We start from the raw sequence: 57,671 nt of genomic DNA, 5'->3' as shown, positions 1-57,671 counted from the left end.
ACAGAATAAACTTAAATCCATTAAGCAGCTTGAAGAGAAGTTAGGGAGTCTGACGATTACTCCTGAGCAGCTTAGGTCTTATGGTATTAAAATATCTTATGATGGGATAAGAAAAACGGCACTAGATTTACTCAGCTATCCAAACATCGACTGGAATAAATTACAAGAAATATGGCCGGAGTTAAGCAGCATCACGCGCTGCATAACGGATACTGGATCCTCTTCCGTCATCTCAGGACACTCTCATATCATCCCAGTGCGTGACACTAGGATCCAGGAAAAAAGCAGCGTTACGCGCTGGAATGACGCCGCAATGGGTAGCATAACTAAGAATGAAATATGCGAAGCAGTTGAAATTGAAGCAAAATACAAACCTTATCTAATAAGACAAGAAGCAGATATGAAGTTTTTACGAGAGGAAATTAACACTCAAATTCCAATTGATTTTAACTATTCACAAGTTAAAGGCCTATCAAGTGAAGTAATAGAAAAGTTGCAGACGATAAAACCAGCGACGATTGGCATTGCAAAGCAAATACAAGGCATCACTCCCGCAGCGATAGTGAGCATATTAGTGTACCTTAGGAATAAGAAAACGAAAGTAGCTGCTAGTTTTGCGTGAGGTATATGTCAAAAATCGAAGAATTTCGTTCTTTTATGTGTGAAACAAATGTTGACGCATTTATGTTGCATACTAAAGATGAATATTTAAATGAGTATTCAGAGGAGCTAACAAAGCTGTGTGGCTTTACAGGAACAAATGGGCTACTTATCGTTACAAAAGACAACAAGTGCCCATTTTTTACGGATGGACGCTATATCACACAAGCTCGCAATCAGCTCGATCGGGGCAATTTTCAAGTATATAATATACAAGAAGAGGATCCACGCGAATGGGTAAAAGCAAACTTAACATTGACCACCTCACTAGGTTACTATTTGCAATATTTTACCATAGAAGATATAAGAAAGTATGAGAATATCTGTAAATTAATACCCTGTTTAGCTGGAAAAAAAAGTGACTATCGAAAACAAGCAGTGGTTTTACATTCTATTAAATATGCTGGTGAAAGTAGCAAGAATAAATGTGAAAAAGTCGCTAAAAGCATAGATAAAGAAGCTGAAGCAGTGCTTTTAACTGATCCAAATTCAATTTCATGGCTATTAAATTTAAGAAATGAAAATGCCAAATATACTCCATGTATATTGGGCCGTGCTATATTGTATAAAAGCGGTAATGTTGATTTGTTTATTCAAGATAAAGAACATTCAACTATAGAAGTAAATTTAGTCAATCATATAAATATTTTTGATATTAGTGAGCTAGAAAATTCGCTGCACAAGCTAAATTCAATAGTTATAGATCCAAACACAACTCCAATGAGTATCATGGCTGTAATAAAAGATAAACAGGTAGCTGAAAGAGAAGATCCTTGTCTAATTTATAAAGCAGTAAAAAACCAAACTGAAATAGCTGGGGCTATAAATGCGCATATCAGAGATGGAGTGGCAGTTACAAACTTTCTACATTGGCTTGAAAGTAATGTTGGTACAGAACTTGAAGCTGAAGAAAAGATTTTAGAATACAGAAAAGAACAGAATTTGTTTAAGCAACCAAGTTTTCCAACAATTTCCGCATTTAATGAAAATGGTGCAATAATTCACTATCGTGCAAGCAGTAAGACGAATAAGGTAATTCAGAAAAGTGGACTATATTTGATTGACTCTGGTGGCCAATACCTTAATGGCACAACTGATGTGACAAGAACTGTAGTGGTTGGTAATCCGACTAGTGAGCAAATAACCCACTATACAATAGTATTGAAAGCTCACATTGCTGTAGCAAGTGTCATCTTTCCTTCTGGCACTACTGGTGGAGAATTGGATATATTGGCACGTACGCATTTATGGAAATTTGGAATGGACTATATGCATGGTACAGGGCATGGAGTAGGAAGTTACCTATCAGTACACGAAGGACCACAAGCAATATCAAAGGGCAATAAAGTGAAACTCACGCCAGGAATGATACTTTCCAACGAACCTGGTTATTACATTCCGGGAGAGTATGGAATAAGAATTGAAAATCTGATGTATGTCGACAGACAAGAAAATAGCTTTTTACATTTAAAACAACTGACCTTCATTCCATATGACAGAAGGCTAATAGATGTGCAAATGCTTACTAAAGATGAAATTGAATGGATAAATAGCTATCATCAATTTGTCTATGAAAACTTAGAAAATAGCGTAAAAGATAAGGAATGGTTAAAGAAGGTATGTGACCATTTGTAAGCAAAGGAGCATTTTTTATTGTTTAAAAAGTATTAATGCAATTGTGATAGGTATTTTGTATTGTTTTTAATTTAAAAACGATATATAATAAAGAATACGTATTTTTAGGTAGACATATTATGATAGACAAAGGACAAGAAGATGAATTTATGAAGCAGTATATGGATACTTGCAAAGAGCAAATAGAAAAATTAGCCAAGGATCCTGAATTGCTTAATCAGACTTTAAAACCATTTATGCAAATGTCCCAGCAGCTTATGGCTGGCGGTATGTTAGAAGGGGCTATGCCTGGCATGGTACCTGATTTGGGTAGTATGGATGTTAACAAGATGATTGCTCAGATGAAGGAAATGATTGACTACATAAGAGGTAACTATAAGGAAATAATGAAAGAGCATAGCTCGCAAATTCAAGAGCTTGATGAATCCAGTAAAAAGCTAAGAGGCTTAGCTAAAAAATTGATAGAAAAGATCGAAAGTAAATAAATAATATCTAACGCAAGTCTCTTCTGTCATTCTATGCACAGATACATAAGTGTCTAGTGACCTTACCCAGAAAAAGTAGAGAGAAAGTTAAGACGTTTTTGGAGTAAAATAAAACGTTTTTTCAAAATATGGCAAATAGAAGGGAATATACAGCAGGATTCAAATTAGAAGCTGTTAAGCTGGTTAAAGAAACAGAAGTACAAAAATAGCAAAAGATCTAGGCATAGATGGCAGTATGTTAAGTAAATGGGTAAGAAAATATGATGGAAAAATGTCAGAAGCATACGCATTTCCAGACAAAGGCTCCTTATGACAAAGAAAGATTTGATCTAAAAAAAGAACTAGCAAGAGTAACAAGAGAAAGAGACATTTAAAAAAAAGCCCTGACCAAACAAAAAGAGTAAAGTATTCTTTTATATAGAAATTGCTATAAAATACAGGAACTATGTAGGGTTTTAGACATATCTGCTGGTGGTTATTATAAATGGGTTGCTAAGGGAAAAAGCAGTAAGGAATTAGCAAGAGATGGGCTTCTAGCAGATATTCAAAAAAAGCATCCAAATGCAGATCCCTAAAATTCACGCTGAATTAAAAGCTTTAGGCAAAAATTATAACATCAAAACAGTACAAAGTGTTATGCAAGAAAATGGCATTAAAGCCAAACTTAGACGAAGGTTCAAAAATAAAAAACAGCAAATAAGCAACCGAGTTGTAGCTCCGAACACAAGGAAGGTTGTTGGCAGCAATAATTGACCTATATTCACGTATGGTAGTTGGCTGGTCAATGAGTAGCTCAATAAATAAACAATTGGTTATTGACTCTTTATTGATGGCCGTTAATAAGCGCAAACCCGATAAAAATCTGCTGTTACATAGCGATCAAGGGTCACAGTATACCTCTCAAAATTACCAATTTCTATTGAATACAAAAAACATCATTTCCAGCATGAGCCATAAGGGATGTTGTTACGATAACTCTGTTGCAGAAAAGTTCACTCAAAAGGGAGCTGCTTATTGATACTTCTCGCTCAACAAACCAGAACTGCCATATTTGAATACATAGAAATCTTTTATAACAAACAACGTAGGCATTCTACTATTAATTATTGCATTCCTGCACAATTTGATGCATCATTCTCATGACAAAAACGTCTTAACTTTCTCTCTACTTTTTCTGGGTAAGGTCAGTCTGAAAGAACGAGAAAATTAATAGAAAGTGTTGGATGTAAAGTTTTATTTTTGCCGCCATACTCGCCTGATTTAAATCCAATTGAGAAGTTCTGGTTTGCCATCAAGCATGCCATAAAAAAAAGCGCTGCCAAGCTTTTGGCCCGATATCAATTCTGCTATTGATTTTGTTTTTCAGCACTCGGGGAAACCTTACTTAGGTTAGCTATATACAGCATATTTATAAGTATAATAAGATTATATTAAAATTTACTTACTTATTGATATGCTTAATTAGGTATAGACAAAATGTCATATGAGATGGCTTTGTTAGCTGTTTTAGGTGGTGATAAATGGATAGTCAAGCAAAATTACGTTTGTAACTTTACTTGACTTGTCCGTTTTTTTTATGTCTTTATTACAATCATAACCTCTAGCTCTGAATTACACCCCTTGCTGTATTAGATGGAGGTAGAGCAGAATTAAAATTACTGCTTGGTTGTGAATCTTTCTTATTGCATAACAATGCTAAAAGTTCTTCTGAAAGATCTGGGTACAATCCTGGCTGCTTAGGTTCATCGTATGGTGGTGCCGAAGGTTCTACCTTATAATTCATCTCACAATTACCAGAAAGATCTAGAGACCTGCTGCAAAAGGTGATTGAAAAAATAATGTGAGAGAAGTAGAAGAAGAATAAGCAGATTGAGTAAGGTAAAAAAATGAGCTTTAGTTACTATAACATGAAGAAACACCCAAGAAACTTTCGTAATATAACAGGTTTAACTATAGAGGAGTTCGAAAAGGTAGTGGAAAAAGTGAGGTCTGGGTGGGAAAGACTTGAAAAACAGAAAAAGTGCCATGGTAGAAGATCACAACTACCAACTCTAGAAGATAAGTTATTTTGCGTAATTTTGTACTATCGCACTTACATAACACATAGATTTTTAGGGTGCCTGTTCAATGTTCACAACGCAAATGTATTTAGGTTACTGAAGAAAATAGAGCCATTACTTGCCAAAAAGTTACTATAACAAAAGATAGAAGTATGACACCAGAAAAAATACTGAAGATTCTGGCTGATGTTACAGAACAGCAAATACAGAGACCAGAAGATAGTAAAAAACGGAAGAAATCATATTCAGGAAAAAAAGAACCAACACTATGAAAACTGAGATTGTTATCGAAGAAGGTGGAAGAATTTTATCAGTGTCAAATTCATATCGTGGTAGAATTAATGATTTTCGCATAAGGAAACAAGAAAAATATTTACCAATCGATAGCATAAAATATGCCGATTCTGGATATCAAGGTTGGCAAAAATTGCAAAGCAATGTTATAATTCCATATAAAAAGTATCGTAAAAAGCCATTAACTCCAGAGCAGAAAGAGCATAATAGAAGATTAGCATCATTTAGAATGAGAGTAGAAAATAAGATCCGTGAGATAAAGATATTTAAGATTATGTCTCATGTTTACCGCAATTTTCAGAAAAAATACAACCTGAGGTTCAATATTATTGCTGGTATTGTGAATCTTAAGCACGCCTTTTAGTTAACCTTGATTTTAGTCACCCTCCTTTCCTTCTTTTTATTGCTTGATTCTCAGCAGGTCTTATGCTCTAGAACACAACTTGCTAAGTAAGCTACACCTGCTATTATAAGCGTTAATGCCATAACAATGAAAGGTAAAACTGCTATATACCTAATAAACCCGTTACTTCATGCATACTCATATGAGTGGGTGGGTTAATGGCTATTATTATTGGGAGAAAGAAGAATACAGAAGTAAGCATTAATATTATAGCAGTGATACCTAAACATCCTAATGCTACTTCTTTTAATAATCCTCCGTTTTTCTTTTTATTATTAAGGCTTTGATATATTTCATGAATGTTAGTTTTGTTAGTATAGTCTTCTAGTTCTTTTGAAATCTCAGCCTTTAATTCTTTAACCTCATTTTCTAGTATAGAATAGTATTTTTGCTTCAATTGATCACTCAATACTGATTTACCGCCACTAAGAACATTTAAAATGTCTTGTTTGCATACCTCAATTTTTTTAGAAATTTTAGAATTGTTTTGTAGCTCCGCTTCTTGTATATCTTGATCCATTTTGGCCTGTAATTTTTTACTGATCTCATCAAAATCTTTAGATAAATTCCTGTGAACAAGGTATTTTAATATAATAGGTAAAGCTAGTGCATTTCCTCTATAAAGTGAAGATAAAAGCTGCAAAGCGAAAGAATCAGGTATTGCTTCTCTTGGTAGAGTTAAAGTTTCATCGTATCCATGTTCGATAACTAACTTTACTGAAGGTTCTTTGAACCTTTTTCTATCATCTATATGAAATACCCTTTTAGCAAAGAAGTTTTCTAATTTCTCAAAAGGACAACAGTTTTTCTCTAATTTTACTTTTATAATACTGCTTAACATTGCACCCTCACTAATTATTTTATGCACGCAGTTTAACACTATTTTAATTATTTGTCAAAAGAGTGTAATTATTAACTATAATATTTAATTAATAAGGCTTTGTTTTTTTAATAAGAAGCAATCTAAGATAGACGGCTGCTATAGCTAAAGTGGCTTAGGTTTACCTACAATTTGAAAAACAACAAATTCGTTATTCCGCTACTTGTTAGCGGAATCTATGCTGAGATACCGCGGCGGTATGACGTAGGGAAACCTTTCTTGGGTTAGCTATAGAAACTCTCATCGCTGCCTTTTTGTTAACAGTGGTATTGCTAATACTAGACTTCAAGTTACTGCAAAAAATGTTTTAAAACATAGTTGATATCTTGACTTTATCTAGTTAATACTCCAAATTATAAAAAAAAGATAGTTCTATGATGGCAAGTCTATTACAAGGCAAAAAGGGGTTAATAACTGGAATAATAAATAAGAGATCGATAGCATGCGGTATAGCAAAAGCTCTCTCAGAGCACGGGGCAGAACTTGCAATCACCTACCAGAATGAAATAATAAAAGAAAAACTATCACCAATAGCAGATGAATTAAATGTGGAGCTAATATTACACTGTGACGTTTCAAATGAAAAAATCATAGATAACGCTTTTGAAATAATAGAGAAAAAATGGGGTACTCTTGACTTTTTGGTGCATGCAATAGCATTCTCCGATAAAAATGAGTTAGATGGTAAATATGTCAATACTTCACTGAATAACTTCCTCAATGCAATGCATATATCGTGCTATTCTTTCACTGCTTTAGCGCAAAGAGCTGAAAAAATGATGTCAGGTGGTGGTAGTTTACTTACTTTATCTTATTATGGCGCTGAAAAAGTTATGCCAAATTATAACGTTATGGGTTTATGTAAAGCAGCACTTGAAGCAAGTGTAAAATATATAGCATGTGATCTCGGGCCACAAAATATCAGAGTAAATGCAATTTCCGCTGGTCCAATCAGAACTTTAGCATCTTCTGGAATAAGCGATTTTCACTTCATATCAGAATGGAATAGAAATAATTCTCCGCTTAGACGCAATGTTACAATAGAGGATGTTGGCAAGGCAGCGTTATACTTATTAAGCGACTTAAGTAGTGGCACTACTGGAGAAATTTTGCACGTCGATTCAGGATATAACGTTGTGGGAATGAAGGTGTTTGACTAACAAAGCACTAGTTCCTTCGGGTTCATACACAACTCTATCAGGAGTTTTGTGACTGTGATTGCAGAAAACATCGAACATAAAATTCCTATTGATAAAGTGACAGAAAAGCCTCTAATTGCTCCGCTGCCAATAATGAACATTATTCCTGCAGCAATGAGTGTTGTGATATTTGAATCCAGTATTGTCTTTATAGCGTTTTTAAACCCTTCTTCAATAGCACGTTCCACTCTCTTGCCAGATTTGATTTCCTCGCGAATTCGCTCAAATATTAAAACATTTGCATCCACCACCATACCGACAGTGAGTGCAATACCTGCAATTCCAGGTAAAGTTAGAGTTGCTTCAAGCAGAGTGAGAATTGATAATATAAGAATTACATTAGAAAAAAGCGCAACAGAAGCTAATATACCTAATTTGCCGTAAGTGATAATTATAAATAAAGCCACGGCTATAATAGAGATTGTTGCTGCCATTTCCCCTGCCTTTATTGATTCTTCTCCAAGGCTTGGGCCAATGTTTTTTTCTTCAATTATTTTAAGTGGTGCTGGCAGTGCTCCAGATTTTAAAAGTATTGCAAGTTCGCTTGCTTGTTTTTCAGTGAAATTACCGCTAATTTCTCCCTCTCCATTTAAAATTGGCTCACGTATTGTAGGTACTGTTAATACTGTGTTATCCAGAACAATTGCAAAAGGTTTTCCCACATTTTCTTTAGTGATTTTCGCGAATCTTTTACTCGCTATGCTGTCAAATTTAAAATGCACTGTTGGTTTACCTAAGTGATCAAATCTAACTGATGCGTTAACCAGCGAATCGCCACCTATTTCAGTTTTGCGGAATATTGGATAAGAATTACCTAAAGAATCCTTGAGCATTACAGTAGTTTCGTGATCTATATCCTGCACCTTGGCTATGTTAGTGTTTGCCAAATGAAAAGCTAGTTTAGCAGTTTTGCCAAGCAGAGATTTTATCTGCTTGGTGTCTTCTACTCCAGGCACCTGCACTAATATTTTATTCTGCCCTTGTTTTTGAACGCTGACTTCCTTTGTGCCAAGTTTGTCCAAACGGCGCTGGACATTTTTTATTGATTCTGCAGCTACTTCTCTGATCAAAGAATTTTTATAATGGGGTTTATACGAAATAAGAATTGAAGAATCTTTTCTATTTAGCTCTAAATTTGGATTTATCGCATTAATCAACACAGATGCTTTTTTATAATCATCAATATTATTTAAAGTTACAATTACTTGTTCGCTATTTTGTACGTTAGATTCAATATTTTTTGTTAGCAATGTCTCTTTTATCTCATCAGCTAGCATGCTTAGCTTTTCCTTAAAATAGAAGTCTAAGTCTATGTTTAGAAGCAAAGATGCCCCTCCTTTCAGGTCAAGGCCTAAGTTTATTCTTTTTTTCGAAATAAAAAGCTTATTATCAAAGAAATTTGGCAGTGTTATGTATAAAGCAAGTAAACAAATGCATAACACTGAAAAAGATTTGACTATAAGCCTGTTGTACATAAGTTGTAGGTTTAAAATTGTAATAATTGATTGTAGACTAAATAATTACTTACTACAAGGCAGAGGTAATAATAGGATATATTAATTTATCCTCGCTAAACTGCACGCTCCACACTTGAATCAACAGCAACCTCATCAATATTATTGTTTACTTTTTCTGTTGGAGAAAAGCATTGAGCTATATAATCGACTATATTATTAGCAGTCCATAGTGCTCCAAACACTGCTATAACTGTAATTGCTCCTATTGCTGCACCTTGTAACATAAGACCTGCTGAGAATCAAGCAATAAAAAGAAGGAAAGGAGGGTGACTAAAATCAAGGTTAACTAAAAGGCGTGCTTAAGATTCACAATACCAGCAATAATATTGAACCTCAGGTTGTATTTTTTCTGAAAATTGCGGTAAACATGAGACATAATCTTAAATATCTTTATCTCACGGATCTTATTTTCTACTCTCATTCTAAATGATGCTAATCTTCTATTATGCTCTTTCTGCTCTGGAGTTAATGGCTTTTTACGATACTTTTTATATGGAATTATAACATTGCTTTGCAATTTTTGCCAACCTTGATATCCAGAATCGGCATATTTTATGCTATCGATTGGTAAATATTTTTCTTGTTTCCTTATGCGAAAATCATTAATTCTACCACGATATGAATTTGACACTGATAAAATTCTTCCACCTTCTTCGATAACAATCTCAGTTTTCATAGTGTTGGTTCTTTTTTTTCCTGAATATGATTTCTTCCGTTTTTTACTATCTTCTGGTCTCTGTATTTGCTGTTCTGTAACATCAGCCAGAATCTTCAGTATTTTTTCTGGTGTCATACTTCTATCTTTTGTTATAGTAACTTTTTTGGCAAGTAATGGCTCTATTTTCTTCAGTAACCTACATACATTTGCGTTGTGCACATTGAACAGGCACCCTAAAAATCTATGTGTTATGTAAGTGCGATAGTACAAAATTACGCAAAATAACTTATCTTCTAGAGTTGGTAGTTGTGATCTTCTACCATGGCACTTTTTCTGTTTTTCAACTCTTTCCCACCCAGACCTCACTTTTTCCACTACCTTTTCGAACTCCTCTATAGTTAAACCTGTTATATTACGAAAGTTTCTTGGGTGTTTCTTCATGTTATAGTAACTAAAGCTCATTTTTTTACCTTACTCAATCTGCTTATTCTTCTTCTACTTCTCTCACATTATTTTTTCAATCACCTTTTGCAGCAGGTCTATTGATGAACCTAAGAAGGCATCTGGACGACCCCCGAATTAACATTGTAGAAGGAAAAACAGCATTTGCAGCTGTTGCAATACCAGCTCCTAATATAAAATTTACTCCTGCTCCTATACCAACTCCAAACACAATTGGAACAACAAGATTTATAATTAATTTGGTAAAATTTTTGTATTCCCATAATAATTCTAAATTTTTGCATCCTGATAATGGTTCGTTTGGCTTTCTTATTACAACGGAATCAACAAAGAGTATTACTGAGCATAAAGCAAACACACAACCCAAAATTCCACCAGTCAATAATGGTCTATTGTCCGATTTTAACATAAGACCTGCTGCAAAAGGTGATTGAAAAAATAATGTGAGAGAAGTAGAAGAAGAATAAGCAGATTGAGTAAGGTAAAAAAATGAGCTTTAGTTACTATAACATGAAGAAACACCCAAGAAACTTTCGTAATATAACAGGTTTAACTATAGAGGAGTTCGAAAAGGTAGTGGAAAAAGTGAGGTCTGGGTGGGAAAGAGTTGAAAAACAGAAAAAGTGCCATGGTAGAAGATCACAACTACCAACTCTAGAAGATAAGTTATTTTGCGTAATTTTGTACTATCGCACTTACATAACACATAGATTTTTAGGGTGCCTGTTCAATGTGCACAACGCAAATGTATGTAGGTTACTGAAGAAAATAGAGCCATTACTTGCCAAAAAAGTTACTATAACAAAAGATAGAAGTATGACACCAGAAAAAATACTGAAGATTCTGGCTGATGTTACAGAACAGCAAATACAGAGACCAGAAGATAGTAAAAAACGGAAGAAATCATATTCAGGAAAAAAAAGAACCAACACTATGAAAACTGAGATTGTTATCGAAGAAGGTGGAAGAATTTTATCAGTGTCAAATTCATATCGTGGTAGAATTAATGATTTTCGCATAAGGAAACAAGAAAAATATTTACCAATCGATAGCATAAAATATGCCGATTCTGGATATCAAGGTTGGCAAAAATTGCAAAGCAATGTTATAATTCCATATAAAAAGTATCGTAAAAAGCCATTAACTCCAGAGCAGAAAGAGCATAATAGAAGATTAGCATCATTTAGAATGAGAGTAGAAAATAAGATCCGTGAGATAAAGATATTTAAGATTATGTCTCATGTTTACCGCAATTTTCAGAAAAAATACAACCTGAGGTTCAATATTATTGCTGGTATTGTGAATCTTAAGCACGCCTTTTAGTTAACCTTGATTTTAGTCACCCTCCTTTCCTTCTTTTTATTGCTTGATTCTCAGCAGGTCTATAAATACTCCCTGGCTATTAACTAAACATGTACATTATATTATGCTGATTATCGAATAGCCAATAACTAAATTGGAAATAACACAAAAATAGACATAGAATACAAACATATAACATGAAGTAAAATACATGCTAGTCAAAATAGGTACCAGAGGAAGCAAGCTTGCAGTTGCCCAGGCTTTGGAAGCAAAACAAAAGTTGCTGGACTCTTTTCCTAACTTATCTATTGAAATTGTTAAGATAAAAACTTCTGGAGATAAGTATGCAAACGCAAATCTTGCTAAAATAGTAGGTAAAGGATTATTCATTAAAGAAATTGAGGCTGAATTGCTCGAAAATAATATAGATATGGCAGTTCATTCGCTAAAGGATGTGCCTGCGTTTTTCTCAGGGGGTTTAACAATTCCTTGTGTTTTAGAAAGGCTAAGTCCATGCGATGCGTTCATTTCTCATAAACACAATAGCCTTGAGTCTTTGCCACAGCAGGCTACTATTGCCACTTCTTCAATAAGAAGAAAAGTTCAGTTGTTAAATGTTAGACCAGATCTAAATATAATATCGCTACGTGGAAATGTAACAACTAGATTGCAAAATCAAAGTTTTGATGGAATAATTCTAGCTGAAGCAGGACTCATAAGATTAGAAAAGAATCACTTAATTACAGAGGTATTGCCACCAAAAGTTATGTTAAGTGCAGTGGGACAGGGAGCGATTTGTATTCAATGTAGAAGGAATGATGTAAAAATTATCGATCTTGTAGAGAAAATTAATAATAATATGTCTTTTATAAGAGTGAAATCAGAGCGCAGTTTTATGAAGACAGTGAATGGTTCATGTTTTACACCACTTGCAGCTTTGGCTGAATATGTAAACGAAAATATTCTACACCTTTGTTGTATGTTAGCAAGTGGAAAAAATATATACTTCACTGAGCGCACTTCATTTATAGAAGATGCGGAGAAAATGGGTATGGATGCAGGACTAGAGTTGAAATCAAAATGCTTATAAGCTTACCTAAAGTACGTGGAATCTATCGTTATGACATCTTAATGTCTAAAGCGACGTGGTTAAACGTCGGTGGACGAGCTGATGTGTTATTTAAACCATGTGATATTGAAGATTTAACATACTTGATTAAAAATACTGAACTGCCAGTTAGCGTTATTGGTGCAACATCCAACATAATAGTACGAGATAGTGGCATTCGAGGAATAACAGTAAAATTAGGTAAGGAGTTTGCATATATTAAAAGTAAGGGTAACAACTCTATTGTAGCTGGGGGAGCTGTGCTGCTCAGGAACCTTGCTTACTTTGCAGGAGAGCAACAAATTAGTGGACTCGAGTTTCTAGTTGGAATTCCAGGAACAGTTGGTGGCGGAATAGAAATGAATGCAGGTGCGTATGGTAGTGACATCGCAAGCGTTGTACAATCCATAAAAGCAGTGAACCTAGAGGATGGAAACCTATATGAGTTCTCCAGCAAAGAAATGGGATATTTTTATCGTGGACATAGCTTAAAAGGAAATTGGATTTTTGTTGAAGCTGAGTTTAAAGGAGTAAACTCAGAGCATGAGCTTATATTGCAAAGGTTAAAAGAAATTGTTGAGAAAAAAAATAAAAGCCAGCCAATAAGAGGAAAAACTGCTGGGTGCATATTCAAAAATCCCAAAAACTACCGAGCATGGGAGTTAATTGATAAATCTGGCTGCCTAGGGTTAAATATTGGTGGAGCTAGAATCTCTAAGAAACATTGTAACTTCTTGCTCAATTACGATAATGCAACTGCATCTGACTTGGAAAACCTTGGCAACAGAGTAAAAGATGCAGTGAAGGATAAATTTAATGTTGAACTTGAGTGGGAAATAAGGGTTTTGGGTAGCTATTAAACAGTTTTTATAGCTGCTGTATATTCGTTCAGGAGAACGGCAAATAAGGTAGACAAGTAATCTATAGCTAACTGAAAAAAGGTTTCCCCAGAAGGGATAAAAAGGTATAAAATGGCTTTAGATAAGGTAGAATGATGCCAAGGCCATTAAAAGACGATCCTTCATGCACTGCTTATTTGGCTTTCCACCTTTTGCCTTTTTCTTAGTCTCTTCCTCTATTAAAATTTGAATTACTTTTTTAAATGTTTTTTTTTACTCCTGTTAACCTACGAAATTCCTCTTCATCAAGCTTGTTTATTTGTTCAAATTTCATACCTTCACTAATATATTACCTTCCTTATAGTACTCCTTTTCTTTAGTTATGCAAGAAGTCTAATGAAGGAACGCTTAAAAGGGATAGAAGAAGAGAAAAAAAAGGTAGTTGACCAAAAGGCAGTAGAAAAGGGAATGAATCTTATTATAAATAGCATAAAGAGTCTTTATTCTAGTGTAAAATCGAACTTGGAACAGCTAGATTGGCGAACTAAACGTGGTATTATTAAAGCATTAATAGAACAAATTAACATTGGTCGTGATCAGGTAGAAGTAGCATTTCGGATCGAAGAACCAGCGTAGGATGGAGAAATTTTTAATTTGCAACATTGTACTGAACGTCATAAAATTGAAGCTATTTTATTTAACTTCGCAATCTCTGCAGCAGATTAAAATGACAAGAAAACTCGTATTTGGCGTACTATTGTTTAATTTTTTGCACTATGTGCATCGTATGTCTTTATAAAATTTCTAGGTTTTTACCTACATAAGCTGAGTCGCGGTTATTAAGTGTTTAAAACATAAAAAAAACGCCAATGTTTTAAAATAGATATTAACCGGGGCTTCTTTTGCCTTTTTTTCCATTTGGTAAGTTTCTTAATGTTTGTAGCTAAACGACAACCGTCATCCCGCTGCTTGTTAGCGGCTAAGAGATACCGCGGCGGTATGACGGTTCGCGGCAGCATGACGATAAGCTCGTCATCCCGCTACTTGGATGACAGCAGATCACCTCTTCACAAAAATTTTATCAGTAATACGCATATCAATAATACTCCAATCGCTGAAAGTAAAATCAGTTGTATTATGTAAGTGGTTTAAATAGTCCCATGCACTAGAAGGGTTATCTTCAGGCAGTTTCACTGTGGAATCGTTATCAAGTATGATATTCCATCTTCTATTCCCTATATAAGCAAAAGAAGAAATGTGGTCACTTAATTGAGTTTTACTCTCTAGCACATCTCTAACAAATTCTAGGTTTGATAACGAGTTTTGTCCTGTAATTACAACAAGATCATTTACTGGATAGTCATCTACGATCACTTTGCCTTCGAAATCAATTACCGAGGTTTTGTTATTATCTTTCCAGAGAGCAAACGGTTTATGCTCATCTATATTAATATGTAGGGTATTGGGCAAAATTCTGTGAACTCTTACGTATTTTATCCATCTGCTTACGGATTGTATGTTACCGGCAAGTTTTGAAAGTGATATATACAGGATAGGTTGTGTTCTATCTGTCAAACTTAGAATATCCTTTTTGTTTGTAAATTTATTGCCGCTCACGACTACTTCGTCGATTGAAAATCCACTACTGAGTAATAAACTAGATAGGCAGTCATTATACCAAGTAAAGTAGTAATTAAATCGATTTATTATTTTATCAAGTGAGCTGTAGAGCATTAGCGTAAGAAAAAGTGCTGTGATAATAACCAAGGCACACTTACGCAAAAAACTCCTTTGGCTTCTAGTAATACTGCTCAACATGACTTAAATCCCTAATATTTTTGTGCTGCAAACTATCTTCAATAATAATTTTAACTAATTCATTAAAATTGATTCCTTTTACCAATTTTGCAATTTCTGGCACTAACGATAACTCAGTAAAGCCAGGATGTGTATTAATCTCAAGCATTTTTAAAGTGTTATTTTTGGGATTATAACGGAAATCTGAGCGGGAAATAGTTTTACAGCCTAAAAATTGATGAATTTTCAGTGCGTGTTCCAAGGTCATTTTATATATATTGTCAGGAATTTCAGCAGGAAATATATGTTCTGCAAATCCATCTGTATACTTTGCTTCATAATCATAGAATTTATTTTTTGGTCGTATTTCCATAGTGCCAATTGCTTCATCTAGCAATAAAGCAGTATGTAACTCTATTCCTGGGACATATTCTTCTATGATCATCAAGTCTCTTGTCATAGAGGTAGCTGACACTGGTTCTTTTTTCTGGATTCCAGTGTCAGCTACTTGAATGACATCAAGTATGATAGCGTCATTTTTAAATTTTAAATGGTCTTCATATGAGGAAACAATATGCACTCCGATGCTAGAACCTTCGTTAATTGGTTTTAAGACGTACGGATAATCGATTTTAATATTATTTTTTAGTAGATCTTCTTGGCTAATTACATAACCTTTTGGAGTGTCGATACTAAGGGATCGAAATATATGCTTTGACATCACTTTATTCATAGCAACAGCAGAAGCCATAACTCCTGAGTGTGTATATTTTATACCTAAAATCTCCAGTAAACCTTGAATGCAGCCATCTTCACCATAAGGTCCATGCAGAGCGATAAAAGCAAGGTTGGGATTAATTTTTTTAAGCTTTTCAGCAATGTTGCTGTCAACATCTATTTCTATTGCATTATATGAAAGGCTATCAATTGCCTTCTTTACTGCTTTTCCGCTCATAAGCGACACTTCTCTCTCACAAGAAAACCCACCACTTAAAATTGCTATAGTTGGAATCATGAGCATTCTATATAATTTTTATGCTAACGTCTGCATTTTAAGTTATAATATGGACTTACGCACATATTTTCTATATAAATTATACCTACTCTACCATGTCTTTTAGACTGCGTACAGGTTTTCATACATGTTAAATCCTTAAAAGTTAAAATTTACTCCCACTTCCGGCCCATGAAGGTAACCACGACTTAACAGACCTCTCTCTAAGTAATAGCCAACAGAAAGACTTGCTTTTGAAGAAATTGGAAAGTCAACACCAGAACTTATCCGGTATGCAAGATTATAATCAGAAAAGCCTGAAGATGATATTCCAAGATTAGCATTAATGTACGGAGCAATACCTATATCTTTAATATCATAATGGTAGCGTAAACCCGACAAAATTCCTATTCTCGTTTCTCCTGCTGCTAGACTTGAAAATGAAAATATAGGCCCAATTGAAACTTGGGTGCTGTTTGTATAGTGATAGCCAAGAGCATAAGCAAAGCTTAAAAATCTGTTGCTGCCATGTGTTGTCACAGTATAAAAGATTTTATCTTCTTCAATAGAATCAACTCCAAAACACGCCCCTGACAAAGAAATAGCAGGTAACATAGCTATTAAGGTGAGCAATTTTTTCATTTCTTCCTCTCAAATATTGGTACGTGTATGTATACACATATAAATGTTAAGAATAATACAACAACACGGAACACGGTAGTGATAAAGAAGTTGTAATTTAGCAGTAAGTATTATTAATAACTTAAATAATACAGCCACTTTCAGCAACCAAAAACAACAACCCTGAAATACAAAAAGTTTCTTTTCCTTCAGTAGCATTATTCTAAATTTTCATCAAAATAAGTTGTTTTATCCTTTTTTTCCTTATACTCTTCTGTAGTATAGAGAGGTTGCTTTTTAGCTGTGATATTTGGCCATTTTTGTGAGTATTCTACATTTATATCGTAAAATAACTTGAAAGTTTTTTGTTCGCTGCTCAGCAACTCTTCATCTAGTTCTAAAATATCTTTTATGGAATCATCAGTTACAATTGCATCTACTGGACACTCAGGTATGCACACTCCGCAATCAATACATTCATCTGGGTTAATCACGAGCATGTTTTTACCTTCATAGAAGCAGTCAACGGGACATACTTCCACACAGTCCGTATATTTACATTTTATGCATTTATCTGTAACAAAATGCGTCATAAAACACTGTATATTTGTATTATCTTGGGTACACTAAATTAATAAGAAATTCAAGCCTTTTATGAAGATAAATAAATTGAACAACAAAGAATTAGAAGTATGGTTAAGCTTGGCTAAAACTATAGGACCAATAAAGTTTTTTAGTATACTAAGAACACATGGATCGCTAGATGAGGTGCTAAAATATCTCAATAGGGTGGCTAATAATAAGGTGTATGGCATTCAAGATGCACGAGAACAAATCAATAATGCAGAAAGAATTGGAGCTAAAATTATACCCGCATGTGACCCAGATTACCCTGATCTTTTAAGAAATATCTCTAGTTGTCCTCCTATAATAACTGCGTTTGGTAATATATCATTATTAAGCCGTGAGATAATTGCAATAATCGGTGGGCGCAACTCTTCGATGAATGGAAGAAATTTTGCCAGTAAACTAGCACTTGATTTAAGCGAAGCTGGTTTTGTTATCGTTTCTGGACTTGCAAAAGGAATCGATACCGCAGCAAACAGTGTAATATACAAAAATCATCCCACTATTGCTGTTACAGCAAGCGGAATTGATGTGGTGTATCCAAAAGAGAATTTTAATCTATACAAAAAAATCACTGGGAACGGTGGTTTAGTAATGACTGAGCTTCCATTTGCTACTAAACCAAAGCCTCAGTATTTTCCTCAAAGGAATCGAATTATATCTGGTCTATCGCTGGGTGTTGTAGTGATTGAAGCATCGAAACGTTCTGGCTCTCTAATAACAGCAGATTTTGCTTTAAATCAAGGGAGATAGGTATTTGCAGTTTCTGGTTTCCCTTTAGATTCACACTGTAGTGGTAGTAATTATTTAATTAAAAACGGTGCTAAGCTTATCGAGTCCGCTGATGACATAATAGAGAGTATTAGGTTTAGTTTACCTCCGCAGCAAAAAACCTATTTAATGTTGAGCACTATGCTGTTAACCAAAAACAAGAAAAATTACAACAGGCAAAATCTGTTATAGTTGATCATATTAACTCTGTACATGTTGATATAAATGAACTTATATTAGCAAGCGGACTTTCTGCCAACAATAGAGCTGCTGCGAATCAAGCAATAAAAAGAAGGAAAGGAGGGTGACTAAAATCAAGGTTAACTAAAAGGCGTGCTTAAGATTCACAATACCAGCAATAATATTGAACCTCAGGTTGTATTTTTTCTGAAAATTGCGGTAAACATGAGACATAATCTTAAATATCTTTATCTCACGGATCTTATTTTCTACTCTCATTCTAAATGATGCTAATCTTCTATTATGCTCTTTCTGCTCTGGAGTTAATGGCTTTTTACGATACTTTTTATATGGAATTATAACATTGCTTTGCAATTTTTGCCAACCTTGATATCCAGAATCGGCATATTTTATGCTATCGATTGGTAAATATTTTTCTTGTTTCCTTATGCGAAAATCATTAATTCTACCACGATATGAATTTGACACTGATAAAATTCTTCCACCTTCTTCGATAACAATCTCAGTTTTCATAGTGTTGGTTCTTTTTTTTCCTGAATATGATTTCTTCCGTTTTTTACTATCTTCTGGTCTCTGTATTTGCTGTTCTGTAACATCAGCCAGAATCTTCAGTATTTTTTCTGGTGTCATACTTCTATCTTTTGTTATAGTAACTTTTTTGGCAAGTAATGGCTCTATTTTCTTCAGTAACCTAAATACATTTGCGTTGTGAACATTGAACAGGCACCCTAAAAATCTATGTGTTATGTAAGTGCGATAGTACAAAATTACGCAAAATAACTTATCTTCTAGAGTTGGTAGTTGTGATCTTCTACCATGCACTTTTTCTGTTTTTCAAGTCTTTCCCACCCAGACCTCACTTTTTCCACTACCTTTTCGAACTCCTCTATAGTTAAACCTGTTATATTACAAAAGTTTCTTGGGTGTTTCTTCATGTTATAGTAACTAAAGCTCATTTTTTTACCTTACTCAATCTGCTTATTCTTCTTCTACTTCTCTCACATTATTTTTTCAATCACCTTTTGCAGCAGGTCTATAGCTCTAATGGCTCTTTTAGAACTAGAGTTGGAAAACAAAATAGAGCGTTCACCGGGGAATAAAATATCGTTAATTTTCTAGATTACTTTAGCTATAAGCCCACAACCGTACGAACATTGTGATTTGAGTCCACCAAGAAAGATGTCATTCCAGCGCGTGACGATGGAATCCAGCCTTTATTATGCAGCCACTTGGTTGAAATTAAGTCTTCTGGATCCCAGTGTCTGGGCACTGGGATGACACCGTCTTGGATGGAAATCAGTGTCAGCTACTTAGATGACACCACTTTTGTATGGAAACCAGTGTCACTCTGACAACCGTCATCTCGCTACGTGTTAGCGGATACCGTGACGTTATGACGAGGGAGTACGCGTTAGCGGAATCTGCTGAGACGCCCGTGATAGCCCTATTCCTATAGTGAGTAATTCCCTTTTATCTACTTTTAGAATTGATAAGAGAAAACTTTTTTTCAACTTGTTGTATGATTTTATAAAAGTGATCGAAATCTAAGCTTGCACTGCCAATTAAAACTCCTGATAAATTTGAAATATTTAACAAATTTTCTATATTTTCTGAACTGACTGAACCACCATATGTAATGTGTTTTTTACCATTACACAATTTTATTACCTCTATCACCTCAGCAATTGCATCATTATTTGGCACATGACCTGTGCCTATTGCCCATATTGGCTCATATGCTACGGTATATTCACCGTGTGTTGGCAAACGGTTTTTGCATTGATATTCTATTACTTCTTTTGTTTTTTCATTCTTATAATCTTCTGAATTTTCACCTACACAGATAATTGGGTGTAAGCCTGATTCTATTGCTATTTCCGACTTAAGTTTTATTTCACTATCTGTTTCGTTAGCCCTTTCAGAATGCCCAAGTATTACGTAAGTACACCCTAATTCCTTTAACATTTCTGCACTAATTTCACCTGTGTAAGAACCAGATTTTTTATAATGGCAATTCTGTGCTCCTATATTAATATTATCGCTCAACTCTATACTGTCTGAAAATGCGGTAAATGGTGGACAAATCACTAGTCTAGAAGTAATCTCATTGTTCTTGTTATTAAGTTTGCCTATAAAATCAACAAATGAAGACCGTGTTCCATTCATCTTCCAATTTGCTACTATTAAAAAGGACATCAACTTTACTTATATGGGTGAGAGTGCCGGCTGTCGGACTTGAACTGACAACCTACTGATTACAAGTCAGTTGCTCTACCAATTGAGCTAAGCCGGCGTTAAACACATTAATAATATACAATTATCAATGGATTTTAGTCAACTGATTTTTAAAATACTGTATAATGAAAATAATATGAGAAAATTTTTATTGAAGCCAAAAAAGAGTCTAGGGCAAAATTTTATTTTATCGAGTGAGATAATAAAAAGAATAGTCGTTTTAGCTGGCAATCTAGAGAATTTTAACGTCATTGAGATTGGTCCTGGATATGGTGCATTAACAAGAGAAATATTGGTGCATAATCCAAAGTCTCTACTTTCTATAGAAAAAGATAGAGATTTAGTAAAACACCATGACCAACTGCTAAATGAGCATCAAGGAAAGTATAGAATTATAGAAGCGGATGCACTGCATGTTATAGAAGAAGAGCTGATAGAGCGCCCAGTCAAAGTTATTGCTAACTTGCCTTACAATATCTCGGTAGTGTTATTTTTAAAGTGGTTAAATAATATAAAATTTTTTACGAACTTGACATTAATGTTTCAAAAAGAGGTAGCAGATCGCATTACGGCAAGACCCAATTCTAAAGATTATGGTCCCTTATCAATGCTAAGCCAGTTACTATGTGATATAAAAAAGGAATTTGATATTGAACCTAAAGAGTTTTTTCCAAGACCAAAAATACATTCTTCAGTAATTACAGTAAATCCTTTGCCTACCCCAAAGTTTGTAGTAAATTTGGAAACCTTAACAAGATTAACACGTGCCGTTTTTGCTCAAAGAAGAAAGATGCTGAGAAATAGCTTGCAAAATATAACGAACCACGCTGAAACTGTCCTTGAAAACGCTAAATTGAGTGGAAACGAACGTCCAGAAAACTTAACCATTGAGCAGTTTTGTTTGCTGGCAAATAATGTAGAATGCTCATTTTGCAAAAGCCCTATTGCAATTTAATTAATTGGCGTATAAGCTTTAAATAAAGCCTATGAAAAAAATGGAAGCTTGTTATTCGTTTGACGATATACTTCTTTTGCCAGCCTATTCTAATATATTGCCTTGCGATGCAGATACAAAAACTTATTTAACAAATAATATAGAACTAAATATCCCTCTCATATCCTCTGCAATGGATACTGTTACTGAATCGGGCTTTGCAATAGCTATTGCCCAACATGGAGGGATAGGTTGCATACATAAGAATTTATCAATAGATGAACAAGTTTTAGAAGTAAGAAGGGTGAAAAAATATGAAAGTTGGATCGTGTATAACCCAATTACGATTTCACCGGATAAAACAGTTGCGGAAGCAATTTCATTAATGAGAGAGCACAATTATTCTGGCATTCCTGTAGTCGATCAACGCAAGTTAGTTGGAATTTTAACTAACCGAGATGTGAGGTTTATTGAAGACCAGAACATGAATGTAAAAGTTTCCGAAGTGATGACAAAAGATAAGTTAGTGACAGTGCGGGAGCAGGGAGTGAATAGTGCCTCAGCAATGAAATTGTTGCATGAAAATAGAATAGAAAAGCTTTTGGTCGTAGATGAAAATTCTTGTTGTATAGGTTTAATTACGGTTAAAGACATTGAAAAATACAATAGATACCCAAATTCATGTAAAGACAGTAAAGGGCGTCTCAGAGTTGCCGCTGCAATTGGCACTGGTAAAAAAGATGGTATAGAAAGATGTGAAGCTTTGATCGGAGAAGAAGTTGATGTAGTTGTTGTGGATACTGCTCACGGTCATTCCGAAAACGTTATCAATACCATTAGGGAAATAAAAAAGATGTATCCTAATACGCAATTAATTGGCGGAAACATTGCAACAAGGGAGGCTGCTGAAGCGTTGATTGATGCGGGTGTTGATGCAGTGAAGGTCGGAATAGGACCAGGATCAATCTGTACAACCAGAATAGTTACAGGTGTTGGTGTGCCACAATTCTCTGCAATCAAGAATGTTGCAGAGACGTGTAGAGCAAGAAACGTCAGACTAATTGCTGATGGTGGGGTAAAATACTCAGGAGATGTTGCAAAAGCTATTGCAGCTGGTGCTGACTCTGTGATGATTGGTTCGATTTTTGCTGGCACTGACGAAAGCCCAGGTGAGATTATCATGTATAAGGGCAGAGCATATAAAGGCTATCGAGGAATGGGATCTATTAGTTCAATGAAACGAGGTTCAGCTAGCCGTTATTTTCAAGATAAAGATTCAAAACTAAAATTAGTTCCACAAGGAGTGGAAGGAAGAGTTCCATTCAAAGGTCCAGCTTCAGGAGTAATCCATCAGTTGATTGGCGGATTGCAAGCTGCAATGGGGTATACTGGTAATAGGAATATAGAAGAGATGAAAAAAAATTGTAAATTTGTTACTATTACTGCATCAGGATTAAGAGAGAGTCATGCTCATGATATAGTCATTACACAAGAAGCTCCAAATTACGCTTATCAAGCGTCCAATTTGTCAACCGATTCAGAGTAGTGACCGTTTATTATTTTGCACCCCAGTCTTTTTCAAATATTGCTAGCCCTTGGTCAGTAAGTGGGTGATTAATTAATTGTCTAAGTACTTTTGCTGGCACAGTAATTGAATCAGCACCAAGCCTTGCAGCTTCTATTACATGTGCTGGGCTTCTCACTGATGCAACAAGAACTTTAGTATCAAAACCGTAATTAGAATATATAGTACATATATCTTCTATTAGCGATAAGCCATCATAGCTTATATCATCAAGGCGACCAACAAAGGGAGAAATAAAACAAGCACCGGCCTTAGCGGCAAGCAGTGCTTGTCCAGGAGAAAAACATAATGTGATGTTAACGGGTATTTTATGCTCTGTCCACAACTTTTTACAAGAAATTAATCCTTCATATGTAAGGGGCAATTTTACCACAACATTATCAGCGATTTTCGCTAACTTAAGGCCTTCTTTAACCATATCTGCATGGTTATTTGCAACAACTTCAACACTAACAGGCCCCTTGATAATAGAGCATATTTCACGCACTAAATCCTCGTATTTATCTTTACGCCCGGACTTTGCTATTAAAGAAGGATTAGTTGTTATACCGTCAATAAACTCTTTTAATTCTTTAATTTCATTTAAATTAACGCTATCAAGAAAAATTTCCATATTAATCTCCCATAAAAAAAATACCCTTGCAAAATCTTGTCATCCAAACGCCCTCCTACTGTTATCCAAGTAGCTTGACACTGGGATCCATCTTTTTTTTATCATGAACATTATATACTCCTAGAATCTATTACCCATTTCATAATTTACAAATATTTTTACACCTAGATCCCAGTGTCACGCACTAGGATGACAGGGAAGAGAATACTGGATAAAAGAAAAAAAAGCACTTGGATGACAAAAGTTGGGCTACTTGGATGACAAGAAAGTGATAACCGACTTTTTGCCTAAAATAACTAAGAAAGAAATTTCTCATCAAGATAACTTAAATATATACTAATTCTCTTATTTTTAAACGATTTCTCATCATGAATTGCACGATCAAAAACCTGAATTTGACTTGTTATAATGCTACAATTATTATTTGCAACTTCTAATACGCCACTATCAATTACAACCTTCTTTTCTGTTTGGTTACTCATTTTAACAGTAATCATACCAGGCAATAAATAAATTAAGTAAGGAGCATGGTGAGCTAAAATCATAAGCTCCCCTTTGAGCCCAGTTACTGAAAGAGAAACCACTCCACTGAATGAAATTTGATCATCAGGAGAGAAAAATTGCACTTTAAAAGTATTCATAATCTTTAACTTTTATTTAGCTTCAGCTTGTATTAATTCAGCCTTTTTTATTGCTTCATCTATATTCCCCACCATATAAAAAGCAGCCTCTGGTAAGTGATCATATTTACCTTCAACAATCTCTTTAAAACTGGAAACAGTATCAGAAAGTGAAACAAATTTACCAGGCATACCAGTAAATATTTCTGCAACGTGAAAAGGTTGAGAAAGAAATTTCTGAATCTTACGAGCCCTATCAACAATAATTTTATCTTCATCAGATAGCTCATCCATACCAAGTATTGCGATAATATCTTGCAGTGATTTATAAGTTTGCAATATACGTTTCACCTTAGAAGCTACCTTATAATGTTCTTCACCAATGATTTCAGCAGATAAAGACTGAGAAGTTGAATCAAGTGGATCAACAGCAGGGTATATTCCCATTTCAGCTATTTGCCTTGACAACACTGTGGTGGCATCAAGATGAGAGAATATAGTTGCTGGGGCTGGATCAGTTAAATCGTCCGCAGGAACATATATAGCTTGCACAGAAGTAATAGAGCCAGAAGTTGTTGAAGCTATTCTTTCTTGCATTGCACCCATATCAGTTGCAAGGGTTGGCTGATAACCAATAGCTGACGGTATTCTTCCAAGTAAAGCAGAAATTTCAGAACCAGCTTGTGTAAAACGGAAGATATTATCCACAAAAAATAGAACATCTTGGTTTTCACGGTCACGAAAATACTCTGCCATAGTAAGTGCTGTTAAAGCAACTCTAGCCCTTGCTCCAGGAGGCTCATTCATCTGACCATAAACCAAAACAGCTTGAGATTTTTCATGCTCATTTATATTTATTACATTTGAAGTGATCATCTCGTGATAAAGATCGTTACCTTCACGCGTTCTCTCCCCTACCCCGGCAAACACAGAAAATCCTTTATGAGCTTTTGCTATATTATTAATTAATTCCATTATTAGGACTGTTTTACCAACACCGGCTCCACCAAATAAGCCAATTTTTCCTCCTTTAAGATAAGGTGCAAGAAGATCTATAACTTTTATTCCCGTAACTAAAACTTCTTCCTGTATTCTCTGTTCAGTAAAACTTGGAGGTGCTCTATGTATAGGTTCTAAATCATACTTTCCCTTCAGCGGACCACACTCATCTATAAGCTCTCCCACAACATTAAAAATCCTTCCTAAAGTTGAACGCCCAACCGGAACTGATATTGGTTCGCCTGTATCAACAAATTCATCCCCCCTTGACATGCCATCTGTGCTATCCATAGCAATACAACGAACTATATTGTCACCTATATGCTGCGAAACTTCTAAAACCAGCTCCTTATCCTTATATTTTAGTTTGCTTTTTAAAGCATTAAATATTTTAGGCAATTCACCTTCAAATTTTATATCAACAACTGCTTGAGTTACCTTAATCGCTCTACCTATATTCATCTCTTTATTTTTATCACCTAACACTATAATTCCATAAAAGAACTTCTAAAGAAAATAAATCTTATATTATTAATAGAAATTTTGCAACATTAAAACGCTTACTAGTTACGCTTCATTACAAACAATGCAAATGCATTTAATAGCCAAGTAATAATAAACAATACTAAGCTAAGCGCATAAGCAGCAAGAGTTTGTACACTATTGAAATCCTGATCTCCGGTAAGTAATGTAGCGATCTGCACGGTAATGGTAGTAACTGAATTAAGAGGGTTAAAAGTCAAATTTGCGTTGATTCCCACAGCCATTAGCACAATCATTGTTTCACCCATCACTCTTGAAATTGACAATAAAATTGCACTTAAAATTGTAGGCATTGCATAAGGTATTGTTATATGCCATATAGTTTCCGCTGGAGTTGCGCCAAGTGCCATGAAGCCATAACGCAAGCTTTTTGGAACAGATCTTATGGCATCTTCAAGTAAAGAAATAATAAAAGGAAGAATCATTATCCCAATCGATAAACCCGCAACTAAGGCACTTTCTGAGTGTATACTTAAACCAAAAAAATTTGCTACCTGCTTTATAAAGAAAGACAAGAACACAACCGCAAAATATCCATATACAACCGTAGGAATAGCAGATAAAACTTGCAAAGTTGTATTAACAATATAACGCACTTTCTCACTCGCATATTCACTAATATATATTGCAGAAAATAAACCAAGCGGAACGACAACTAACATTGCTATAATAGTTATAAGTAATGTACCTACTAAAAGCGGCGCTATACCAAAACATCCTATCTTCTCTTCATTGATAGTGACTACATTGTGGCCCCATTTCAAGCAAAACAAGAATTCTGAAATAGCTACTTTATTAAAAAAATTAATGGATTGAATAAAAATAGATAGCATTATAAATAAAGTGATAAAAAATGATATGGCCAAAGCCACAAATAACGAAAGTTTTATTATCTTATTTCTTTTATTTTTAAAGATAAAAGCAAGCATGAAAAAAAGTAACGCTATAGAAATAAAAGTTACAAAACAATTATTATAGAGTACTAACAACCAAGTTAGCATCCATACACAACTAAGATATAGATAAGATTTAACCTTATTTACTTCTTGAAACCTACTAAAACAAAATAAAAGGATTAGTAGGACAGGTATGACTATCACCGAATTCATTTTCCCATGCATCAAATTTTATTCTACGAAAATGTCATACAAGTTCACCATCATTTGACAATAAAGTAAAACAATTTAAAATAAATAATTATATTAATATAAAAACAATGAAGAGAACATTTCAACCAAAAAATTTGATAAGAAAGCGCAGACATGGATTTCGTTCACGTATGGCAACAAGAGCTGGAAGAAAAATCCTTAATAGGCGCCGTTCATTAGGGTGTAACAAATTATGCGCATAGTAAGTATAAAAAAAAAGATTTTTCCTTTGCTTTCAAAAATAAGTTAGCACTCAGCAGTCTTTTTTATCGTGGGCTTTATATATCACTGTACGCTATAAAAGAAAGAGAACCTGAAAAGTACACTCATACTATTAGAGTAGGTCTGGCTATCAGTAAAAAAGCCGGAAAAGCAGCAAAAAGAAATAAAATAAAAAGGCAATTACGAATGCTTGCTAAAATTAGCATTTTAAATATAAGCAATATAGGGCACTACTACATAATACTAACTCATAGAAACATTATGCAAGCAAATTATAAAAACTTACAAAAAGATCTAACTATTTGCTTAAAAAAGATAAAATAAAAAAAAATCTCAATTAAGGTATTTACAACTATATTTTTTATGATAACATAAGTAAAATTTTTAAAATAAATTAACGGGTGTGGGTGTTTAATGGTAGAGAGTAGAAAAGAACAAGATAAAAATCTCAATATAAATACAAATAATGTTAAAGAAGATTTTTATGAATATAAAGAATCTAGTTATCGTACACAATGGGAATTAGCATTTGAGCAAAGTCAATACTTAGAGCAGAATAAGAATAAGCCTAGACCACAATTATTAGATTTGAATATAGAAGCGACTTCTCGTAATAAAAGAATTATTAAAAGGCGATAAAAAGAAATTTTTATAAACTTGGCGGCGACCTACTCTCCCTTTTCAAGTACCATCAGCGCTAAAAAGTTTCACTTCCGAGTTCGAGATGAGATCGGGTGGTTCATTTTTGCTATAGCCACCAAGTCAATAAAAATTTCTAACTTAACAATTTTAACTTAATATTTAACGCTGCATACACACATATAGAAAGCAAATAAATCAATCAGGCTATTAGTACTAGTTAGCTTCACATGTTACCATGCTTCCACACCTAGCCTATCAACGTGGTAGTCTTCCACGGCCTTAATTGGGAAATCTTTTTGAAGAGGGTTTCTTGCTTATATGCTTTCAGCAATTATCCCATCTATACATAGCCACCCAGCGATGCTATTGGCATAACAACTGGTACACCAGAGGTATATCCATCTCGGTCCTCTCGTACTAGAGTCAGACCTTCTCAAATTTCCTTCACCCACGGCAGATAGAAACCGAACTGTCTCACGACGTTCTAAACCCAACTCACGTATCACTTTAATCGGCGAACAGCCGAACCCTTGGGACCTTCTTCAGCCCCAGGATGTGATGAGTCGACATCGAGGTGCCAAACGGTGTCGTCGCTATGAACGCTCGAACACCATCAGCCTGTTATCCCCGGCGTACCTTTTATCCGTTGAGCGATGACCCTTCCATACAGAATCACCGGATCACTATGACCGACTTTCGTCTCTGCTTGGCTTGTCAGCCTCGCAGTCAGGCAAGCTTATGCCATTATACTCTCAAGCTGATTTCCGACCAGCTCTAGCTTACCTTCGCACGCCTCCGTTACTTTTTAGGAGGCGACCGCCCCAGTCAAACTACCCACCATACAATGTCCTAGTTCCAGATAATGAAACATAGTTAGATATCAAAAGTGTAAAGGGTGGTATCTCAAGGTTGACTCCATTATAGCTAGCGCCATAACTTCAAAGTCTCCCACCTATCCTGCACATCACACTTTTAATAGCAATGTAAAGCTATAGTAAAGGTGCACGGGGTCTCTTCGTCTAACCGCGGGTACCCCGCATCTGCACGGGGAATTCAATTTCGCTGAAGTGATGTTGGAGACAGTGGAGAAATCGTTACGCCATTCGTGCGGGTCGGAACTTACCCGACAAGGAATTTCGCTACCTTAGGACCGTCAGTGTTACGGCCGCCGTTTACTGGGGCTTCAATTTAGAGCTTGCACCCCTCCTATTAACCTTCCAGCACCGGGCAGGCGTCAGACCCTATACTTCCACTTACGTGTTTGCAGAGTCCTGTGTTTTTAGTAAACAGTCGCTACTCCCTATTTTGTGCCACCTACTCATAGTTGCCTAAAAGCAGGTTACCCTTCTTCCGAAGTTACAGGTATAATTTGCCGAGTTCCTTCAACATCATTCTTTCAACACCTTAGTATACTCTACTCATCCACCAGTGTCGGTTTGCGGTACGGCCTCATAAATATAAGTGCTATTTCCTGGAGCTTCTTTTAAGCATAGATCAATCCAATAAGATCTATACAAATACGAAACCCGTCACACTTAAGAGGTTTAGGAATATTAACCTAATTGCCATCGACTACTCCTTTACGGACTCGCCTTAGGAACCGACTAACCCTACGCAGATTAACTTAACGTAGGAACCCTTAGATTTTTGGTGAGAGTGTTTTTCACACTCTTTTACGCTACTTATGTCAGCATTTTCACTTCCGATATCTCCAGCAGTTTTCACAAACCACCTTCACAGACTTACGGAACGCTCCGCTACCGCGCCTATTGATCGAAATCAATAAGCACTCACATCTTCGGTATACAGCTTTAGCCCCGGTACATTTTCGGCGCAGAAAAACTTATTTAGACAAGTGAGCTGTTACGCTTTCTTTAAAGGATGGCTGCTTCCAAGCCAACCTCCTAGCTGTAATGGTTTTTCTACTTCCTTCCCCACTTAGCTGTAATTTTGGGACCTTAGATAGTGATCTGGGTTGTTTCCCTTTCCACCACGGACTTAGCACCCGTAGTGTGCCTGCTGTATAATTAATTGTTGGTATTCGGAGTTTAGTTAGATTTGGTAAGACGGTGAATCCCCCTAGTCTATCCAGTGCTCTACCCCCAACAACATACATACAACGCTCTACCTAAATAGATTTCGCGGAGAACCAGCTATTTCCAAGTTTGATTGGCCTTTCACCCCTAATCACAACTCATCCAATAATGTTGCAACATTAACTGGTTCGATCCTCCAGTGTGTTTTACCACACCTTCAATCTGGTCATGACTAGATCACTTGGTTTCGGGTCTAATCCATAAAACTAAAACGCCCTATTCAGACTTGCTTTCGCTACGCCTACACCTAACGGCTTAAGCTTGCTTCATAGATTAACTCGCTGACCCATTATGCAAAAGGTACGCTGTCACTCTAAATATCAATAAATTGATACAGAGCTCCAACTGTTTGTAAGCACTTGATTTCAGATTCTATTTCACTCCCCTCCCGGGGTTCTTTTCACCTTTCCCTCACGGTACTTGTTCACTATCGGTCGTTAAGGAGTATTTAGGCTTGGAGGATGGTCCCCCCATATTCAAACAGGATTTCACGTGCCCCGCTCTACTCAAGGATTTAAAAACTTTCTACTTATACAGGACTATCACCTTCTATGGTTACTATTTCCAGAGTATTCTAATTCTTATTCTTAAATCACTAGCCTTTTCCGCTTTCGCTCGTCACTACTAACAGAATCTCGGTTGATTTCTTTTCCTTTGGCTACTTAGATATTTCAGTTCACCAAGTTTGCTTTACATACTTAGTATGTAATAACTAGCCAAGCTAGTTGGGTTTCCCCATTCGGAAATCTGCGGATCAAAATTTGTTGACAATTCCCCACAGCTTATCGCAGCCTACCACGTCCTTCATCGCCTCTTAACGCCAAGGCATCCATCAAGTGCTCTTCATAATTTATTTATCCGACTATATGCAGAATATGCAGAGTTAAATATTATTAAAATTGAATTGAGATTAAATTAATCTCTACCATAAAACTTGTCAAACATCTAAAAACTAAATTAATCTTTTATATATTATAACCTAACAAATAATATGTCAACGCCTTTTTGCACAAAACATTTACTTATATTATCAACAACAATATACTAGCAATCCTAAACAGTACAATCTGAGAAATATGCGGTAAACTTATATATACAGTAAAAATTAATGAAAAAGATATTTTGTAAGATAAAATGTGTTAAAATCAATTGCCTAAAAATGATAATGAACATTCGGAGTATTTCTCATGTATGAAAAGTAATCTCTCTTTTATAAAAAACGTTGCTTTAAATTGTATGTCTAAGCTCATTGGTGTATTAAATATTAAGAAAGTAAAACACTTCATTGTGAATAAATATAATACTCTTCATAAAGAAATGACAGTGCTTCTTAAAAAATCTAAGAACCTGTTAAATACCAACATTGAAATCGGTTTATATCACTTTTATAAAGGTAGCATATCAGATGCAAAGTTACGATTTTGGTTAATTAGCATATTTTACCCCCATTTACCCATAGTCTGGTATAACATCGGAAGGTGTCATTTTGCGGTAGGGAATACTAATAAAGCTTATAATTATTTAACACAGACACTAAAATTAGATAGTGATCACGAGGAAGCATCTTACTATATAAAAAAAATGACAAACTCAGCGCCTATTACAGAATTGCCAAAAAACCTCATAAGACAATATTTTGATTACACAGGTGAATATTTTGTTGAGCACTGGTTGATTGCTAAACAATATAGAGGGCATGAACTTGTACACATGATAATTACAAAAATCTTCAACAACTCCACTTCTGAACTCAATATACTTGACCTTGGTTGTGGGACTGGAATATGTGGTCATTTCTTGAAAATAAATAGTACTGGAAGCCACATAACAGGAATTGACATTTCAAGTAGAATGCTAAATATCGCAAGAGGATGCTTTATAAAAGGTAAGCCTGTTTACAATGAATTAATACATATGGAAATGAAAGAGTTTCTTAAACAAAAGAAAAACCAGCAGTATGATGTAATTATCTTTGCTGAAGTGCTACATTATCTACATGACTTTCAAGAAGAATTGGAATTAGCAAAAAGATCTACGAGCAAAAAAGGGGTTATTATATGTTTAATAAGAAGAAAGGAAGGTGAAGGTATTGACTTTGTAAACAAAGGAGACTATTTTCGTCACTCAGAAAGTTATGTTCAACATGTTGCAAAAAAAATAAATATGCAGATAAGTTATATGAGTTACTGTAAAATATATGGCAGTCAAGTTGACGGTATCTTGTTTGCATTACAGCATCAACAAGAAAATCCGAAAAACCTAACTTAAAAATCGCTCAAAGTGGCTTTTAAATATCTATATATAATAAAAGAATAAAAGGAATTTTATGAATAACATTACTATTAATTACGCAAAGGATAGCAAATTAACTGATTTTGGAAAAGCAGTTCTATCAGACAGGTATTTAATAGAAAATGAAAGTTACCAAGACCTCTTTGCACGTATTGCTAATTACTATTCTGATAACAAAGAACATGCGCAGCGTCTTTATGACTACATGAGCAACTTGTGGTTCATGCCTTCAACACCAATACTCAGCAATGGTGGCACCAAGAGAGGGTTGCCTATCTCTTGCTTTCTTAATGAAACCGAAGACAGCTTGCAGGGAATAGTTGACTTATGGAATGAAAATGTTTGGCTTGCTGCACGTGGAGGAGGCATAGGTAGTTATTGGGGAAATTTACGTTCAATTGGTGAAAGTGTAAAAGGTAGTGGTAAAACATCAGGAATTGTACCATTTATTGTGGTGCAAAATGCTCTAACGCTCGCAATTAGTCAGGGATCCTTAAGGCGAGGAAGTTCAGCAGTCTATCTTCCTGTATCTCATCCGGAGATAGAAGAGTTTCTGGATTTGCGCAAGCCAACAGGCGGTGACCCAAATCGCAAAGCGTTAAATATACATCATGCTGTAATAGTAACAGATAAATTTATGCAGGCTGTTGAGAATGATCAAGAATGGAATTTAATAAGCCCTCACAACAATAAGGTTATTTCAACTGTAAAAGCGCGGGATATATGGATCAAAATATTAACAGCAAGAGTTGAAACTGGAGAACCTTACATTATTTTCCTTGATGCAACAAATAACAATAAGCCAGAATCTTACAAAAAGCTCAACTTAGACATCAAGATGTCAAATCTATGCAGTGAAATAACTTTAACTACAGGTTATGATCACCTGAATAAGTCACGCACTGCTGTGTGTTGTCTATCATCCGTAAACCTTGAGTACTACGAAGAATGGAAAGACAATAAACTCTTCATAGAAGATATAATGCGCTTTCTTGATAATGTATTGGAAGATTTCATAAATAAAGCACCGAATGAAATGCAGCGAGCAAAATATTCTGCAGCCAGAGAACGCAGTATTGGTTTTGGTGTGATGGGTTTTCATTCATTTTTACAAAGCAAAATGGTTCCTTTTGAATCAGTAATAGCACAACAATGGAATAAAAAAATATTTAAGTATTTACGTGAGCAAGCAGATATAGTTTCTAAAAAATTGGCAGAAGAAAAGGGGGCATGTCTTGATGCCAAAGAAGTCGATCTAATGGAAAGGTTTACACACAAGCTCGCTATTGCTCCAACTGCCTCAATCTCCATTATTGCAGGCAATACCTCTCCTGGAATAGAGCCATATGCAGCAAACGTATTCATACAAAAGACACTGACAGGCTCATTTGTAGTGCGAAATAAATTCTTGCAAAAACTACTAGCAGAAAAAAATCAAGACAATGATAAAATATGGTCTTCAATTTCGACAAACGAGGGTTCCGTTCAGCATTTAGATTTTCTTAGTGAGCATGAAAAATTGACATTTAAAACAGCGTACGAGCTTGATCAAAGATGGATTATAGAACATGCAAGTGATAGAACTCCGTATGTTTGTCAGTCTCAATCAGTCAATCTGTTCTTGCCTGCCAACATACACAAACGTTACTTGCATAAAATACACATGCTTGCCTGGAAAAAAGGATTGAAGAGCTTATATTACTGCAGATCACAATCAATGCAGAGAGCTGACAAGGTTTCGCATGACATATTCAAAAAAAGTGAAATATTGCAACACAAAACAGATATTGACTACGATGAATGTTTGTCATGCCAATAGTGACCTTATTCAAAAAAAGTAGAGAGAAAGTTAAGCAAATGGGTAAGGAAATATAATAGACTTCTTGCATAACCATATAACGAACTTTTCTTGGGAATAGAAACGAAAAAACTTCCTTGACAAACTCCGCCAGCCCCCTTATTATGATAATAAGGGTATTTCTGACTCAAAACTTGTTTTTGATCTGCGCAGGTTCAATGACAAAATTCAGTAAAAAACTTAGAGTATTTTTTGGCGGATTACATAAAATTATAGCGGCTGCATGTCTTTTAAATTTTTTCTACATTCAGCCAAATCGCGCTTAAACTAAGCGTCAGCACATTATTACAGCGCCAATTTAAAGTATTAGAGGGTCAAAACTCGCACCACGGGATTTCTTTGCCTTTTTTTTATTTGGTAAATTTCTTAATGTTTGTAGCTAAAACAATTTAAGAGACCGAAAATGGTGTCATTCCAGCGCGTGACGCTGAAATCTAGTCTTTATTATGCAGCCACTTATTTAAAGTTAAGTTTTCTGGATCCAAGTAGTCAGGGCACTGGGATGACAGGAGAAGGTACTACCCTGACAACCGTTATCCCGCTACGTGTTAGCGGGATCTAGAGATACCGCGGCAGTATGACGTAGGGGTTTGCCAAGAACTTGTCATTCCAGTCTAGAATCCAGTTTTCCATATAATCTCATCGAAAACGTTGTGTTTTAACAACCACTTTCTATGCTAGTTTGCTTGCTTACAAGCAAACTTTTCTGGATCCCAGTGTCTAGGCACTGGGATGACACCGTCACAAAGGAACTAGTGTCAGCTACTCGGATGACACCGTCTTGGATGGAAAGGCTGGATTCCAGACTGGAATAGACCTGCTGTAAAAGGTGATTGAAAAAATAATGTGAGAGAAGTAGAAGAAGAATAAGCAGATTGAGTAAGGTAAAAAAATGAGCTTTAGTTACTATAACATGAAGAAACACCCAAGAAACTTTCGTAGTATAACAGGTTTAACTATAGAGGAGTTCGAAAAGGTAGTGGAAAAAGTTAGGTCTGGGTGGGAAAGACTTGAAAAACAGAAAAAGTGCCATGGTAGAAGATCACAACTACCAACTCTAGAAGATAAGTTATTTTGCGTAATTTTGTACTATCGCACTTACATAACACATAGATTTTTAGGGTGCCTGTTCAATGTGCACAACACAAATGTATGTAGGTTACTGAAGAAAATAGAGCCATTACTTGCCAAAAAAGTTACTATAACAAAAGATAGAAGTATGACACCAGAAAAAATACTGAAGATTCTGGCTGATGTTACAGAACAGCAAATACAGAGACCAGAAGATAGTAAAAAACGGAAGAAATCATATTCAGGAAAAAAAAGAACCAACACTATGAAAACTGAGATTATTATCGAAGAAGGTGGAAGAATTTTATCAGTGTCAAAGTCATATCGTGGTAGAATTAATGATTTTTGCATAAGGAAACAAGAAAAATATTTACCAATCGATAGCATAAAATATGCCGATTCTGGATATCAAGGTTGGCAAAAATTGCAAAGCAATGTTATAATTCCATATAAAAAGTATCGTAAAAAGCCATTAGCTCCAGAGCAGAAAGAGCATAATAGAAGATTAGCATCATTTAGAATAAGAGTAGAAAATAAGATCCGTGAGATAAAGATATTTAAGATTATGTCTCATGTTTACCGCAATTTTCAGAAAAAATACAACCTGAGGTTCAATATTATTGCTGGTATTGTGAATCTTAAGCACGCCTTTTAGTTAACCTTGATTTTAGTCACCCTCCTTTCCTTCTTTTTATTGCTTGATTCGCAGCAGGTCTAATGACATCATAGTGGCACTGCCGTCATAAAGGAACCAGTGTCAGCTACTTGGATGACACCATTTACAACCACTCCCCTACCCTTTCTAGCTGTTTATAGCTGTTAAATCTCAGGAATTTATCAAAATATGGAGAGGCAATAAAAGGTGTGGAATTACTTAAATAATTAGATAAAAAACCAGGCAGATCATTTTTTAATTCTTGCATTTTGTATCTATAATTTTGTATAGAAATAACTTTTATTTTATCATAATCAAGTTTCCAATAAGCAAGTTCTGAGACTTCTCTTCTTGTTATATGTTCTACCGCTAAGGCTTGTAAAATTAATTGCGGAAAAAACCCCGACATTACTTCTTCGTTGGAAGGTGGTGAACCAAGTTTATAGTCTATAATTGCTACTTGCCCACTTGGTAGATACTCAACTCTATCACATCTTGCTGTCAGTGAAATTGCTTTTGTCATGCAAGTAGCTGACACTGGAATCCAGTTTTCATTATACGGTTGTTTGGTTGCAATCAAATTTTCTGGATCCCAGTGTCTGGGAACTGGGATGACACCCTTCTTCTTATTGGAAGTCGTACAGCATCCGCGCAGTTGTGTGTCACGCGCTGGAATATGAAATATCGGACAGGAAAAGCTCTTTTCCAATTCAACATAATTGCTTCGAGTTTCATCAAATTCAACAAAAGATTGAATTATCCTTTGCAGTCTTACCCACCACATATTTGAAAAATTAAACTGACTAGTCGAGAATGCTTTTCGTGCAATGCTCATTGGCGACTTTTTGTTGCGTAAATATCTTGCAAGAATGTTGTGCACCATAGTGCCAAATTCCAATATCGATGGCTTAAAATTCAAGTCTCTTAATTGTTTAAGGCCCAGTATATATTCAACGTAAAATGAATAAGGATTACGAATTAGCTTTTCTATTGCACTGCAAGACATCACCTGCATTTTTTCTTTTCTAACTTCGGTTTGAGGTTTTGGCATAGGCTGAGTACATGGAACAGTACATTCAGGCGTATTTAATATCCTCAGCCAATCGCGATACGGCTGTTTCCCCTCCTTGAACAGAATTTCCAAACGCTGCAATAGAATTGGTTTTCTATGGCTTAGCGATCTTGTAATATAAACCTTACTTGCACAAAACAAATTGTGTAAAGTATAAAAAAAATACCCCTGCTCTTCTTGCGCAGAAGGAAGGTTAAATTTTTCTCTCGTAAGTGCATTCAAAAGCGGACTTTGAAAGCTTGGCGCTTCATTAAATCCAGCGAGTATTACAACTTTGTTGTGATATAAGCTGAATTTATTCAAGTCACTTGCTACAGAGAAAAACTCTTTCTCTAAAAATAAGGTCAGAATTTGGCTATATAACTCTAAGGAGCACTTAATTTCTATACCCTCAAATGCATTCAAGAAATTACAGGTGAAATTACCTATTTCACTATTTAGCTCTGAAAAATTTATACCAGATAGCACATTAATACACTGCAAATGAGTTGCCACCACATCAGAAATAGGGCAATTTATAGAGTTAAGTAAAAGATTAAGTATAGCCTCTAACCTATTGATAATGAGTAATATATCCTCTTTATATTTTAGCTTTTTATAGGTATTAATAGCATCTATAATATCTTTAAGGCCATTTGTACTAAAGTTGCGTAATATCTCTATTTCAAATTCAGATAAAATCTGAGAGTACTCTTCTTGAGTGTAATCAAAAGTCACTAGCCTATGTTTAAGGAGCGAAAGTAATGACACACTGCTCCAATTTGAGGTCAAAACTTCGATACTATAAAGTAGGAGTGTTATATAAGGATAATTTTCCGGTATGGCACTGTGTTGCCTTGATAAACATGCTATACGAGCTGCAAGTAATTTATCAAAGACAACCAAAGAAACGTTTTCATAACCTTCATTCTCTATAATTAATGATGTCACTTGTGCTTCTTCCTCTCTGGAATCACAAGTGATGACTTCAATATTGCCAATATGTCCATTACTAACTTTGCTTAGATCGGCAGTTGTATCAAAAACATAGTCAGTTATTTCATTCTCTATAGTGTTCAAGCAGCTAACATCCCTTCTATCCACTTTTAAATAATCGAGCAGATCTTTCAGGCAATATTGATAATGTTTTTTATCAAGTGATTGCCAATCTTTCTCTTTAATTTTCAAATTCAGATTAGGCAAAATTATTTTTCCAAACGGCAGGTCATATATAGCCTTAATTAACGACTTATCCTTTCCAATTCCAACAAAGATTATATGTTGGTCTTTTTGTAAAGAGATTATCATATTGTTTATGTAATCACTCTTATGTTCTAATATATCTACTACTCCTAAATCTTTTAAAATTTTATTCCAACTCTCAATGAGTAAGCTTATGAAATTCTCTATTTTTTTTGAATGTTCATCGAATTTATAACAATCCGTTGTTTGGGTAGATTGAATTTTATCAAGCAATGATGGCAGGCTATAAGCTAAATCAATGGGGAAATTATCATTATTTTTTCTATTCCACTCCAATATGAATTGAATGAGTAGCAGCGTCCTCTTTGTTGGATTGATAACTTTAACTCTATCAAGATTTAATATTAAATCCTCCTCATCGATGTTCTCTAGCGAAACTATCTCTGGCAAAATTATGCATTTTTTAGCGTTATAATTCTTGAACGCACTCAGCAGCGCTATTACATCCCTTTTGCAGGGAAGTATGATCTTTATCTCGGGAATTTTTTCTCTTTCATATTCAGAAAATATGTGCTGAACCAATACATTGAAAAAGGACTCATCCACGTTAACGGTAAAAACTCTTCCCACTAACAGTAACAATTAATACAATATTTTATTATATAGAAATCACTCAAAATATAAATGTGCTCGCAGTTTCTTATGCTATGATATATTAAAGTCTTTCACAATATTACATGGCAAACATCAGAATAGAAGTTTTTAATAAATGTGAACAAGTTGGCCGCAGAAGGGTAGTTAATGTTTACTTGATTTACATAAGCAAAGAATTACCATCAAAATTACATGAAGAAATTTGTGGGCTATTTTATAATAAAGTCATACAAGACTGCCGTTATTATTCCTACAATCAAAACCTTGAAGAAGTTCAATATAACTTCATAGAACCACAAGCAAAGTGGGGCTTGGAGATAAGCTTTTTACCTGGCATGACTGACAATGTAGGCAACACAGCAAAACAAATTATTACAGAATATTTAATAAGCAAAGGCTATATCGACCAGCCTGTCATCCCAGCCCTCCCTTCTGTCATCCCAGTGCTTGACACTGGGATCCAGAAAGAGAAAACGCAGATTCCAGCGTCAAGCGCTGGAATGACACCAATTAAAATCAAAGCAAGAAGTTCAAAATTGATTCTAAGTCAAGGGAATTTGCCAACTGAAGATGATATAAAACAAGAATTCAACCCTATCACTGAATATTGCACACTTATCTGTAAGGAAAATAATAACTATAGCTGGAAATATTATGGTAAATATAAGAAGTTTACTCAGTATCAGTCCGTGAAAAAGGACGCTAAGTCTGTTGACCTCAATGTGAGTGACCAAGAGCTTGAAAAAATCAGCAGAGATGGAATCGATGGTAATGGCACTTTAGGGCTCTCGCTGGCAGCAATGAAAGCTATAAAGGATTACTTTAAAAAACTCGTTAGAAATCCATATGATATTGAACTTGAGTCTCTGGCACAGACTTGGTCTGAACATTGTAAACACAATATTTTTTGCTCCCCTATTGATGAAATAAAAGACGGTCTATATGCTCATTATATTAAGCGTGCAACGCGTGAGATAAATTCTGACATATGCGTGTCAGTTTTCTCCGACAACGCAGGAGGAATAATTTTTGATGACGATTACTTGATTGTAGATAAAGTTGAAACTCACAATAGCCCTTCAGCTCTTGATCCATTTGGTGGAGCAATGACCGGAGTACTTGGAGTTAATCGTGATATAGTGGGTTTCGGGAAAGGCGCGGAGCCTATAATGAATACCTATTACTTTTGCTTTGCCAAAGAAGCAAAAGGCAAATTTTATAGGGACAAGGAGCGTACTGATGAGATTTTACCGCCAAAATATCTAATGAAAGAAGTGATTCATGGCGTTAATGTTGCTGGCAACTGCTGCGGTATTCCAACACAACTTGGATCAGTATATTTTGACGATAGATTTTGTGGAAAGCCGCTGGTCTTTGTTGGAAGTGTTGGAACTATTCCGCGCAGTATAAATAATGTACCTTCACACATCAAAGGGCCTAAAAACGGCGATAAAATCGTAATTATTGGTGGAAGAGTTGGAAGAGATGGAATTCACGGTGCAACGTTTTCTTCAGAGGCTTTGTCGGGAAACAGCCCTTCAACGATTGTGCAAATTGGCGACCCCATAACACAAAAAAAACTATCCAATGCCGTCATAAAAGCAAGAGAGCTTGGTCTTTATAATGCAATAACGGATAATGGAGCAGGCGGTCTATCATCGTCCATTGGTGAAATGGGAAAAGACGGATTTGAAGTTGATTTGAGCAAGGTTCTCCTTAAAAACGATGGTATGGCTCCGTGGGAAATATGGATATCAGAATCACAAGAGAGAATGACCTTAGCAGTGCCAGAAGAAAATCTTCCTACGTTTAAGCAAATCATGAAAAAACATGATGTGGAGGTTTGTGTGATTGGAGAGTTTAACGAAAGTGGTAAAGCTGTTGTTAAATGTCCTGAAGGGAAAGTAATAATGGACATCGAAACTGAATTTCTGCATGACGGTAATCCCAAAGTGCATTTACAAACAAAGCCATGGTCTAAGGAGCCTGCTGTCATTCCAGCGCACAACACCGAAATGATACTCAGCCAAGAGACTGAACTAAAAGAAATGCTAAGCAGACCAAACATATGCAGCAAAGAGTTCATAGTGGTGCAATATGACCATGAGGTTCAGGGGTCGTCAATACTGAAACCACTGCAAGGCAAGGGAAGAGTATGCAGCGAAGCTATCGTCTCAAGGCCAGTTCTTTCTTCAAATAAAGGGGTTGTGAAATCGCAAGGATTTGGCTCAAGTTATGGAGAAATTGACACTTACCACATGGCAGCATGTGCGATTGACACTGCCATACGCAACTACGTAGCTGCAGGAGGAAATATAAATCATCTAGCGTTGCTCGATAATTTTTGCTGGTGTGATGCTTATAATCCAGAAAGGTTGTGGCAACTAAAGAGAGCTGCAGAGGCTTGTTACGACTTTGCAACTGCATTTAAAACACCATTCATATCCGGAAAAGATAGTATGTTTAACGACTTTAAGGGATATGATGAAAATGGCGAGAAAGTGATGATATCTGCACCACCTTCATTACTCATTTCAGCAATTGGAGTTATAGAAAATATTGAAAATGCGGTATCGCTTGATGTGAAAATGCCAGGGGACTTGATATATGTGCTTGGTACAACCCACGATGAGCTTGGTAGATCTGAATATCAGTTATATAGTGGAATAGATAATAACAACGTGCCAAAAGTTGATGCAAAGAGCGCTAGGAAGTTGTATGAGCGTTACAACCAGGCAATAAAAGATGGCATAATTGCCTCTACAATTGCACCAAACTTGGGCGGATTAATTATTGCTCTGGCAAAATCGCTAATTGCAGGAGACCTTGGTGCTGAAATCGATCTTTCACTAGTACCAATAGGAAAAACACAAAATACAGACATAATAAACAAGATAATAATGTTTTCTGAATCGCAAAGTAGAATTTTGGTTACTATTGCACCACAAAATCAGCAGAGGTTTGAAGCGTTATTTGAAGATGCGGCTTATTCATGTATTGGCAAAGTAACAGAGAAAAAGGTGCTAAACATAAAGGATGTTTTAAAAGTAAATCTGAAAGATTTGGGAAATAGTTATTATATAGCTAAAGTAACTTAGGTTTACAGACGATTTGATAAACGACAAACTCGTCATCCCGCTGCTTGTTAGCGGCCGCGGCGATATGACGTAGGAAACCCTTTCTTGGGTAGCTATAGCATGTCAGTTTAAAATGTTTTTTGTTTTCCATTAGGTTAAATAACTCTTTCACTATGTGCAATATTTACTTAAAATAAATGTATGTTATTAAATTTTGGTAGGTAATTATGTCTATTTTACCAACACTCTTATTTATCAGTCTTTCTTTACTCAACACTTCAAATAAATTGATGATATGTGCTGCTTTATTTATAGGAGCTGCTTTAGTTGTAAATTCAATGGTTGAATTTTATGGCAAAAAAAAAGCTACGTATAGCTTAATAGTGTGTACAGCGCTATGCTGTATTTTAAAATGGCAAAGTTTTAGTTTGATAATATTGACTTCATATGCTGCAATTTTAGTATCTCTTCTCTCAAGCATAATTGTTTTTGAAAAATTGAAGTCCAAGTTGAATTTTCATATGGCAAATTTCATTACTTTAATTATGGAATCAGTAATTGATAGTGCCGTTGTATGTGTTGGATTACTATACAAATTTTCTGCAGGTAAATGCTTATCAATATATATTAGAGATTTAATTTTTAAGTTTTCTTATGCGTCAGTATTAAGCATCTGCTTGTTTGTAGGAATGTATTTATTTTGCTTGGCGAACAAGAAGTATTTTAAGATTTCCACATAACCTGTTTTCTGATATAGCTAAACTGACTTTGGGTCCTGGGGATGTATTTGGTGGTCCTAATACGTAACAAAAGTTTAGAATTTATAGGTAGTAGATTTGCCCTAAGACTCTAACACAAGTTGTACAGCCCTACGTCATACCGCCCGGTATCTCAGCATAGATTCCGCTAACAAGTAGCGGAATGACGATTTATCAAACGCTGCCTAATTTTCCGTAACAGTTGAAAAAATTAATAGAAAATCAACATATCACTGTAAATTCATGTATTTTAAGGCTATAATGGTTAAAATACGTTATATAGTATAATATGGACGATTTTATAAGAGTTAAGGGTGCAAGGGAACATAATCTGCAAGGTATAGATGTCAATATACCGAAAAATAAGCTAGTTGTTATAACTGGGCTAAGTGGTTCTGGTAAATCTAGTCTCGCATTTGATACGATTTATGTAGAAGGCCAACGCCGATACGTTGAAAGCCTATCAGCTTACGCGCGTCAATTTCTCAACATTCAGGATAAACCAGATGTTGAGTCGATTACAGGTCTTTCCCCTGCAATATCTATCAACCAGAAATCGATCTCAAAAAATCCAAGGTCAACAGTTGGAACTGTTACCGAAATTTACGATTACTTGCGCTTAGTATATGCACGAATAGGGGTTCCTTATTCACCTGCAACTGGATTACCGATAACAAAGCAAACTGTATCTCAGATTGTAGATACTATAATTGCGTTACCTTTAGAAACTAAAATATATATACTTGCCCCTGTTGTGCGTGGTAGAAAGGGAGAACATCTCAAAGAGATATTGGAAATTAAAAGACAAGGTTACGTAAGGTTCAAAATAGATGGTGAAGTGTACAATGTAGATGACTTGCCTAAACTCGATAAGAACAAGAAACACGACATTTTTGTGGTTGCAGATAGAATATCAATATTGGGCGATATAGGAAATCGACTGCCAAGTAGTATAGAATCCGCACTAAAACTTGGTAATGGTCTAATGTATGTAGAAGTAGTAAACCTACCTGACAACCATAATTCCGAGTATAAAAATGGTCAAATTCTGACTTTTTCAGAGAATTTTGCATGCCCCGAGTCTGGTTTCACTCTTGAGGAAATAGAACCAAGATTATTTTCTTTCAACAGCCCTTACGGTGCATGTGGTTCGTGTAATGGGCTTGGTAAAAAGCTGGCTGTTGATGTAAAGCTGATAGTGCCAGATGAAACTCTTTCAATATCTGAGGGTGCTTTAAAGCCAGTAGGACCAATGTTCCGTCAAGTGCACACAAGTTATGGATTTCTAAAAAGTGCAATTCTATCACTGGCTGAAAATTGTAAATTTAGCCTTGATGTTCCGTGGAAGAACATAGATCAAGAAGTAAAAGATATGATACTCTTTGGCTCTAATAAATTTCAAGGTTTGATCAGTATCTTGGAGAACCAGATGGATTATGATGAAACGCTTGTTGAGCGATACTGCTCTGTTATTCATTGTAAGGAATGTACTGGCTATAGATTGAGAAAAGAAGCACTCACAGTGAAAATTGATAGCAGACATATAGGTGAAATATCAGGGCTCAGCATCGATAAATCCCTTAAGTGGTTTGAAAATTTGCCAGACAAGCTCACAGAACAACAGAAGCAAATTTCAAGTAAAATATTAAATGAAATAATCAAGAGGCTAGCATTTCTAAAAAATGTAGGGTTGAATTACCTAACGCTCGATCGAGAATCTAGCACTCTCTCTGGCGGTGAGAGTCAGAGGATCAGACTTGCTTCGCAAATTGGCTCTGGTTTAACAGGAGTGCTGTATGTGCTTGACGAACCCTCGATAGGCCTTCATCAATGCGATAATGATCGGTTAATTGCTACACTGAAAGACTTGAGAGACATGGGTAACACTGTAATCGTTGTTGAGCATGATGAAGATACAATAATGGCTGCTGATTATGCGATTGATATTGGTCCTGGAGCTGGCATAAATGGTGGAAAAGTTGTTGCAGAAGGAACACCAGACCAGGTGCAAAGAAATTCAGGGAGCATAACAGGGCAATATTTGAGTGGAGAGAAAAAAATTTTAATTCCAAGGAGAAAAAAACAAGCAACTCAGTTCATAAAAGTAATAAATGCATGTGAAAATAACTTAAAAAATGTGAACGTTAAATTTCCTATAGGGAATCTTATTTGTGTTACTGGAATATCAGGAGGAGGAAAATCAAGTTTAGTCATAGAAACGTTATATAAATATTCAGCACATAAGATACATCATTCGTCTGCACGGTATGGTCGGTGTGATAGAATAGAAGGCCTTGAATATATAGATAAAGTTATAGAAGTTGATCAGTCGCCAATTGGTAGAACTCCTGCGTCAAATCCAGCAACATATGTCGGTATGTTTACTCATATAAGAAATTGGTTTGCAGGTCTTTCGGAGTCAAAAGCAAGGGGATATAATATAGGCCGGTTTTCATTTAATACCAGAGGGGGAAGGTGTGAGGCTTGTAAAGGTGATGGGCACTTAAAGATAGAGATGCATTTTCTACCGGACGTTTATGTGAAGTGTGAGCAGTGTAAAGGGCGAAGGTATAATCGTGAAACATTGGAAGTTACTTATAAAGGAAAATCAATCTCTGATGTGCTTGATATGACGATAGATCAGGCTTGTGATTTTTTTGAAAACCTTCCAATGGTAAAAGAAAAGTTGGTTTCTTTACAGGAAGTGGGGCTTGGCTATATAAAACTCGGACAGTCGTCAACAACGTTGTCTGGGGGTGAAGCACAACGAATAAAGCTGTCCAAAGAGCTATCAAAACGATTTACCGGAAGAACATTGTATATTCTTGATGAGCCAACAACTGGATTACACTTTGAAGATATAAATAACTTACTAAAAATACTCCATAGATTAGTCGATCTGGGAAACACTGTTATAGTTATCGAGCACAATTTGCATGTTATAAAAACTGCAGATTATATAATAGACATCGGACCAGAGGGCGGAATAAAAGGCGGAGAAGTGATTGCTACTGGAACTCCAGAAGAAGTGGCAAAAATTCCAGAAAGTGTTACAGGAAGGTATCTTAAAACATATTTATTAAATCAAGCATAAACTATTTCTTAATTATATTAGGCTAGGTTGCATATTTATGATTTGGAGAGGATAATGTCAATATATCAATATTTTAAAAGGTATGCTAAACATGGAATTGTACCTGCTAAGAGAGCAGAAGATTGCACACTAGTTCCAGAAAATAGTTTCTATAAGTCTGTACATTATGTTGATAATATATTAGGACCTGTGAAAGATGTAATTTGTGGAGTTGAGAGTAAAGACGATTATAACAAGTATTATAAAAACAATGATAAATGTGAATACGTGGGCCACAGAGCAGAGAGAGTGTATTCATTGTGTACACTGGGTGCTATTTTAGCAGCCAACATAATATTGCAACCTTTATTTTTGTTAGTGGCATATTTGTCATACTTACCAATTAAGTTATCGTCAAAAATGACAGGGGATTATTGTCTTAAAACGGATACAAGATCATTAGTTCATTACCTAACTCTTTACTCTCATCGGACTTCGTCTCTAATGCTTTGTAATAGTTCTCTATACTTTTATCACATTCAATTATTTTTTCTTGAAAAAAATTATATGCTTCATATTCTTGCTTTAATACAAATAAATGTTCTTCTCTATAATCGCCTGTTAATGCTTTTGCTATAGTAGCCTTATCATTCTTCATATTCACACTTCTGAATTCAGCTAGTTTTTTAGGATTCCTTTCACCTTCTACTATTGCTTTAATAATTTGCATTCCTGTGACGCCAGTAATATCGCTTGTCACTTTATGTAAATGAATATTCATTTGTACTAACACCTTTTGCATGCGATTAATATGTTTAGCAGCGTTTTCAATTAAGTTTTTACGTTGCCGAACATAACCACGCAATACACACATTTGATCATCTGGCCTAAATGATCCTTGGATTAACCCATAACTATGTAGTTGTTGAAGCCATTGACAATCCTGAACATCTGACTTTCTTCCAGGTACATTTTTTACATGTCTTGCATTTGCAAGCTTTACTTCAAGTCCATATGATTCAAGTACTTGGAACAAAGTAATCCAGTATACTCCTGTTGACTCCATGGCTACTGTAGTAACTTTACATTTCTTCAGCCATTTTGCTATGTTATGGAGATCCTCTGTAAAGCAGCTAAATTTTTGTATACGCTGTTCATCACTTCCTTCTGGTACACATACATAATGTACAGCTGAACCAACATCTATTCCTGCTGCATCAGGATTCATGATCTCTAATTTACTTTTTGCTTTTTTCATAAGACCTGCTGCAAAAGGTGATTGAAAAAACAATGTGAGAGAAGTAGAAGAAGAATAAGCAGATTGAGTAAGGTAAAAAAATGAGCTTTAGTTACTATAACATGAAGAAACACCCAAGAAACTTTCGTAGTATAACAGGTTTAACTATAGAGGAGTTCGAAAAGGTAGTGGAAAAAGTGAGGTCTGGGTGGGAAAGACTTGAAAAACAGAAAAAGTGCCATGGTAGAAGATCACAACTACCAACTCTAGAAGATAAGTTATTTTGCGTAATTTTGTACTATCGCACTTACATAACACATAGATTTTTAGGGTGCCTGTTCAATGTTCACAACGCAAATGTATTTAGGTTACTGAAGAAAATAGAGCCATTACTTGCCAAAAAAGTTACTATAACAAAAGATAGAAGTATGACACCAGAAAAAATACTGAAGATTCTGGCTGATGTTACAGAACAGCAAATACAGAGACCAGAAGATAGTAAAAAACGGAAGAAATCATATTCAGGAAAAAAAAGAACCAACACTATGAAAACTGAGATTGTTATCGAAGAAGGTGGAAGAATTTTATCAGTGTCAAATTCATATCGTGGTAGAATTAATGATTTTCGCATAAGGAAACAAGAAAAATATTTACCAATCGATAGCATAAAATATGCCGATTCTGGATATCAAGGTTGGCAAAAATTGCAAAGCAATGTTATAATTCCATATAAAAAGTATCGTAAAAAGCCATTAACTCCAGAGCAGAAAGAGCATAATAGAAGATTAGCATCATTTAGAATGAGAGTAGAAAATAAGATCCGTGAGATAAAGATATTTAAGATTATGTCTCATGTTTACCGCAATTTTCAGAAAAAATACAACCTGAGGTTCAATATTATTGCTGGTATTGTGAATCTTAAGCACGCCTTTTAGTTAACCTTGATTTTAGTCACCCTCCTTTCCTTCTTTTTATTGCCTGATTCTCAGCAGGTCTTATTCTTGCTGCATCAGGATTCATGATCTCTAATTTACTTTTTGCTTTTTTCATAGTAACTCCCTTATTATAATTTGTAATAGGGAAACGCTTCAGCTTGGAACGGTTAGATAATACAATCTCCTAACCGAGGTAGCCTAAAAAACTCCATCAATGATTTGACCGTTCCTCCCAAAACCATGCTAAACGACGGGCACTTATGGCACCAGTGAAAATTTCGGTTATAACTTCAGAGGCGCTTCCTATACAACTATACTTAAAAACTACTAAAAACTTAAATTGAGGAGTTTCTTCCTGGTTTGACAGATTTCTTCTGTTCGGTGCTAAATGGTGAGCTTGTTGTACGTAATCATATCACGGAAGAGGAAGTAAAGATTCCTAGAGATTTTCATTACCTTAAAGTCGTTAAATCCGATCATGATGATTATAAATTAACGTTTTGTAATTTTTTAGGTAATGAGTTTTTTGAATATAAAAAGTATGATCCACAATATTCTGGCGTTTCAGATGAATATAAGTTTGTGGATTTTGGTAGTGTAAAAAAGACTCATAATCTAAAATTTAAGGAATACGTTGGTCATGCACCTAAGTTTTTTGCTGCAGAAGGGCCTATTGAGCCTGGATCTCAAAACCATGCAATTGATCTATTTGAGCTAGTCAAAAGTGGTAAAGGTAGCAAAGTGGGAACCCTCGCTGATGAATTTGGTTATTTTGATGATCAAAATAAATTACATTATTATAATTATCACAAAAGTGCTGAAAGTAATATTTACAATCTTGAAAATTTCAGTGTAAAAATGATCAATGTAGATGTGAGCAAAATCGATAAATTCTACCTTATTGCGGAACAAGGTGATATAATCATTCATCCTATTTTGGAAAATTTAGACATATTTTAAAGTTTTTTAGAGTATCTAATCTTATTGTTATTATAATTGGGTTTGGTAGCATTGTGTTATGGAAAATAAATTGCTTGAATCAGTAAAAAACAAAAGTTATTTCAGTAAAGCAGTCGAATGGTACTGCCATAGGTATCTGTTTTGTGTAGCAGAAAGATCTTGGATGGCATTAATAGTATCGCTTCTCCTAGTATGCTTATGTTTATTAATATTAAACATATACCTGTTATTTCCTGTTAAAAAAGATTTAAATTTTGTGAAGTACATGAACCACACAGAAGATGAGTTCTCTGCAATGCATAAGCTCAGTTTCAGTAAAAAGGAAGATGAATACACTTCCACAGCGAGGTACTTAATAAGTAAATACATTGAAATATACGAGTCCATTAAGGTCGTTGAATCGAAGTACCAAGAAAATTTTATAAGAAACAATTCTATACATAAAATCTATCAAGGCTTTCAGGAAAAAACGAACAATGAAGCTGTTAGTTCACCTTCATCCAAAAGAAAAACTGCCAACATAAATGTAATAACATTATCTATTGATCGATCGACCAAGGACTTAGTTACATTTGCTGGAAATGCTACTGTAGTTTTTACAACCGAGCAAAATAAGGAGGTGAAAGATCATACTGTGGAGATTAGCTTCACTTTGTCGAGTATAAAAGCAACTCTGGCTGGTATAATACCATTTAAATTTATTGTTAATGGTTATAAATACAGATTTTAAAATATTACTTGGTAGCTAAAAAAAATAACTAAAGTGCATGTAGCAGTAATAACTGGAGGTAAAACTAGAAGAATTGGCGTTTTTTTAATAAAGTAATTCTGAGAAGGTTTTAAGAAAAAGGCATTGTAAATTATCGGTAAAAAGTACAGAGCATTAAGTATAGTACTAACAATTAACACTAGAGTTACAAACACAGAAAGTATTACATTGCCAGAGTTGAAAACAGCTTGAAAAATGAGAAATTTACCCCAAAAAGTCGGAGCAGGCGGCACCCCTATCATAGACAATGCACCTATAGCAAATGCTGTCATGCTAATTGGCATACTGCGTCCTATACCGTGAATCTTATCTATATATTTCTCACCTGTTTTCGTTATTATTGCTCCGGCGATGAAAAACAAAGTGATTTTTGCAAATGCGTGGCAAACTAATTGAAAAATTGCAACCCTCATGCTGAGCTCACTAAAAATTGAAGCAAATAATATAATATACGACAATTGAGAGATGGTAGAGTAAGCAAGCAATTTCTTTAATTCTTTTTGCTTTAATGCAATCAATGATGCAGTAATAATAGTAAATCCAGCAGCGTACGGAAGCCACCCTCCAGCGAACCAATTTTGCTGCACAAAACGTTGCATGTTATCGACGCCGAAAGTGTATAATATAACTTTTATGATGATGAAAACTCCGGATTTCACAACAGCAACAGCATGTAATAGTGCACTCACAGGAGTTGGTGCAACCATTGCTTTTGGTAACCAAAAATGCATTGGCATTAATGCAGCTTTTCCTATTCCATAAATCAGCATAGCAAAACACACTGTAATGAAAGTGATGAGTGAAGTATCAAATTTGAATATTCCACCACTTACAAAGTCTAAAGTATGAAATTCATTATATAAAAGGCCTATTGCAGGAAAAAATAATACTAAAGAAGAGAAAAATAGCACGCCAAAGTAATAGCGCCCTGCAATCATTGATTCATTTGTTGAGTTGTAAGTAACCAGAGGGTATGTACTAATAGTTAGAAGCTCATAAAAAACAAATGTAGTAAGCAAATCTCCAGAAAAAGCAATAAACATTGCACAGCTAATCGATATTGAAAAAAAGCATAGAAAACTTGAGTGATTGCTATCAGCATAGTTATTCTGCATATAACATATTGCATATATACTGGTTAGTATCCATAAAAACGATATTAATAAACTGAATATTACTCCGGTAGACTCTAGCTTTAAACTAATGTGCAAATTATTACCAAAATCCATGAGAATAAATTGAGAATGATCACCATATACCCAATATAAAGTGCACAGACACGTATACGTAAACAGAAGTACAGAAGAAATGACAGTAATACTATTGTTCACTCCGGGCCATTTACCAGTAAAAAAGATAACAAAAGCACTTAAAAGCGGAATCAACGCAGTAATTAATAAGTAATTCTCAGTAATTAAAAATGGTAAGGAAAGATACATTAAGATATAGTCCATTAAATTTTCTATTTAGGTAAAGCTAGAATTATACTCAAATCATAGAAAAACCGCCATGTTTTTTTGGCAAACTAGTTGTTTGTGTATGCTATAGCTAACACGTCATACCGCCGCGGTATCTCGGCATAGATTCCGCTAACTAGTAGCGGAATGACGAATTTGTTGTTTTTCAAATTGTCGGTAAACCTAAGTCAGTTTAGCTATATAGATAGCATAAAGTCAACTGCATAAATTGAAACAATATCTGCTAGACGCAAATTATAACAAATGCAGTAGCGTAATCTCCATCTTCACTCAGAGAAAGATGAATCTTGTAGTCCTTTGAGATGAAATCCTTTCTGACAGCAATATATGGTTTTCCTCTTACATCGCTGTATATTTCTATATCTTTCATTATAATGCCCTGGCTAAATCCAGTACCTCGTGCTTTAACAAAAGCTTCTTTTGCTGCAAAGCGTTTGGCAAAATACCTTGCTCGCATTTCTTGACTATTATACTTTCTACTTAGCTCTATTTCTTTTTCAGTGTAGATTCTATTGAGAAATTTTTCCCCGTATTTTTGTAATATTCTCAATACTCTTGGTATATATACTATGTCAGTGCCGATACCGCGTATCATTTTGTGCTAAAGCAATTTATTGCTTCCTCAATCTGCATTTCTTTTACCTCTCCAGCTGCTCTATTTTTTACTTCAACTATATTTTCATCTATTGCCTTTTTTCCAACAATTATTTGCCACGGCAAGCCTATCAGATCCATTCTAGAAAATTTTACTCCTATACTTCCTTCCGTATCATCGTAAAGCACTTCATCACTTTTCAAAGCTTTGTATATTTTATCTGCAGCCTCCGTTACTTTCGTTTGTAAATTGATTAAACCAATTCTGAAAGGAGCTACCGCTTCTGGCCAGATAATTCCCTTATCATCATGAAAAGCTTCTATTATTGCACCGACAAGCCTTGAAACCCCAATGCCATATGAACCCATATGCATGTTGACATTTTTTCCATCTTGAGAAGTAACATTTGCCTTCATAGGCTTTGAGTATTTGTCGCCAAAATAAAAAATATGCCCTATTTCAATACCTTTACTAACATTTAACTGCTCTTGCGGCACAAGGCAAGTTTTAGGGTCGTGCATATCATCTGCAACTGCATATATATTCTTCAAACTTTCAACATCTTCACTTTCCAGTAGTTCAGAAAATTTATTGTCATAATATAAAGTGCTCTCACCAGTGTTTGCCAATATATGAAACTCGTGGCTCAAATTTCCTCCAATTGGCCCAGTGTCCGCTCTCACTCCAATTGGAGTAAGTCCCATGCGTTTGAAGATTTTTATGTAAGTTTTGTACATCAAATTATATGAATTCAGTGCACCTTCGTAATCTACATCAAAACTGTATGCATCCTTCATCAGAAATTCCCTACCCCTCATAACACCATAACGTGGTCTTACCTCATCACGAAATTTCCACTGGACATGATACAAACAAAGTGGCAAATCTTTATAACTTTTTACCACATCTCTAATTAGATCAGTTGCTACCTCCTCATGCGTTGGACCGAAAAGCATATCTTCCTCATGCCTATCCCTTATACGTAGCATTTCCTTACCGTAATCATCGTAACGTCCCGATTCTCGCCAAAGATTTGCTGGTTGCACACAAGGCATTAATGCTTCAATTGCACCAGATTTATCCATTTCATCTCTGATAATATCTTCAATATTCTTAAGCACGCGCAGACCAAGCGGCAACCACGTATAGATGCCAGATGCTATCTGCTTTATTAAACCTGCACGTAAAGAATATTGATGGGAGATAATTTTAGCATGGGTAGGCTTTTCCTTTAGAGTTGGTAGGTAATATTTGGATAAACGCATATAATAGACCTGATTGTATTAAGTAATCTTAATACAATCAGACCTGTAGGTAAACTTATTTTAAAAAAGAAGGGAAGTGTGTGGTACTTCCCTTGATAATTTTATAGCTACCGTGGTCTTGGTACAACATTTTCATCCCGCTAACACGTAGCGGGATGACAGCAGTCCTACGTCATGCCGCCGCGGTATCTCATCCGCTAACACGTAGCAGGATGACGAGGTTATCGTCATGCTACCGCAAACCGTCATAGGGACTCCGCCAACAATATTGGAAGAAATATGAAACTTGAGAAAACTATTTCCCGAAAGCTTCTACAAAAAGAACAGAGAGTTGAATTTATTTATAGAGCTAGTGATCAAATAACCATATGTCTCGATGAATAACATATGGGAGAGCTAATGGGCAACAAGAAATTAATAGTTTGTATTCGTTGTAGTTATGAAGTGAATAGATTAGCAGAGTTGTATCTATTAGATGCATATGAGAAATTAGTGTTAAGTAAACCAATACAAGTGAGCAAAAAGGAAGAAAACTCTGAATGTAAGAAAGTAGATTTGAGGAGGGTTAAATGGTAACAGTTAGATTATATGCAAGAGTTTCTTCAGGGAGACAAGCACAAGAAGGTACAATAGCAAGTCAAATTGCTTCTATAGAGAATCAAATTAGTATGGACGGATATAAATTATTAAATGAATATAAATTTATTGATAATGGTTCTAATATAATCCGTCCTGGTTTAGAAAAATTACGTGATAAAATAGCAGAAGGTAGAATTGATAAGGTTTATATTCATTCTCCTGATCGTTTATCTCGCAAGTATGCATATCAGATAGTATTACTTGAAGAGTTCAAGAAACTAGGAGTAGAAGTCATTTTTTTAAATTAGCGATAATCCAGAATCTCAATTACTATTATAAATGCAAGGTATGATAGCAGAATATGAACGTGCAAAAATCATGGAACGAAGCTGCAGAGGAAAGATTTATGCAGCCAATAAGGATTATATAAGTGTAATGAGAGCTGCTCCTTATGGCTATCATTATATAAATAAAAATACAGAGACAGGACAAGCCTTATTTGAAATTTATGAAGAAGAAGCTGAAGTTATGCGTAAAGTATTTTTTTGGGTAGGAAGAGAAAGAGCGAGTATAGGAGAAGTATGTCGTGGGCTAAGTGCTATGTCCGTTATGAAGCGAACAGGAAAAGAATATTGGGATAGGGCTGTAGTTTTGAGTATGTTAAAAAACTCTGCTTATAGAGGACAAGTAGCTTTTGGTAAAACAAGGTTAGGCATAAAATTAAAACATATAAGACCAAAAAAAACTCCTGCGAGCAACCAAAAGATAATTATTCTACTTATCCTGTTCCAAAAGAGGATTGGATTTATATTAAAGTACCTAGTATAGTAAACGAAGATTTATTTGATATAGTTCAAGAACAATTAGCAGAGAATAGAAAAATAGCAAGAACAAGACAAAGAGGAGCAAGATATTTATTGCAAGGTTTAGTAGTATGTAAGCTTTGTAATTATGCATATTATGGTACTAGCACTGCAAGGAATAAGGAGGAAAAAAAACTAATAATCAGGTGTATTATCGTTGTATTGGCACGGATTCATACCGTTTTGGTGGTAATAAAATGTGTAACAACAAATTAATTCGTACAGATACATTAGACATAGCTGTGTAGGAAGAAGTAAAGCATCTATTAAAAAATCCGAATAGAGTATTAGAGGAGTATAAACGAAGACTTTCAGAACTTAAAAAATCACCACTAGATCAAAAAAGCGCTTTGCTTGAAGCACAAGAAGATAAATTAAAACGTGGTATTGCAAGGTTAATTGATAGTTATGCTCAAGAATATATTGATCAAGAAGAATTTGAGCCAAGAATTAAAGCAATGAAACAAAACTTAAAAATGGTTGAAGAACAAAAGAAAAAAACATTTGATCAGAAAAAACTCACACAAGAGTTCACTCTAGTAGTAACAAATTTAGAGGGATTTTCCTCTAGTATTAACTCAAGTCTTGATAATGCAGACTGGCTAACTAAACGTGATATTATTAGAACGTTAGTTAAGCGAATTGAGATTAATTTTGAGGATGTGAACATCGTGTTTAGAGTGAAAGAGCTTCCAGACTCTTCTCATGGGGAGAAAAATCAATACTTGCAATGTTGTTGTAGGGGTAGTCATCCCGCTGCTTGTTAGCGGGATCTAGAGATACTGCGGCGGTATGACGTGTTGCTTGGGTCAGCTATACCTTTTTTCTACTTAGTTTGGGTTATGCAAGAAGTCTATTATAATCAGGCTTTAAGTGTGCGGAAGTAATTTTTTGCATTAGAGTAAAAAATTTTTCTATAGCTAATCAAAGTGGGATCAAGAGAAACTTACCACTTTCTTTACAAAGGGTTTGATGTTACCATTTGATGAACTATTCTGAATTTATTGAATGAACATTAACATAAAGAATCTAGTTCATGCTTTTTCTAAATTGCCAAGTTTAGGACCATCATCATCACGCAGGTTGGTTATACATTTACTCCAAAACAAAGAGAAAGTTATGCTACCACTTGTATCTTTGATTAAAGAGCTAGCAGATCTTATAGTAGAATGTGAGATTTGCGGAAATCTAGATACTAAATCACCTTGTTCTATTTGTACTAACCCAAAACGTGACACTAAGTTACTGTGTGTAGTAGAAGAATTGGGTGATCTATGGGCGTTTGAAAAAGGAAATATATATTCAGGTTTATACCATGTTTTGGGGGGCAGATTGTCTGCAATAAACGGCATAGGTTCAAAAGAACTTAACCTTGATACTATTCTGGAAAGAGTGACAAAATCTAAAGTTGAAGAGATAATTATTGCAATTAATCCGACATTAGAGGGTCAAGTTACTGCACAATATATAATTGAATTGCTAAAAAATTTGGATGTGAAAATATCACGTCTTGCTTGCGGCATACCAATGGGCGGAGAAATTGACTACCTAGATGAAGGAACGCTGAGGATAGCACTTACTTCAAGACAAGAATATGAGTTAAATATAAAATAAGGTATGTGCTTAAAAAAACTTGTATCGTTAATAACGTTCAAGAAGAAAGAAATAGCGCCACCACTTCAAGTGGCGGCTTGGGAAAATGACCGTCTAAACTATAAGCAATTTTCAGGCAAATTCAACACTATAATTAAAACGATTGATCAGTCTTTTACAATAATATCTTTAGAAGGATATGACGGATGGGGTAAGACGTTTTTTCTGAAAGAGTGGGTAAAAGAGTTAAAACAGCAAAATGAAATTGCAGCTTACTATAACGCATGGGATATCAATGCACTGGATCAACCACTTCCTTCTTTTTTAAATTTTCTATTTGAAGATTTATTTGCATCGTATGAAGTAAAAAGAAGCGTTATACAACAGTTCAAGAACATAAACCAAGAACTATTTTCTCTAAACACACTAGGAAAGCTGATCAGTAAATCTCCACTTGCTATGCTTTCCGTATTGCTTGACGCTACAAAAGAGGCTGATAGGAAAGATATTGGTTCTGTACTGAGAGAGTTGAATACTCTTCAAAGAAGAGAAGAAAACATTAAGGATTTTAAAACACAATTGGCAAAAGTAGTTAATAGAATTAGAAAAAACAAAAACATTTATATAATGGTGGATAATCTTGATGTGTGCCGCCCTAAATTCGTTGTCGATTTTTTGGAATCTATAAAGTATATGCTTGATTTGGAGGGGCTGGTTTTCATTATTTCTGTAAGTAAAGATAAGAGCAATGTGCATAAAGCCATTAGCACGATACTTGGACCAAATTTTGACCTAAAATCTTTTACTGATCTCTCTTTACATTTACCGAAGCAACCGATAGAAAAATTTACAAAAGAACTATTTGAAAATATTAAATTACCGAAAAAGTCAAAAAATTTGATTGTAGATAGTTTTATATTTTATGCAGAAAGCCTTTTACTATCGTTAAAAACAATAGAATACTGCGTAAAAAAAATAAAGCTGTGTCTTCTGAATTACACAAGAGAAGAATTACCTGCTCCAAATTTGTTTTCGTTTTTGGTAATACTGCAATCAGTAAATACTGATTTGTATGAGGAGTTAGATTCCTCATTTCAAAGAGCATTGGAAAAAATTGAAAATGAATATAAATCTTTAATTCTAAATGGTCAAGAAGAATGGGAAAAACTTAAAACCTCTCTAGAAGCTGCTTTTGCAGAGAAGGAATCAAAAATTAACAAAGCTATAAAGGATATAATATTTTGAAAAGATACCCTACCTTTGCATATACAAAGATAGGGTAATATTTGATTAATGCCCCTTTACTATGTTATTACCTTGTTCAAACTTTCTGATTAATTCGCTTACGTTGACATTAGATAATTTTTTACCTGCAGATTTGTCATTATGTGAAGCATCAGGTTTACGAAGGTCTTCCTTACTGTTACTCCTAGTAATATTAAATCTGACAATGTTTGAATTATTAGACTTATCGCTTATATCTGAAATATTGCTTTTTTCACTACATGAAGACGAATTACTCGACATATTGTCTAAGCTAAAGCGCTTTTTACCT

At 35.1% G+C, this 57,671-nt stretch carries 49 protein-coding genes, 1 tRNA gene, 2 rRNA genes and 6 pseudogenes (1 of these 58 running past the window's edge); 35 read left to right on the top strand and 23 right to left on the bottom strand.

What is annotated here, in order from left to right; all coding sequences use genetic code 11:
* The 8 genes and pseudogenes from mnmG to AAGD69_RS01170 all read left to right on the top strand — a co-directional run.
* On the top strand, positions 1–622 hold the 3' portion of the coding sequence (gene mnmG, locus AAGD69_RS01200) for a tRNA uridine-5-carboxymethylaminomethyl(34) synthesis enzyme MnmG (RefSeq protein WP_341812295.1). Its footprint begins 1,400 nt before the window's first position; the window shows 622 of its 2,022 coding nt (coding positions 1,401–2,022); the start codon falls outside the window, past its left edge; it ends in the stop codon at positions 620–622.
* Positions 623–627: 5 nt separating this feature from the next.
* Positions 628–2,295, top strand: coding sequence for an aminopeptidase P family protein (locus tag AAGD69_RS01195; protein ID WP_341812294.1), 1,668 nt, complete (start codon positions 628–630; stop codon positions 2,293–2,295).
* Between the two features lie 119 nt (positions 2,296–2,414).
* Positions 2,415–2,780: a hypothetical protein gene (locus AAGD69_RS01190; protein ID WP_341812293.1), complete on the top strand. Its 366-nt coding sequence runs from the start codon at positions 2,415–2,417 to the stop codon at positions 2,778–2,780.
* 561 nt (positions 2,781–3,341) lie between these two features.
* Positions 3,342–3,533, top strand: coding sequence for a transposase (locus AAGD69_RS01185; protein ID WP_341812292.1), 192 nt, complete (start codon positions 3,342–3,344; stop codon positions 3,531–3,533).
* Entirely contained in the window at positions 3,517–3,798 is a 282-nt protein-coding gene (locus tag AAGD69_RS01180; RefSeq protein WP_264328804.1) for a DDE-type integrase/transposase/recombinase, read from the top strand. Before AAGD69_RS01185 ends, AAGD69_RS01180 begins: the two co-directional genes overlap by 17 nt.
* Positions 3,795–3,923, top strand: coding sequence for an IS3 family transposase (locus AAGD69_RS06930; RefSeq protein WP_353270857.1), 129 nt, complete (start codon positions 3,795–3,797; stop codon positions 3,921–3,923). The genes AAGD69_RS01180 and AAGD69_RS06930 overlap by 4 nt, the downstream gene beginning before the upstream one ends.
* Before the next feature lie 63 nt (positions 3,924–3,986).
* Positions 3,987–4,133: pseudogene (locus AAGD69_RS01175) on the top strand (transposase); the annotation flags it as partial.
* A gap of 533 nt (positions 4,134–4,666) precedes the next feature.
* Positions 4,667–5,498 (top strand): annotated as a pseudogene (locus AAGD69_RS01170) (transposase family protein).
* 142 nt (positions 5,499–5,640) lie between these two features.
* Here AAGD69_RS01170 and AAGD69_RS01165 read toward each other — a convergent pair.
* The gene (locus tag AAGD69_RS01165; RefSeq protein ID WP_341812291.1) at positions 5,641–6,378 is read right to left on the bottom strand and encodes a hypothetical protein; all 738 of its coding nucleotides are present in this window, start codon (positions 6,376–6,378) and stop codon (positions 5,641–5,643) included.
* Positions 6,379–6,791: 413 nt separating this feature from the next.
* Between AAGD69_RS01165 and AAGD69_RS01160 the strand changes: the two genes are divergently transcribed.
* Entirely contained in the window at positions 6,792–7,577 is a 786-nt protein-coding gene (locus tag AAGD69_RS01160; protein WP_341812290.1) for an enoyl-ACP reductase, read from the top strand.
* On the opposite strand, the gene secD is transcribed toward AAGD69_RS01160, so the two are convergent.
* The 3 genes from secD to AAGD69_RS01145 all read right to left on the bottom strand — a co-directional run bounded on the left by secD (position 7,574) and on the right by AAGD69_RS01145 (position 10,232).
* The gene (gene secD / locus AAGD69_RS01155) at positions 7,574–9,091 is read right to left on the bottom strand and encodes a protein translocase subunit SecD (protein WP_341812289.1); all 1,518 of its coding nucleotides are present in this window, start codon (positions 9,089–9,091) and stop codon (positions 7,574–7,576) included. The two genes, AAGD69_RS01160 and secD, sit on opposite strands and share 4 nt — an antisense overlap.
* A 95-nt stretch (positions 9,092–9,186) precedes the next feature.
* The gene (locus AAGD69_RS01150) at positions 9,187–9,357 is read right to left on the bottom strand and encodes a hypothetical protein (RefSeq protein ID WP_341812288.1); all 171 of its coding nucleotides are present in this window, start codon (positions 9,355–9,357) and stop codon (positions 9,187–9,189) included.
* A 62-nt stretch (positions 9,358–9,419) separates the two neighbouring features.
* Entirely contained in the window at positions 9,420–10,232 is an 813-nt protein-coding gene (locus AAGD69_RS01145) for a transposase family protein (RefSeq protein WP_410529814.1), read from the bottom strand.
* A gap of 104 nt (positions 10,233–10,336) precedes the next feature.
* Between AAGD69_RS01145 and AAGD69_RS01140 the strand changes: the two genes are divergently transcribed.
* From AAGD69_RS01140 to AAGD69_RS01120, 5 genes are all read left to right on the top strand, one after another.
* On the top strand, positions 10,337–10,687 hold the full coding sequence (locus AAGD69_RS01140; protein ID WP_341812287.1) for a hypothetical protein: 351 nt from the start codon (positions 10,337–10,339) through the stop codon (positions 10,685–10,687).
* A 76-nt stretch (positions 10,688–10,763) separates the two neighbouring features.
* On the top strand, positions 10,764–11,576 hold the full coding sequence (locus AAGD69_RS01135) for a transposase family protein (protein ID WP_410529814.1): 813 nt from the start codon (positions 10,764–10,766) through the stop codon (positions 11,574–11,576).
* 190 nt (positions 11,577–11,766) lie between these two features.
* Positions 11,767–12,645 carry a hydroxymethylbilane synthase gene (gene hemC, locus AAGD69_RS01130; RefSeq protein ID WP_341812286.1) on the top strand — a complete coding sequence of 293 codons (879 nt, stop codon included), beginning with the start codon at positions 11,767–11,769 and terminating at the stop codon, positions 12,643–12,645.
* Positions 12,636–13,523, top strand: coding sequence for a UDP-N-acetylmuramate dehydrogenase (gene murB, locus AAGD69_RS01125; RefSeq protein ID WP_341812285.1), 888 nt, complete (start codon positions 12,636–12,638; stop codon positions 13,521–13,523). Before hemC ends, murB begins: the two co-directional genes overlap by 10 nt.
* Positions 13,524–13,898: 375 nt before the next feature.
* Positions 13,899–14,138 (top strand): hypothetical protein, encoded by a 240-nt coding sequence (locus tag AAGD69_RS01120; RefSeq protein ID WP_265033401.1) that lies wholly within the window; start codon positions 13,899–13,901, stop codon positions 14,136–14,138.
* A gap of 423 nt (positions 14,139–14,561) precedes the next feature.
* Here the strand turns inward: AAGD69_RS01120 and AAGD69_RS01115 are convergent, their stop codons facing one another.
* From AAGD69_RS01115 to AAGD69_RS01100, 4 genes are all read right to left on the bottom strand, one after another.
* Entirely contained in the window at positions 14,562–15,320 is a 759-nt protein-coding gene (locus AAGD69_RS01115; RefSeq protein WP_341812284.1) for a cell division protein FtsQ/DivIB, read from the bottom strand.
* A complete protein-coding gene (locus AAGD69_RS01110; RefSeq protein WP_341812283.1) occupies positions 15,301–16,320 on the bottom strand; it encodes a D-alanine--D-alanine ligase in 1,020 nt (339 codons plus the stop codon). The genes AAGD69_RS01115 and AAGD69_RS01110 overlap by 20 nt, the downstream gene beginning before the upstream one ends.
* A gap of 132 nt (positions 16,321–16,452) precedes the next feature.
* The gene (locus tag AAGD69_RS01105) at positions 16,453–16,935 is read right to left on the bottom strand and encodes a hypothetical protein (protein WP_341812282.1); all 483 of its coding nucleotides are present in this window, start codon (positions 16,933–16,935) and stop codon (positions 16,453–16,455) included.
* Between the two features lie 197 nt (positions 16,936–17,132).
* Positions 17,133–17,507, bottom strand: coding sequence for a ferredoxin family protein (locus AAGD69_RS01100; protein WP_341812281.1), 375 nt, complete (start codon positions 17,505–17,507; stop codon positions 17,133–17,135).
* Positions 17,508–17,568: 61 nt separating this feature from the next.
* On the opposite strand from AAGD69_RS01100, the pseudogene dprA reads away from it, so the two are divergent.
* A pseudogene (dprA, locus tag AAGD69_RS01095) lies at positions 17,569–18,572 on the top strand (DNA-processing protein DprA); the annotation flags it as partial.
* Between the two features lie 64 nt (positions 18,573–18,636).
* Here dprA and AAGD69_RS01090 read toward each other — a convergent pair.
* From AAGD69_RS01090 to AAGD69_RS01075, 3 genes and pseudogenes are all read right to left on the bottom strand, one after another.
* Positions 18,637–19,469 (bottom strand): annotated as a pseudogene (locus AAGD69_RS01090) (transposase family protein).
* A 514-nt stretch (positions 19,470–19,983) separates the two neighbouring features.
* Positions 19,984–20,709 (bottom strand): triosephosphate isomerase, encoded by a 726-nt coding sequence (locus AAGD69_RS01080; RefSeq protein ID WP_341812279.1) that lies wholly within the window; start codon positions 20,707–20,709, stop codon positions 19,984–19,986.
* 24 nt (positions 20,710–20,733) lie between these two features.
* Positions 20,734–20,806, bottom strand: a tRNA-Thr gene (locus AAGD69_RS01075).
* Positions 20,807–20,884: 78 nt separating this feature from the next.
* Here AAGD69_RS01075 and rsmA point away from each other — a divergent pair.
* Positions 20,885–21,703, top strand: coding sequence for a 16S rRNA (adenine(1518)-N(6)/adenine(1519)-N(6))-dimethyltransferase RsmA (rsmA, locus tag AAGD69_RS01070; RefSeq protein WP_341812278.1), 819 nt, complete (start codon positions 20,885–20,887; stop codon positions 21,701–21,703).
* Positions 21,704–21,734: 31 nt separating this feature from the next.
* Positions 21,735–23,228: an IMP dehydrogenase gene (gene guaB, locus AAGD69_RS01065; RefSeq protein ID WP_341812277.1), complete on the top strand. Its 1,494-nt coding sequence runs from the start codon at positions 21,735–21,737 to the stop codon at positions 23,226–23,228.
* Positions 23,229–23,238: 10 nt separating this feature from the next.
* On the opposite strand, the gene fsa is transcribed toward guaB, so the two are convergent.
* From fsa to pstC, 4 genes are all read right to left on the bottom strand, one after another.
* Positions 23,239–23,880 (bottom strand): fructose-6-phosphate aldolase, encoded by a 642-nt coding sequence (gene fsa, locus AAGD69_RS01060; protein WP_341812276.1) that lies wholly within the window; start codon positions 23,878–23,880, stop codon positions 23,239–23,241.
* Between the two features lie 296 nt (positions 23,881–24,176).
* Positions 24,177–24,521 (bottom strand): F0F1 ATP synthase subunit epsilon, encoded by a 345-nt coding sequence (locus AAGD69_RS01055; RefSeq protein WP_341812275.1) that lies wholly within the window; start codon positions 24,519–24,521, stop codon positions 24,177–24,179.
* Between the two features lie 12 nt (positions 24,522–24,533).
* Entirely contained in the window at positions 24,534–25,961 is a 1,428-nt protein-coding gene (atpD, locus tag AAGD69_RS01050; RefSeq protein WP_341812620.1) for a F0F1 ATP synthase subunit beta, read from the bottom strand.
* 101 nt (positions 25,962–26,062) lie between these two features.
* Positions 26,063–27,151: a phosphate ABC transporter permease subunit PstC gene (pstC, locus tag AAGD69_RS01045; RefSeq protein WP_341812619.1), complete on the bottom strand. Its 1,089-nt coding sequence runs from the start codon at positions 27,149–27,151 to the stop codon at positions 26,063–26,065.
* Positions 27,152–27,258: 107 nt separating this feature from the next.
* Here pstC and rpmH point away from each other — a divergent pair, with 107 nt between their 5' ends.
* The 3 genes and pseudogenes from rpmH (at position 27,259) to AAGD69_RS01030 (ending at position 28,051) form a co-directional block, all read left to right on the top strand.
* Positions 27,259–27,393, top strand: coding sequence for a 50S ribosomal protein L34 (gene rpmH / locus AAGD69_RS01040; protein WP_006279898.1), 135 nt, complete (start codon positions 27,259–27,261; stop codon positions 27,391–27,393).
* Positions 27,394–27,460: 67 nt separating this feature from the next.
* Positions 27,461–27,736 (top strand): annotated as a pseudogene (gene rnpA / locus AAGD69_RS01035) (ribonuclease P protein component); the annotation flags it as partial.
* 90 nt (positions 27,737–27,826) lie between these two features.
* The gene (locus AAGD69_RS01030) at positions 27,827–28,051 is read left to right on the top strand and encodes a hypothetical protein (RefSeq protein ID WP_064125319.1); all 225 of its coding nucleotides are present in this window, start codon (positions 27,827–27,829) and stop codon (positions 28,049–28,051) included.
* 16 nt (positions 28,052–28,067) lie between these two features.
* On the opposite strand, the gene rrf is transcribed toward AAGD69_RS01030, so the two are convergent.
* Positions 28,068–28,174: ribosomal RNA gene (gene rrf / locus AAGD69_RS01025) — 5S ribosomal RNA — on the bottom strand.
* A 66-nt stretch (positions 28,175–28,240) separates the two neighbouring features.
* Positions 28,241–31,006 (bottom strand): 23S ribosomal RNA (locus tag AAGD69_RS01020).
* A 335-nt stretch (positions 31,007–31,341) separates the two neighbouring features.
* Here AAGD69_RS01020 and AAGD69_RS01015 point away from each other — a divergent pair.
* The 3 genes from AAGD69_RS01015 to AAGD69_RS01005 all read left to right on the top strand — a co-directional run bounded on the left by AAGD69_RS01015 (position 31,342) and on the right by AAGD69_RS01005 (position 36,026).
* Positions 31,342–32,418 carry a methyltransferase domain-containing protein gene (locus AAGD69_RS01015; protein WP_264329070.1) on the top strand — a complete coding sequence of 359 codons (1,077 nt, stop codon included), beginning with the start codon at positions 31,342–31,344 and terminating at the stop codon, positions 32,416–32,418.
* Between the two features lie 58 nt (positions 32,419–32,476).
* Positions 32,477–34,261, top strand: coding sequence for a ribonucleoside-diphosphate reductase subunit alpha (locus AAGD69_RS01010; RefSeq protein WP_265033379.1), 1,785 nt, complete (start codon positions 32,477–32,479; stop codon positions 34,259–34,261).
* A 952-nt stretch (positions 34,262–35,213) separates the two neighbouring features.
* A complete protein-coding gene (locus AAGD69_RS01005) occupies positions 35,214–36,026 on the top strand; it encodes a transposase family protein (protein WP_410529858.1) in 813 nt (270 codons plus the stop codon).
* Between the two features lie 124 nt (positions 36,027–36,150).
* On the opposite strand, the gene AAGD69_RS01000 is transcribed toward AAGD69_RS01005, so the two are convergent.
* On the bottom strand, positions 36,151–38,910 hold the full coding sequence (locus AAGD69_RS01000) for a PD-(D/E)XK nuclease family protein (protein ID WP_341812273.1): 2,760 nt from the start codon (positions 38,908–38,910) through the stop codon (positions 36,151–36,153).
* A 107-nt stretch (positions 38,911–39,017) separates the two neighbouring features.
* Here AAGD69_RS01000 and AAGD69_RS00995 point away from each other — a divergent pair, with 107 nt between their 5' ends.
* The 3 genes from AAGD69_RS00995 to uvrA all read left to right on the top strand — a co-directional run bounded on the left by AAGD69_RS00995 (position 39,018) and on the right by uvrA (position 45,863).
* A complete protein-coding gene (locus AAGD69_RS00995; RefSeq protein ID WP_341812272.1) occupies positions 39,018–42,032 on the top strand; it encodes a phosphoribosylformylglycinamidine synthase subunit PurL in 3,015 nt (1,004 codons plus the stop codon).
* A 206-nt stretch (positions 42,033–42,238) separates the two neighbouring features.
* Positions 42,239–42,751, top strand: coding sequence for a hypothetical protein (locus AAGD69_RS00990; protein WP_341812271.1), 513 nt, complete (start codon positions 42,239–42,241; stop codon positions 42,749–42,751).
* 307 nt (positions 42,752–43,058) lie between these two features.
* The gene (uvrA, locus tag AAGD69_RS00985) at positions 43,059–45,863 is read left to right on the top strand and encodes an excinuclease ABC subunit UvrA (protein WP_341812270.1); all 2,805 of its coding nucleotides are present in this window, start codon (positions 43,059–43,061) and stop codon (positions 45,861–45,863) included.
* Positions 45,864–46,317: 454 nt separating this feature from the next.
* On the opposite strand, the pseudogene AAGD69_RS00980 reads toward uvrA, so the two are convergent.
* Positions 46,318–47,100 (bottom strand): annotated as a pseudogene (locus AAGD69_RS00980) (IS110 family transposase); the annotation flags it as partial.
* A gap of 101 nt (positions 47,101–47,201) precedes the next feature.
* Here AAGD69_RS00980 and AAGD69_RS00975 point away from each other — a divergent pair.
* The 3 genes from AAGD69_RS00975 to AAGD69_RS00965 all read left to right on the top strand — a co-directional run bounded on the left by AAGD69_RS00975 (position 47,202) and on the right by AAGD69_RS00965 (position 49,704).
* A complete protein-coding gene (locus AAGD69_RS00975; protein WP_410529857.1) occupies positions 47,202–48,014 on the top strand; it encodes a transposase family protein in 813 nt (270 codons plus the stop codon).
* A 360-nt stretch (positions 48,015–48,374) separates the two neighbouring features.
* A complete protein-coding gene (locus AAGD69_RS00970; RefSeq protein WP_341812268.1) occupies positions 48,375–48,974 on the top strand; it encodes a hypothetical protein in 600 nt (199 codons plus the stop codon).
* Between the two features lie 58 nt (positions 48,975–49,032).
* Complete coding sequence (locus AAGD69_RS00965; protein WP_341812267.1) at positions 49,033–49,704, top strand: VirB8/TrbF family protein; 672 nt, start codon at positions 49,033–49,035, stop codon at positions 49,702–49,704.
* Here AAGD69_RS00965 and AAGD69_RS00960 read toward each other — a convergent pair.
* The 3 genes from AAGD69_RS00960 to proS all read right to left on the bottom strand — a co-directional run bounded on the left by AAGD69_RS00960 (position 49,701) and on the right by proS (position 53,081).
* Positions 49,701–51,197 carry a proton-conducting transporter membrane subunit gene (locus tag AAGD69_RS00960; protein ID WP_341812266.1) on the bottom strand — a complete coding sequence of 499 codons (1,497 nt, stop codon included), beginning with the start codon at positions 51,195–51,197 and terminating at the stop codon, positions 49,701–49,703. The two genes, AAGD69_RS00965 and AAGD69_RS00960, sit on opposite strands and share 4 nt — an antisense overlap.
* Before the next feature lie 247 nt (positions 51,198–51,444).
* Positions 51,445–51,816: a holo-[acyl-carrier-protein] synthase gene (locus AAGD69_RS00955; RefSeq protein WP_341812265.1), complete on the bottom strand. Its 372-nt coding sequence runs from the start codon at positions 51,814–51,816 to the stop codon at positions 51,445–51,447.
* Positions 51,813–53,081, bottom strand: a complete 1,269-nt coding sequence (gene proS / locus AAGD69_RS00950; RefSeq protein WP_341812264.1) for a proline--tRNA ligase — start codon at positions 53,079–53,081, stop codon at positions 51,813–51,815. The genes AAGD69_RS00955 and proS overlap by 4 nt, the downstream gene beginning before the upstream one ends.
* Before the next feature lie 399 nt (positions 53,082–53,480).
* Here proS and AAGD69_RS00945 point away from each other — a divergent pair, with 399 nt between their 5' ends.
* From AAGD69_RS00945 to AAGD69_RS00920, 6 genes are all read left to right on the top strand, one after another.
* A complete protein-coding gene (locus tag AAGD69_RS00945; protein ID WP_341812263.1) occupies positions 53,481–53,657 on the top strand; it encodes a hypothetical protein in 177 nt (58 codons plus the stop codon).
* Complete coding sequence (locus AAGD69_RS00940) at positions 53,651–53,968, top strand: recombinase family protein (protein ID WP_341812262.1); 318 nt, start codon at positions 53,651–53,653, stop codon at positions 53,966–53,968. Before AAGD69_RS00945 ends, AAGD69_RS00940 begins: the two co-directional genes overlap by 7 nt.
* A 31-nt stretch (positions 53,969–53,999) precedes the next feature.
* The gene (locus tag AAGD69_RS00935) at positions 54,000–54,488 is read left to right on the top strand and encodes a recombinase family protein (protein ID WP_341812212.1); all 489 of its coding nucleotides are present in this window, start codon (positions 54,000–54,002) and stop codon (positions 54,486–54,488) included.
* A gap of 385 nt (positions 54,489–54,873) precedes the next feature.
* Positions 54,874–55,290, top strand: a complete 417-nt coding sequence (locus tag AAGD69_RS00930; protein WP_341812213.1) for a hypothetical protein — start codon at positions 54,874–54,876, stop codon at positions 55,288–55,290.
* Between the two features lie 241 nt (positions 55,291–55,531).
* Positions 55,532–56,137, top strand: coding sequence for a recombination mediator RecR (gene recR / locus AAGD69_RS00925; RefSeq protein ID WP_341812261.1), 606 nt, complete (start codon positions 55,532–55,534; stop codon positions 56,135–56,137).
* A 3-nt stretch (positions 56,138–56,140) separates the two neighbouring features.
* Entirely contained in the window at positions 56,141–57,361 is a 1,221-nt protein-coding gene (locus AAGD69_RS00920) for a P-loop NTPase fold protein (RefSeq protein ID WP_341812260.1), read from the top strand.
* 45 nt (positions 57,362–57,406) lie between these two features.
* On the opposite strand, the gene AAGD69_RS00915 is transcribed toward AAGD69_RS00920, so the two are convergent.
* Positions 57,407–57,643, bottom strand: a complete 237-nt coding sequence (locus AAGD69_RS00915) for a hypothetical protein (protein ID WP_341812259.1) — start codon at positions 57,641–57,643, stop codon at positions 57,407–57,409.
* Between the last annotated feature and the right edge of the window lie 28 nt (positions 57,644–57,671).

It is taken from the genome of Wolbachia endosymbiont (group A) of Conops quadrifasciatus (assembly GCF_964027015.1).
GTDB lineage: Bacteria > Pseudomonadota > Alphaproteobacteria > Rickettsiales > Anaplasmataceae > Wolbachia.
This window is presented reverse-complemented; position numbering and strand designations above follow the sequence as displayed.

Bases quoted from the DNA above. Each gene is read 5' to 3' on its own strand.
- AAGD69_RS01005 (WP_410529858.1), top strand. From the start codon at position 35,214: ATGAAGAAACACCCAAGAAACTTTCGTAGTATAACAGGTTTAACTATA.
- AAGD69_RS00915 (WP_341812259.1), bottom strand. From the start codon at position 57,643: ATGTCGAGTAATTCGTCTTCATGTAGTGAAAAAAGCAATATTTCAGAT.
- AAGD69_RS01190 (WP_341812293.1), top strand. From the start codon at position 2,415: ATGATAGACAAAGGACAAGAAGATGAATTTATGAAGCAGTATATGGAT.
- AAGD69_RS01030 (WP_064125319.1), top strand. From the start codon at position 27,827: ATGGTAGAGAGTAGAAAAGAACAAGATAAAAATCTCAATATAAATACA.
- AAGD69_RS01105 (WP_341812282.1), bottom strand. From the start codon at position 16,935: ATGAAAAAATTGCTCACCTTAATAGCTATGTTACCTGCTATTTCTTTG.
- uvrA (WP_341812270.1), top strand. From the start codon at position 43,059: ATGGACGATTTTATAAGAGTTAAGGGTGCAAGGGAACATAATCTGCAA.
- AAGD69_RS01140 (WP_341812287.1), top strand. From the start codon at position 10,337: ATGAACCTAAGAAGGCATCTGGACGACCCCCGAATTAACATTGTAGAA.
- murB (WP_341812285.1), top strand. From the start codon at position 12,636: ATGCTTATAAGCTTACCTAAAGTACGTGGAATCTATCGTTATGACATC.
- proS (WP_341812264.1), bottom strand. From the start codon at position 53,081: ATGCGTTTATCCAAATATTACCTACCAACTCTAAAGGAAAAGCCTACC.
- pstC (WP_341812619.1), bottom strand. From the start codon at position 27,151: ATGAATTCGGTGATAGTCATACCTGTCCTACTAATCCTTTTATTTTGT.
- hemC (WP_341812286.1), top strand. From the start codon at position 11,767: ATGCTAGTCAAAATAGGTACCAGAGGAAGCAAGCTTGCAGTTGCCCAG.
- guaB (WP_341812277.1), top strand. From the start codon at position 21,735: ATGAAAAAAATGGAAGCTTGTTATTCGTTTGACGATATACTTCTTTTG.
- AAGD69_RS00940 (WP_341812262.1), top strand. From the start codon at position 53,651: ATGGTAACAGTTAGATTATATGCAAGAGTTTCTTCAGGGAGACAAGCA.
- AAGD69_RS01150 (WP_341812288.1), bottom strand. From the start codon at position 9,357: ATGTTACAAGGTGCAGCAATAGGAGCAATTACAGTTATAGCAGTGTTT.
- AAGD69_RS01145 (WP_410529814.1), bottom strand. From the start codon at position 10,232: ATGAAGAAACACCCAAGAAACTTTCGTAATATAACAGGTTTAACTATA.
- AAGD69_RS00965 (WP_341812267.1), top strand. From the start codon at position 49,033: ATGGAAAATAAATTGCTTGAATCAGTAAAAAACAAAAGTTATTTCAGT.
- AAGD69_RS01010 (WP_265033379.1), top strand. From the start codon at position 32,477: ATGAATAACATTACTATTAATTACGCAAAGGATAGCAAATTAACTGAT.
- rsmA (WP_341812278.1), top strand. From the start codon at position 20,885: ATGAGAAAATTTTTATTGAAGCCAAAAAAGAGTCTAGGGCAAAATTTT.
- AAGD69_RS01100 (WP_341812281.1), bottom strand. From the start codon at position 17,507: ATGACGCATTTTGTTACAGATAAATGCATAAAATGTAAATATACGGAC.
- recR (WP_341812261.1), top strand. From the start codon at position 55,532: ATGAACATTAACATAAAGAATCTAGTTCATGCTTTTTCTAAATTGCCA.
- AAGD69_RS01015 (WP_264329070.1), top strand. From the start codon at position 31,342: ATGAAAAGTAATCTCTCTTTTATAAAAAACGTTGCTTTAAATTGTATG.
- AAGD69_RS00975 (WP_410529857.1), top strand. From the start codon at position 47,202: ATGAAGAAACACCCAAGAAACTTTCGTAGTATAACAGGTTTAACTATA.
- fsa (WP_341812276.1), bottom strand. From the start codon at position 23,880: ATGGAAATTTTTCTTGATAGCGTTAATTTAAATGAAATTAAAGAATTA.
- AAGD69_RS01080 (WP_341812279.1), bottom strand. From the start codon at position 20,709: ATGTCCTTTTTAATAGTAGCAAATTGGAAGATGAATGGAACACGGTCT.
- AAGD69_RS01160 (WP_341812290.1), top strand. From the start codon at position 6,792: ATGATGGCAAGTCTATTACAAGGCAAAAAGGGGTTAATAACTGGAATA.
- secD (WP_341812289.1), bottom strand. From the start codon at position 9,091: ATGTACAACAGGCTTATAGTCAAATCTTTTTCAGTGTTATGCATTTGT.
- AAGD69_RS01055 (WP_341812275.1), bottom strand. From the start codon at position 24,521: ATGAATACTTTTAAAGTGCAATTTTTCTCTCCTGATGATCAAATTTCA.
- AAGD69_RS01195 (WP_341812294.1), top strand. From the start codon at position 628: ATGTCAAAAATCGAAGAATTTCGTTCTTTTATGTGTGAAACAAATGTT.
- AAGD69_RS01165 (WP_341812291.1), bottom strand. From the start codon at position 6,378: ATGTTAAGCAGTATTATAAAAGTAAAATTAGAGAAAAACTGTTGTCCT.
- AAGD69_RS00955 (WP_341812265.1), bottom strand. From the start codon at position 51,816: ATGATACGCGGTATCGGCACTGACATAGTATATATACCAAGAGTATTG.
- atpD (WP_341812620.1), bottom strand. From the start codon at position 25,961: ATGAATATAGGTAGAGCGATTAAGGTAACTCAAGCAGTTGTTGATATA.
- AAGD69_RS00995 (WP_341812272.1), top strand. From the start codon at position 39,018: ATGGCAAACATCAGAATAGAAGTTTTTAATAAATGTGAACAAGTTGGC.
- AAGD69_RS00935 (WP_341812212.1), top strand. From the start codon at position 54,000: ATGCAAGGTATGATAGCAGAATATGAACGTGCAAAAATCATGGAACGA.
- AAGD69_RS00945 (WP_341812263.1), top strand. From the start codon at position 53,481: ATGGGCAACAAGAAATTAATAGTTTGTATTCGTTGTAGTTATGAAGTG.
- AAGD69_RS01115 (WP_341812284.1), bottom strand. From the start codon at position 15,320: ATGTTGAGCAGTATTACTAGAAGCCAAAGGAGTTTTTTGCGTAAGTGT.
- AAGD69_RS01135 (WP_410529814.1), top strand. From the start codon at position 10,764: ATGAAGAAACACCCAAGAAACTTTCGTAATATAACAGGTTTAACTATA.
- AAGD69_RS00990 (WP_341812271.1), top strand. From the start codon at position 42,239: ATGTCTATTTTACCAACACTCTTATTTATCAGTCTTTCTTTACTCAAC.
- AAGD69_RS00920 (WP_341812260.1), top strand. From the start codon at position 56,141: ATGTGCTTAAAAAAACTTGTATCGTTAATAACGTTCAAGAAGAAAGAA.
- AAGD69_RS01185 (WP_341812292.1), top strand. From the start codon at position 3,342: ATGCAGATCCCTAAAATTCACGCTGAATTAAAAGCTTTAGGCAAAAAT.
- AAGD69_RS00960 (WP_341812266.1), bottom strand. From the start codon at position 51,197: ATGGACTATATCTTAATGTATCTTTCCTTACCATTTTTAATTACTGAG.
- rpmH (WP_006279898.1), top strand. From the start codon at position 27,259: ATGAAGAGAACATTTCAACCAAAAAATTTGATAAGAAAGCGCAGACAT.
- AAGD69_RS01110 (WP_341812283.1), bottom strand. From the start codon at position 16,320: ATGCTCATGATTCCAACTATAGCAATTTTAAGTGGTGGGTTTTCTTGT.
- AAGD69_RS01120 (WP_265033401.1), top strand. From the start codon at position 13,899: ATGAAGGAACGCTTAAAAGGGATAGAAGAAGAGAAAAAAAAGGTAGTT.